Below are 54,952 nucleotides of genomic sequence, written 5' to 3'. Positions count from 1 at the left end.
GGCCACGTTGCGGGACTTGAACCTTACGCAGCGAACCGCCCCGCACGGCGGGGACGGTTGCTGCCATGGGTGTGATTAGCTCGCATTGACTGTCGGCAAGGATCCTTCAACACGCCGACGGGCGAGGGGATGGGCTCAAAGCGCCTGAACGTTGGCTGCTTGGAGGCCTTTGGGGCCCTGGGTGGTTTCGTACTCGACCTTTTGGCCTTCTTCGAGGTTGCGGTAGCCGCTGCCGGAGATGGCGCTGAAGTGCACGAACACGTCCGGGCCGCCGTCGTCTTGGGTGATGAAGCCGAAGCCTTTCTCCCCGTTGAACCACTTCACGGTGCCGGTTGGCATGGGATCCCCTCCTTTCTTCGCCTGAATCGACCCGGGGGGTTGCTCGGATCACGGCGTGGCTTGCGAAAGCCAGAGGGAGATCGTTCGATGCTTTTAACCCTCAGCAATAACATTATCGCCGCGCGGTCCCGACGGGCTCAGCAGCAGGTCTTGCGATAGGGTTCGTCTCTGGCGCTTGTCGGCAGCCACTGACTGCTCCCCATTCGCTAAGACCCGATTTCCCTCGATGGTGGGGGCACGTAGAGGAGCAGGATGGCACGCAATCCCAAGACCACTAAGAAGGCGCCAAGCCGCAAGCCCCGCCACGCGGAGGGCAAGGGCCGCGTTCGGCGCGGGCGCCCTAAGGTGTGCCGGTTCTGCGCAGAGGACTCACCTTGGGTGGATTACAAGGACGTGAACCTCCTGCGCCGGTTCATGAACGACAGGGGCCGGATCAAGTCCCGGGGAGCGACGGGCACGTGCGCCCAACATCAACGTGATGTAGCGGCGGCCATCAAGACGGCCCGGGAACTGGCCCTGTTGCCTTACGTTGTGCGCACAACGGCCGGCGATACCGCCGATCGGCGGCCTGGCGGTCGGCGTGGACAAGATCGGGCGTCAGGATCGAGCGAGGCGGCATCACCCGATGTCGGGGAAGGTGGACCGAACAGCGGAGATGCTCAGTCCGTTGACCAGGAATTGGTGGACGACGCCGCTGAAGAATCAGAGACGGACAACGCTTCTGACTCTCCGCAGTCCGTCGGCAACCAGACACTGGCTGCAATTCCCTAGTCGTCAGGCAGCGCGGCTACGTCGACGCTGCGGCCGTCCGGTACGGGTGGCCCGATCAGCTACTGGCTTCGCCTTTCGCGTAGCGGGGTCTTGACTGCGAGGCCGGTTGGTACCTCTGGGACGGCCGGCGCTCTTCGATGGCTCTCGCCGCGAATCCGACACGTTATGCGCTGCGGCTGAGGCGGTGTGAGCGACGGCGCCCTGTGTGGCCGGCGCGCCGCGTGGTGCCTCGGGTGTGCCCGTGAGGGCACTTTTCGGCGAGATCGGGTAGCCGACTGCCTTTTGCAGGACCCGCGCAGGTGCAAGATCGGCAGGGGTTACGAACGAGATGACCACACCGTCGGACCCGGCTCGGCCGGTACGCCCGGATCGGTGGAGGTAGTCCTTCGCCGTGGCAGGCAGGTCGAAATGAATGACGCAACTGACGCCGTCGACGTGGATTCCTCGGGCAGCCACATCGGTGGCAACAAGGGCATGGGCACGCCCGCCCGAAAAGGCACGCAGCGCCCGCTCCCGTTGCGACTGGGTCCGGCCGCCGTGGAGAGTTGCCGCTTTGACTCCGGTTGCAATTAGTTGTTTGGTCACCTTGTCAGCGCCGTGCTTGGTACGGCAGAAAACGACGGTCGGACCGTGCGCGGCAACAAATCCGGCCGCGAGATCCACGCGATCCTCCCGTCGGGCGTCGATCCAATGGTGAGCGATCGTCGACTCCTGCTGATCGGTCTCGACCGATACCTGCACCGGCGCCCGTTGATATCGCCTGACCAACTGGTCGACGTCACCGTCGAGAGTGGCGGAGAACAGGAGGGTCTGTCGGTCGGGGCGAACCTGATCGAGGATCCATTTGACATCGGGCAGGAAGCCCATGTCGGCCATGCGGTCCGCCTCGTCTATCACCACGATCGATACCTCGGCCAAGGAGATCGCTCCGCGTGCGATCAGGTCCTTGAGCCGTCCTGGGCAGGCCACAGCCAGGTCGACGCCGCGGCGCAACGAGTTGAGTTGCGCGGCAAATCCGACACCACCGTAGAACGCTGCGACCCGCCGGCGGCGATCGCTCCCCATCAGTTGAGTCATCTCTGCTTCGATCTGCCTGGCCAGCTCACGCGTAGGCGCAAGGATCAGCGCACGCGGCGCTCCTGGGCGACCCCGGCCGACTCTGGCGGCGACCGGAACCCCGAAGGCGATGGTCTTGCCCGACCCCGTCGGAGCCCGACCGCAGATGTCGTCGCCGGCCATGGCCGGAGGGATGGCCGCAGCTTGAATAGGAAACGCCGAACTGATGCCGCGAGCGCGTAGGTCACGGACGGCTTCGGCGGGTACGCCGAGGTCGGCGAAAGATGAAGACAACTGAAGACTCCTGAGTTAGACGACCAGCCGCTGCCACCCCAAAAAGGAAACGCGGGATCGCCGTGAGATGGAACTGCGAAGGTTAGCAGGCGCCATCGGCTACCAGCCCGCGCCCCTCGTACACCGGCTGCACGCTCCAGGCTCGGGCAGCTCCGCAGCGTGCTGGGGCATGAGCGACACACACCGGTCGTAAGCTGACACCAGGTTACGGCAATAACGGGCGACCCGTTCCGATCAAACAGTTTCTGGTCACCAGGGCGGTGAGCCGGTTTTCGTCCAAATCGTCGGTACCTACTGGCCGCAACGGGAGCACCAGGTAGCGCTGCTCAGCGGTCGAGTCATGGACTCGAAGTTCGACCTCTGGCCCAATGTCCATGCCGAACTCGGCTAGAACGACGCGCGGTTCGCGCACGACGCGGCTTCGATATTCGAAGCTCTTGTACCACTGGGGAGGATTTCCGAGTAGCTCGCTCGGATAGCACGAGCAAAGCGTGCAGACGATGACATGGTGAAGGGATGGCGTATCTTCCAGAACGGCGATTGGCACTGTCAGAGTATGGAACTGGGACAGAGTGTTGACTGGATCGGCAAGGAGCCCGGCCCGGAAGCTGGGATCGGTCCACGCGCGGGCCACGACTCTGGCACCGAGTGCCGGACTTGGATAATCGCCCGAAGCTGACTCGGCCCTGGCGATGGCGGCGTCTACGTCGTCGGGATCGATATGGCCATGCTCACGCAGTTGGCGTTCCACGATTTCGGTTCGCTGTGCGGGAGTCAGGTCGCTCACGGCTCCTCCAGGTCGCGCTCGGCTACGTCCGCGGTCAAGGTGTGATCGGCGCCAGCCCCGAACAGTTCTCTCCCGGCGAAGGCAAGGGTGTAGACCAGCTCGGGCTGACCATAAACCCCTTTCTCCGCGGACTCTCCCGGGTTGGGCCAAGCAAATGCGATTCGCTCGACGCGACCGACGTGGCCGCGGAGGTAGCGAGGCACCCGCGTATGTCCGGTCGTGACCGGGTTACCAACCCGGACCACTGCGCCGGGCTGGAACCGACCCGACCATGTCGGCGTGACCGGCGATGGGCGCTCGATCACTGGAAGTCGGTCCGAACTGTCGAGGAGTCCCTGCTCGGTAGCGAGCCGTTCGACAGCCCACAACCATCGTTCGTAGTAACTGGCAGCCAGATAATCACCGGGCGGCATCTGCTCGATGGTGTATCGGATCCTGTCGGTCGTGGTGCCCGGGCCGATCACGGCACGCACCATTCGCCAAACTCGGCCCTCCCACGGTTCGTGAAATACCGGTTCGGCTTCCTCGATCGTGACCGGGCCGAAGCCGTGCATACCACCAAGATCGTGCATGCCATCCACGCCCCGAATTATCGCGCCGCTCCAGGTGGCGCCCATGGTTGGCCGAGCGGTTAAGGCTAGCGATCGAAGGCGCCAGGCGGGCTAGCTTCACTGTGGGGTGTCTGGTATGGCCGTATACCTGCGACGAGGTGGATCGTGAGCCTCCCGCGGCCGGTGAGTTCCTTTATCGGTCGGGACAAGCAGGTAGGAGAGATCACCTCCTTCCTTACAGGCGGCGCCCGTCTGTTGACCTTGACCGGTCCGGGGGGATCAGGCAAGTCACGTGTTGCGATCGAAGCGGCGGCCACGGCCGACACGTGGTTCGACGGGAGCGTGTTCTGGGTTGGCCTGTCAGCGTTGAGGGCGCCCAGCCTCGTTATCGAGTCGTTAGCACGGGTGGTCGGCGCCGAGACCAAGGAAAGGGTGGCGGCTCATATCGGATCACGTTCGATGCTCGTGGTCTTGGACAACTTCGAACAGGTGATAGACGCCGCTCCTGAGCTGCTCGGTCTCTTGGAGTCGTGTCCGAACCTACGCGTACTCGTCACAAGCCGAGAGCTGCTTCGAGTTCGAGGAGAGGTCGAGTACGCGATCCCTCCTCTGGAGGATTCAGAGGCAGTGGAACTGTTTTGTTCTCGGGCTCGAGTGTCTTCCGGCGAAGCTGTCACCGAGTTGTGCCGCCGCCTCGACAAACTGCCCCTCGCTTTGGAGCTAGCCGCGGCACGTACTCGTGTCCTTTCACCGACGCAGATCTTGGGACTGCTCTCCAAACGGCTGGACCTATTCAAGGGGGGAAGGGCTCTCGAGCCCCGTCAACGGACTCTGCGAGCGACAATCGAATGGTCGTGCCAGCTACTCGAGCCAGACGAGCTGACTCTCCTTTCGCGCCTTGCGGTGTTCGAGGGGGGATGCACGCTTCAGGCTGTCGAGGAGGTAACCGATGCGGATGTCGATTTGTTGCAATCGCTGGTCGACAAGAGCCTGCTGCAGCATGGTGGCGAGCGGTTTTCGATGCTCGAGACGATCCGGGAGTATGCACTCGAGCTTCTGTCGGCTGGCGGCGAGGACGACGAAATCAGATCGCGCCACTTGAGGTGGTGTGTGAGTTTCGTCGAAGAGTCGGAGCGGGAGCTCGTCGGGCCGCAGCAGAACGAGATCTGGTTGCGGATGCAGGTCGAGTTTCCCAATCTGCGGGCGGCCTTTGCTCGCACCATCGCCACCGGCGATTCCGAATCCGCGTTGCGCCTGGTCGCTTGTCGAAGGGTCTCTCAGGCTGTTCAGGGGCCCGTCGCTGAGCGACTTGCCTGGGTCGAGGCGGCTCTATCGCTGCCTGGTGAGGTAGATGTCTTGCTGCGTGCAAGGGCTTTGAGGGAACTCGGCGACATGCGCCGACTGGGGGGAGAACTAGACCAGGCCCGGATCGTTCTAGGAGAGGCGCTTGCCATCCAGCGCCGGCTCTGCGATGAGGCCGAGTCGGGGCATACCGCATTCTTACTCGGTCGACTGGAGTCTGCCGCCGGTCGGAGCGAACGCGCCTACGAAATCACTGAGGCGGCTGCGGACGTCGCTCGGAGGACGGGTGATCGACAGGCGCTTGGTGAGTCGTTGGCACAGCTGGGAGAGATCGTGTACGACATGGGGGATCCGCAGCGAGCTCAGCCCGTACTCGCGGAGGGGTTGGGTCTGGCTCGAACCAGTGGTGATGTGCACAGCGCCGCGAACGCGCTTCTGGTCCTTGGCATGATCGAACGGGACGACGGACGTATTCGTGAGGCACAAGGTCTGTTTGATCAGGCCCTTGAGATTCAGAGGGGACTGTCTGATTGGAATTGCGTCTCCGTGTCCCTCTCCCTTCTCGGAGATCTTGCGCTGAGACGAGGTGCCCCTGACCGGGCGGCGGCCCTCTGGACGGAGAGCCTAGAGCTGCAGGGAAGCAGGGGGCAGTGGTACCGGGCCTTAGACTCCCTGTGGGGTTTGGGTCTGCTCGCCGCTGAGGGTGGACAGGTGCAGCGGGCGGCGAGATTGCTCGGGGCGGAAGACCGTCTCCGGAGGGATGCCGGTACGCCATTTCGGCTCGGAACGGCGAGCCGTCGCGACTCCGCGCGGCAATCGCTACGCGACAAGACGGACGAGGCGACGTTCACTCGCGCCTGGCAAGAAGGACTCGGAATGGATCGGGCCGAGGCGCTGGCGTATGCGGCGGACGCATGTCAATCCGACGTCTCGGATTCGCCCGAAGAGCCAGCCCTCGGGGAATTGAACATCCTTCGTGCCGAAGGCGACTACTGGACGATCGTCTTCCAATCGGGAACCTTCAGATTGAGAGACAGCAAGGGCCTTCATTTTCTCGCCCACCTGTTGAAGCATCCCGGGCGAGAGTTCCACGTGCTCGATTTGGTCACGATTGAAAGCGGCGATACTCCAACCCGGACAGCGGCACGACGATCCCTTCGCAATGTCCAACGCCACCGGGACGGCAACGTTTCGCCTCTGCTAGATGAGCAGGCCAAGTCGAGCTACCGGGCCAGGCTGCGCGACCTCGAAGAGGAGCTCAACGAAGCTACGGACTGGGCGGACCCCGCTCGCGCGTCACTAATTCGCGGAGAAATGGACTTCTTGACCTACGAGCTGACCGCTGCTATGGGCCTCGGCGGTCGGGACCGCAACACCGGCTCAGCCGCCGAAAGGGCCAGGGTCAACATCACCCGAGCCGTCCATTCGGCGTTGGCCCGGATCCGTGAGCACAGCCCACCTCTGGCTGACCATCTCGATACCACAATCCGAACCGGCACATACTGCGCCTACATGCCCGACCCGAGGGCCCCAATTAGCTGGCGCACCTGAAGCTGGCGTGCTTGTTCAGCCATTTTGAACAACCGTTCGAGCCCAAATCACGCCTTTCTGGTGTCGGCGCCGCCGACCCGAATCCGAAAGGCTGAACCATGACAAGCATCCTCCGCCCAGTCGTCAGTGTCTACCGTCTCGCCGCCACCACGTTCATGGCGGCGATCATCATTTCCATCACCCTGGCAGTCCTGCTCAATTTCGAGACTCCGAACGCGACCGCCAGCCGCTCTGGCCACGCGGACCCCACCTTGTGCGCAGCATTCGCCAACGCCACGGCCGGAAGCCCGGCCTCGTTCCGTCTAGCCGACGAGATAAGCGCGCACGGCGGCTGCTGAGAACCTTCGCTACAGCAGCAGGGGAAACGCCGAAGCACCTGCACGGCGGCCGTCAGCGTCGAACCGGGTAGCGGAGGTGAAGCGCTCGGGTGCCTTGCACTACGACCGGGTCTTCGAGCATGACGTGGCCGCCGATAAGGTCTCCGAAGTAGCGGATACCGGTGCCGAACAGCACAGCCACCTGGCTGATGCACAGTTCGTCGACGAGGCCGAGGCCGAGTGCCTGCTGGATGATGCTGGCGCTGGCGATCGTCACGAACTTGTCGCCGGCCAGTTCCTTCGCCGTAGCGACGGCCTCCTCGAGGTCGCCGGTGAAGGTCGTCCGCGGGAACCGCGTCGCAGCGTTCTTAGGCGGCGGCCGGTGGGTCACGACGACCACCGGCGCGCCCACCGGGTGGTTGTCGCCCCAGCCTTCGGTCTGATCGAGTGAGTCAGTATCTTCGCCATGCTCTTATGACTCGGCTGGAGCCGCTGAGTCATCGGTCGATAGTCGATGGTCTTCCGGCATCGCGGCAGTCAGCTCTGCTTGAGTCGGGAGCTCAAGTGGTCGACTTGTGCCTTCAGGCGGCGCACTTCGTCTTGTAGTTCGAGGATGTGTTTGATTCCGGCGACGTTGATCCCGGTCTCGACCAGTTCGGCGATCTGGCGCAGCTTCTGAACGTCATGTCCGCTATAGAGGCGGGTTCCGCCTGCAGTGCGGTCGGGATCAACCAAGCCTTCGCGCTCATAGACGCGCAGGGTTTGTGGGTGCAGCCCGCACAGCTGGGCAGCTACCGAGATGGCATATACACCTTGTGCTGCGTCAGGCCAGTCCATCACCGCATCCCCAGCCAGGGCCAGATCGCTTCCATCAACCGGGTGAGCTCAACGGCTGTGGCCGATGAGAGATTGCTCCTTGCTTCGGCGGGACGACCGATGTGCACGGGCCCGGCGACCAATGGCGCCGAGCCGAGGGGGAGGGCGTCACCGCCGAGCACCACCGGTTGGGTCGTGGCGTTCCAACCGGCGGATCGGCGCAGGCGGATCGACACTGCCGCTTGGGTGGGCCGCGCCTGGAAAGCGGTGGGCTCTCGGCGTGCTCGGTCGTAGCGGGCCCGCCGCTCGGGACTGCTGAGGACCTCGTAGGCCTCCGTGATCTCATGGAATCGCCGCGAGGCGTCAGGGTCTTCGGGGTGGGCATCGGGATGCACGTCGTGCGCCAACTTTCGATAGGCACGGCGGATCTGCTGGGCAGTCGCCTCGGGCGGCACCTGAAGGCGCCGGTACATCCGATCACCACTGCATGGATCAGCTGGCATAATCTAAGTCGCCTCTTGCAGATTTCTGATGATCAGCTATCATAACAGTTGTCTCCTAAGGAGCAAGAGGAGGCACAGAGTCAGCGGTGGATCAAGTGTGAAAGAAAGGAGAAACTCCGCCATGCTGATGCGAACCGACCCCTTCCGCGACCTCGACCGGCTTACCCAGCAGTTCTTCGGCACCGCGACCCGCCCGGCGGCCATGCCTATGGACGCCTACCGGAAGGGAACCGATTTCTACGTACATTTCGACCTTCCAGGCATCGATCCCGACTCGATCGACCTAACCGTCGAGCAGAACGTGCTTACGATCCGGGCCGATCGTCCCCAAGTCTCGGTCGACGGCGCGGAGATGATCGTCAGTGAGCGGCCAACCGGGTCGTTCTCCCGCCAGCTGTTCCTCGGTGAGACTCTCGACGCCGACGCGATCGAGGCCGACTACCACGCCGGAGTGCTGACCTTGACCATCCCGGTGCGCGAGGCGGCCAAGCCCCGCAAGCTGTCGATCACAACCAGCGACGCCGACAAGCAGCTGGCAGCCACCGCGTCGTAGATAGCCAGGCCCGAGCCGCTGGTGTGTCGGAGCTGTGATGGAGACGACACGGAGTGGATTCAGCGAGTCGCAGCGGGCTGGCCTCGAGGTTCGCCAAGCCGACCAGGACCGAACCCTGGCTGGTATGCATCGGCTCGAGGCCATGCTGGCTGCGGCCGCTCCGGGCCGTGAGCAGGACTGGCGCGCCGGCGTGCTGGCCGCTTTGGCGGCTCTCGACGACGCTACCGCCGAAGAAGCCGATAACGCCGGGTCACCCGATAGCTTGCTGTCGGATCTGGCCCGAACCCAGCCTTGGCTTCGAAACCGGGTACGAGGGGTGCGCCTTAATTACCAGCAGCTGCGCGGCGCGCTCAGCTCGGTTAGAGCCGAGTTGGAGGGAAGTACCGGAACGGCAGACTACGCGGATGTCCGCCAGCGGCTCGGTTGGATCCTGACCGGGCTGCGCCATCAGCGAGCCCGGGAGTCCGATCTCATCTACGAGGCCTACTACGACGCCTTCCGCACAGACCTGATCGCCGAGTCGCTCCGAGCCGATGATCGGCCAGAGCAGCCGGGCGAACATCACCATCAGTAACAGAACAACGGCTTCGCCGGAAGCGCAAGATCGAGCGTCATGCCGCCCATCGCGTCAAATGCTGGCGGGATGTGGCGCCTGTCCCGGACCCGACACCCACGGAGCAACCCGCAGGCGCTTCCCCTTCTGCGCGGGTCTCCTCCGGGCCCGGCAGCTGGACTGGCCGGTCAGCAGCAGGGTGCTTGGTTCTTGAAGCCCCGGGCGATGCCGGATGAGCGTCTCGGTGCCACCGCGGTCCGGTTGAAGTACAAGCGACCGGACAGCGGCCGCTATCCGCTGAGCAGGTCGTGTGGGTTCAACTCGAGCGTGGGGTGTCTCAACTTGGCCATCGCTCGGGCTTCGATCTGGCGTATACGTTCGCGGGTCAGGTTGAAATGGGCACCGACTTCGTCAAGGGTTCGGGGCTCACCGCGGTCGAGGCCGAACCGGAGCTGGAGGATGACTCGCTCCCGCTCATCGAGAACCACGAGCAACTTGGCCACCTCACCGGCGAGAAGCGACGCGGCGGCCGCCTCGAAAGGCGACGCGGCGGAGCGGTCTTCGATGACGTCACCGAGCTCGGAGTCGCTCTCGGCCCATGGCGTTTCGGAGAGTGATACTGGCTCGCCGGCGTAGCGGATGATCTCGATCAGCTTGTCTTCGTCCAACTCGAGGTCTTGCGCCAGCTCAGCGATGGTCGGGCGGCGGCCGAGTTTCGCCTCGAGCCGGGCCCGGGACTTGGAAACCCGGTTCAGGAGATCCCCGGCATGAACTGGGAGCCGCACCGTGCGCCCGGTGTTGGCGATCCCTCGGGTGACGGCCTGGCGTATCCACCAGGTGGCGTAGGTCGAGAACTTGAAGCCTCTTCGCCAGTCGAACTTCTCCACCGCGTGGATCAGACCGAGGTTCCCTTCTTGAACCAGGTCCAACAGGGGCAGCTGGGAGCCCTGGTACTTCTTGGCGATGGACACCACCAGCCGCAGGTTGGCCGTGACAAAGGTGTCGGCGGCATCGTCTGCTTGGCGGACGAGGCGGCGCAGCTCGCGTTGTCGCGACGGGGTCAGCTCTTCGTTTCGGGACAGTTCAACCCGGGCATCGCGGCCGGCTTCCACCGTCTGAGCCAACCGGACCTCATCAGTCCTGGTCAGCAGGGCGTACTTCCCGACGTCGTTCAAGTAGAGCCGAACGAGGTCCTCGTCGGGCTGGACAGCACGCTTGTTGAGCACTCGTCCTCGTCTCTAGCTGTTGTCGAGACACTGCCCAAACGAAGAGCGGAAGGTGTCCAGCGTTCATAGGCTACTTGATCGACCCTCCCTCCCAGAGCGGTCGGTTCAAGGGTTCCCGCTCTGGCCGACGCGACCACGGGTCGCGAACTTTCGATCACGTATCCAGACTGCTAGGTCTGGTCCCTGCGGGTTTGTCGCGCCGGTGTCGTGACAAAAGAGATACCCTGGACTGCCAGGTCGGGAATGGAACCCTGCCGGTTTACGGCTGAGCCCTCGGGGCTTTGGAGGTGATCCCGCCGTGTCGGACCTGTCCGATGTATCTGAGCCACCCGAAACAGTCGACGAGAAAGTTCTACGCCTTCGAGGCGAGGGCCAACCGTACGCCCGCATCAGCCGAGACCTGGGTCTTGACCGACGCGCTGACGCCCAGCGAGCTTTCATGCGGGCGCTGCGCCAGCTGCCGGACTCGGACGCCACGCGGGTCCGGGCGGAGGAGATGTCACGCTTGGACCGCTTGGCCGAGCGGGTTCGCGCCGACACCAGCAGGAACGAAATGGAGAGGGCCCGACAGCTGAAGACGATCGAGCGAATGCGAACCCAGGTCGGCGAACACAGCTGAAAAGTTGGAGTCGGACGCGCGACCGATCAGACGGTAGCGGTGACAGAGCGGTCCATTCGGTCCCAACGGTCCGCACCACGTAGGGAAGCAACGCCAACTCGCGGGCGGTCTTGACAGCTGTGGCCACGTCGCGTTGACGCTGGGCGCAGATGCCGGTCGCCTTACGGGCCCGGATCCGGCCTCGATCGTTGATGAACCGCTTGAGTAGACCCACATCCTCGTAGTCCACCCGGGTCGCGTGCCGTTGACAGAAGACGCAGAACTTCCGTCTACCCCGCCGGGGGCCCCCGCCGGTGGCGGCCGGTTTGGGCCGACGGTCTTTGCCCTTCTTCTTCTTCATCACTTTCAGGTTGCGCGCCATCGGCTACAGTGGCCGGCGAGGGTAGCTGCGATAACGAGATTTCCCTCCGGCCCGTCCAGGGCCAGGCCACGACTCGTGTGATCCCCGAGTCGAATTAGGCCAGGAAAGGAGGGGATCGCTAATGGCAACCGGCACCGTGAAATGGTTCAACTCAGAAAAGGGTTTCGGTTTCATTTCCCAAGACGATGGCGGTCCTGACGTGTTCGTTCATTTCAGCGCCATCTCCGGCAATGGGTACCGCAACCTCGAGGAGAACCAGAAGGTCGAATTCGAGACCACTCAAGGACCCAAGGGCCTCCAGGCCAGCAACGTCACGCACATCTGATATAGCGCCGTCGCTGTCGATGGCGCCGAGGTCTCACTCGTCGGCCTCGGCGCCGCCCGGCCCCGGAGGCCGAACGACGCCTAAGGCCTTGGGCGGGCGAGAAATCGAGCGGGCCGCGCTGCCTTAGGCAGGCGCCCGAGGTCAGCACCCCTGCGCGACGAGCGAGCTCGGCGTCTCGAGTCTCGACACCGTCAGCAACCAAGCCCCACTAGACCCGGATGCAAGCCGCCGCCGGCGCGTGAGAAGACGCCGGACGCGGCCGGCGCCGTTAGGCGTCAGCTGGGTCTGGGCCCGACCAGCGGCGTGACATGAGCGAAATGACTACGGTCGTTCCAGCGAGCGAATGCCCGGGCCAGCGGCCGTGGTCCTTCGATGCGGATGGCGTCGTCGGCTGTCGCCTCGGCCCAGCTGAGATGCCCCATGTGCCAACGCGCGAACCGCTCCGGATCGGCGCTGATAACCAAATCCTCCTCGCCGGCGTAAGTGGCGCACACCTCGCCCCGACCGTGCTCGATCAGCCACCAGAACCGCGACTCCTTCTTCGGCTGACCGGCGAAGTCGAAGCGGATCACCAGCCGCCGGTCAGGGACGCGATCAGCGGCCAGGCTGTTGCACATCGACCACAACGCGACATAAGGGTCGAGGTGCTCGGGCGCCGCCTCCAGCCACCGGGCGCCCCACTCGCCCAAGGCGACACACACGTCCCAGAGGTCCTTCCCCGCCTCGGTGGGCAGATAGCGGTGGCCCCGACCGCGCGCGACCGGGCGGCGCTCGATCAGACCGTGGCGTTCCAGCCAGTACTGCCCCACACCGATCGGGCAGTACTGGCCGTCGCCGCGCACGGCGCCAGTGTGGCACCATCCCCGCGCGACCTCTAGTCCAGATCTTGGACTTGCCCGGCCGGCACGAGACGGAGAACCTAATCAAGACGAAAGGAGGACTCGGTGAGCACTACCGCAGAGAACCAGGCGATCGACCAGACGGCGCTGGCCGAACTCGAAGGGGACTTTCGGGGTGAGCTGATCAGGCCCGGAGACGCTTCTTACGACGAGCGCCGCAAGATCTGGAACGGGTCCATCGACCGACGCCCGGCGCTCATCGCCCGCTGCGCGGGGGTGGCCGACGTCATCGCCGCGGTGCTCTTCGCCCGACGGACCGAACTTGTTGTGGCGGTGCGCAGCGGCGGCCACAGCTGGCCGGGCCTGTCGGTGTGCGACGGCGGGATGGTGATCGACCTGTCGCTCATGAAAGGCATCCGCGTCGACCCCGAAGCCCACACCGTGCGAGCGGAGGCCGGTGTTCTGTTAGGCGAGCTCGACCGGGAGACCCAGGCGTTCGGACTGGTCGTGCCGGCCGGCGTCGTCACCCACACTGGCCTGGCCGGACTGACGCTCGGCGGAGGGATCGGCCACACCATGCGCCGCTACGGCCTTACCATCGACTCCCTCCTCTCCGTCGACCTGGTCGCCGCCGATGGCCAGTTCATCAAGGCCAGCGAGACTGAGAACCCCGAGCTGTTCTGGGGGGTGCGGGGCGGCGGCGGCAACTTCGGGATCGTCACCTCCTTCGAGTTCCGCGCCCACCCGCTCGGCCCCACGGTCATGGCCGGCCCGGTGTTCTGGCACATGCGCGACGCTTACGAGGTGCTGCGCTTCTACCGGGACTGGATCACCGACACCCCCGATGAGCTCACCACCATCGTCAATTTCCGCAAAGCCCCGACCTCACCGCTGATCCCCGAGGATCTGCAAGGCAAGCCAATCGTCGCCGTCCTGTGTACCTACGCCGGGCCCATCGAGGACGGCCAGAAGGTGATCGAGCCACTCAAGCGCTTCCGCACGGTCGTCCACGACCTGTGTCAACCCAAGCCGTTCGTCGCCCACCAGGCGATGCTCGACCCCGGCCTCCCTCACGGCTGGTGGTATTACGCCCGCTCCTGCGACGTCGCCCAACTCACCGACGACGTCATCGACATCACCGTCGACCACTCCCTGCGCATCCGCTCACCCCGCACCACCTACCCGATCTTCCAACTCGGCGGCGCCATCCGAGCGGTCGGCGACGACGACACGGCCTTCAACGGGCGCGGCGCCGGCCACACCTACAACATCAACGGCATCGCGCCCGGCGACAAAGGCGAAGGCTTCGATGAAGAGCGCGAATGGGCCCGCGGCCTATGGGAAGCCCTCGCCCCCTACCACTCCAGCGTCTATGTCAACTTCTTGATGGACGAAGGCGAAGACGGCATCCGCCGCGCCTACGGGCCCGCCAAATACCAGCGGCTCAAAGAGGTCAAGAACACCTACGACCCAGACAACTTCTTCCGGCTCAACCAGAACATCCCACCGGACAGTCGTTCCCCCACGATGACGGGTCTCGAGTGACCCACGAGTGGCTCTGCGATGACTGCAGTTGAACTCGATCAAGAGCGGACGATCCGCGAAATCCTGAGCTAGGGCCGCCGAATTCCTAATCCGGACGATCCACACGTTCCGCGGGCCAGTCTCCACAGGGATGGCCGAGGGCGACACTTTGCAGAGAGGCTCGGTGTCACGATTGACGCTTGTGTGAGCGCCAATCGTCAACCGGGACTCCCGGTCTACCTGCTGCCCGCGAACCTTCGACGAGGAGACAAGAAGCGCCGAGCGCGACACGTATCGTCGAGGTCGGCGCTCAGCTTCGACCCGGTTCCGAGGAGAGATATTCCTGATACGTTCGAACAGCTTGCAAGCGCTTCTTTGACCCAGGTCCTTCCGTTGTGACGCGCCGAACGACTCAGCTATCGGGCTATGTCATCCTCGCGGCTGCGGACACCACGTTCGCCGCCAGGAGAATGCGCCGCGTCCGCTGGCTGAGCAAGCCGGCGTTGATGCCGGTGTTGGCGGCTGTTGCGATCGCCGAAGAGACAAGCGCCGGCGCTGCTCAGACGGATCCCCTGATGCTCGCCGGACTAGGGCTCTCCTGGCTCGGAGATATCGCTCTGCTCGGAGAAGGTGATGGTCGCTTCACGGTTGGCCTTGGCTCGTTCCTAACTGCACACTTCTTCTATCTGCTGGCGTTGCGCCGTCGACACAAGGGTGTCCTCCGCCGTCGGGTTTGGATCACCGGGAGCTACGGCTTGGTCTGGTTGATCCTGAACGCGGTGCTCTGGAACCGCACCGGCAGCCTGCGCTTCCCTGTGTTGCTGTACGGAACTGCTCTATCGGGGATGGCGCTCGCGGCACTGGATACCGGCAGCCCCGCCACCGCCGTCGGAGGTGCGGCCTTCCTGCTCTCGGACACCATCCTCGCGTTAGACAACTTTGATGTGGTGAGGGTGCCGGCGGCCGATGCCATCGTGATGGCCAGCTACACCGCTGCCCAGGCCCTGATCGTCTTGTCCCAAATAAGGACGGAGAACAGGCATGGCGGGCCGTGAAAGAGAAGATCTCCGGTGCTCTCGCTGGACAACGCAACGGCACCGTGGATGCGCCCGGCTAACCCTTTGGGCGACTGTACGGACTTCCTGGTTGCCGGAAGCGATCACTTGCGCGTCGGGACCGTTGCGGCTTTCTCGAACAGATGTCTGGAGCAGGTACATCAGGCTTGAGTCGGTGGGTCGCAACGACTCACGACACGAAGTGACGACCGGTCGGCGAGTTCGAACCGCGACCGAAGCCTGCATAGCCTGGGAATAAGTCGAGCCCATGGCTACCGCCTGATACGCAGTAGGGAGTTACGGCATATAAGGCTCGGTCGGCGGATCTTGGTGCCCGACCGGGCTATCGACGATTTGCTCGATGGTGCTGGTCTTCCAGGGCCGCGTGCGAACGGACGGAGAAACGCTCTGGCTGTAACCCCTGCATATATCTGACAGTGAGATGTCAGGCCTCGCGAAGGTCGACCGCGATTATTCGGCGGGGCCCTGCCGCCGACCCGCCCGTTTTGCGCGTCGGGCCAACGGGTCCGCGGCCGGCGTGCCGCGGCCGGCTCCTGACGGGCCCGACTCGAAGGTGTTCGACTCGCCTTTGGGCTGGCACCTGGGACCTATCCGACGTGTCATCCGGGAGTTCGGATTGGCCCTCATCACGCTCGGCGTGATCGTCTTGCTGTTCATCGCCTACCAGCTGTTCGGCACCAACCTGACCGAGGCACGCAACCAGACGCAGCTCGCCAAGCAGTTCGGCACGACGGTGGCCACCGGGGCGCCGATCAAGACCGTCACACCCGATTCGGTCCCCGACGCCCTTCCGGCCACCCCGCCCGGTGGCGCCGTCGAGCACCTGGTCATCCCCTCGATCCACGTGGACAAGTTCGTCGTGGAGGGGGTGGACGAAGCAGACCTGCGGCGCGGCCCCGGCCACTACCCCGGGACGGCTTACCCGGGCCAGAACGGCAACGCTGCCATAGCGGGCCACCGCACCACCTACGGCGGGCCCTTCTTTGAGCTAAACGGGGTCAAGCCTGGAGACCCCATCCTCATCACGGACCTCAACGGCCGGACCTGGACCTACATAGTGCACAACCAGGAAGTCGTGAGCCCCAATGACGTGTCGGTGCTCGACGCGACGACGTTCCCACAGCTCACCCTGACCACCTGCAACCCCCGCTTCTCAGCGGCCCAGCGGCTGATTGTCTTCGCCCGGCTGCAGGGCCCCCCCGGTGTCGTTGAGTCCCCGGCTGCGGTTTCCGCCGGCGCGTCTAAGACCCTCCGTCACGACGGCTCCAGCGGCAATGCCGACACCGTCGGGTTCGGCACCTCGACCAATCTCGGCAGCGGCCGCTCCAGCGCCTGGGCTCCGGCCATTCTGTACGGGCTATTGGCCATCGGCACCTGGCTTCTCGCCCGGCTGGTGTCCAAACGCTCCCGCCGCTGGTACCGGGGCGGGGCCTTCACCATCGGGATCGCTCTCGGCCTGATCCCGCTCTGGCTCTGCTTCGAAAACGTGAGCCTGCTGCTGCCCCAAAGCATCTAGGTCTGGGCTTCCTTCCCCGGTACGTCAGGACTCTGAGGCCGCGTCTCGAAGATCGGCCACCCCACCTCGGTCCTCCACGCCGACTCGTCGTTAGTGTCTTGCGGTCCGACCACGTAGTACTCGCGGATCAGTCCATCGACGGCCACGGCGTGCTCGGTCACGTACGTAGCAAGTGCCCCGTAGGATCGGTCCAGGTCAGAGTGGGAGCCGCTGTGAATGATCACGGCGAGCTCCGCCCCCGGCACCGACATCTGTCCCACCCGTCCCACTGGCCGCACCCCACCGGTCATGGGGAGGAAGAGGGTCGCGGCGCCACGCTCTTCGGTGAACAGCTCATTGGCGTAGATACCGCCGGGCGCGCCACAAGCGACGACGCCTTGCGCGGCCAGCGTTCCCGCGAGCTCCCCCAGCGCTCCGTGATACCAGGCCCCCAGATCCCCGAAGTCCACGACGGACGTGATCGCTGCCGCCTGGGTCGCCGGAACCTTGCGGTGCTCGATCAGCGCCGGCGGCGAGGGGTGCTCGAGAAGGTCACGTAACGAGGCCACGGCGCGCTGAGTCTCGGCCAAGCTCTCCTCCAAACGGGCAAGGTGAGCGGAGATGAGCTCTGAACGGGCCTCCTGGTCGGAGGCCCGGAGCACTGATCCGATGTCCTCGAGCGGCATGTTCAGCTCCCGGAACCGTCGGATCACCTGGGCGATCGGGATCTGGTCGCTCGCATAGCGCCGGTAGCCGGTGAACGGGTCGACCTCGGCTGGTTCGAGAAGGCCAGCCCGGTGGTAGTGGCGCAGGGTCTTGACGCTGAGGAACGTGACCCGAGAGAAATCGCCGATCGTCAACGAGCCGTTCACCGACCCAGTTTCAACCCTCCCCCAGGGGGAGAGTCAACCCCGCAAGGACCCCTTGACTCTCCCCCAACGGCACCGCCCATCGTGACGTTGTCGGCCACCGGGACCGATCAGAGCAAGGAGGAAACCATGCCTATTGCCACCGAACTGCGAGGCGTGGTGGGCGAGTTCGTCGCGGCCGTCAACGCCTTCGACCTCGACCGCATCGTTGACACGTTCACCCCCGACGCGTACGTCAACGACATCAGTCGCGAAATGTGGGGCACCGGTGCCATACGTGCCTTCATGTCCAAGGAGATCGTCGGGGACCACGTGACGATGGACGTCCGCGAGGTCCTGGACCATTACGGCGACATCATCGTCCGTGCCCGCATCGACGGGACCTATGACAAAACCAACCTGCCCGATGAACTGGTGTTGACCAGCTACTTCGGGATCTGTGACGACAAGATCACCAGCCTCACGATCATCGCCAATAACCCAAGCCCCTATTGAGCAATCTTGCTTGCTACGGGCCCGCCTCGCCTCGGACCCACTTCACCAACTGCAAAACGACCACTGCGTTAGCCGGCGACGCAGAGTCGAACGCAATGCCTCCCAGAGTCAGCCGGGAAGCCGGAAAGGAATGCGCAAAATGAGCACCCTAGTAACCACCGAGTTCTTCGCCCAGCCAGGACGAGGGGACGATGTCGCCAAGCTTCTGCTCGAGATCCTGGGAGAGAGCCTGAACCACGACGGCTGCGAAATCATCCGGATCGTGCGCGATCAGGACGACTCGGACCACGTCGCCGGGGTTACGCAGTGGACCGAGCGCCACAACTACGACGACTACCTCTCATGGCGTACGCAGCACGGATTTACCGCCACGTTCGAGGCCATGCTCGTCCAGCCCTTCGTCATTCACTACTACGACACTGCGTACCTTGGAGAAGGCACTGCTTTCGTGGGAGCGACTCAAGCATCGGATTAGGAACCGGCAGTTCGCTGCAAGCCAAACCAGTCGTCGAGTGCTCCCCATGATTCGAATTCACTTAATCGCTGACGCTCAGGCTTGGGCAAACACAAGACGTCGTCACAAAATCTCGCGGTAGTCACCGGTGAGTTCCTCGGGCAGCTGGAAAGGAGCCACGGTCCTCTCACGATCGACGGCATGTGGGGTCTGCGCTTCCTGGCAGGCTCCCTGAACGTCGTGGCAGGCGCTGTGTACTTCACTGCGGGCCCGGACCACGAAGCCGACGGTCTCCTCGGCGACATCGTCACCAACTCCTAGCTCCCGTGCAGAGCGGGGTGCGGGATCTCCTCCGACCCGCACCCCGCGAGCACTGTCGCCTGGCGATTCGCTGGGTCACCCACCATCTGAGTCCTCGGGGTATCTCCTCAGGGGAGCCCGAGTATGTCGGCGGCTTCAGCCGGGGTAGCTACCGGGCGGCCCGCGGTGCGGCACAGTTGGACTGCCCTATTTACGAGTTCGGCGTTGGTGGGATTGTCCGGACCGGCGTAGAACTCGAGGCCCAGGTGGATGTGGCCCCCCATTTGGAGGGCCGCGCCGGCGATTTCGCTGGACGTCACGTCCCCTCCCACTAATGAAACCGCCCAGGGCAGGTCGCATCCTTCCAACAGATCCATATAGGCAGCCAGCGCTGCTCGGGTCGGCGGCAAACCAAACGGCGAGCCGTAAAGGCCCTCGTCGTTGGAGAAATACAGCTTGACCATGGCGCCCGCTGGGAGTCGTCCGGCGCGCCACCACGCCAGAGTTGTCCGCAGAAACCCCGGTTCGTAGATGGCCAGACTCGGACCGAGCCGGTGGTCACGACAGATCTCAAACGCTCGTCGAATGGTCTCGAAGGAGTTGGCGTAGACAAACTCGCCGACTGGTATCCCGTCCTGATCGGCGGAGCCGAGGTTGACCGAACCCGGGTCTGTGAGCCCGATTCTCAGCATGCCGCTTTCGGCTAGGGGGATGAGGTGCTCGTAGCTGATGCTCTTCCCGAAGTGGACGGTCGGATAGACAAGGGCGTCTGAGCGCTCGGCCAAGACCGGGCGCCATCCCTGCAGGTAGCGCTCGGCCGCTTCGTTTTCGCTAACCCCCGTAACGTCGATGTGGTTGTGGATGATCGCCGCGCCGGCTTCGATGCTGGCGAGGGCATCGCTGGCTACTTCCTCCGGCGAACGAGGCACGTGAGGGTTGCGCTCCCGGGGAGTGAAACCGTTGATCGCGGCCTCGATGATCACGGGAGCATCGGTCATGATCCGGAGAACAGTAACGGGTCGAGGCCGGACTCACGGCGCTTAGATAGGGCGGAATGTCGCGGTACCTCTTAGAGAAACCGACCGGGAAGTGACCCGTTACCCGATCGGAGACTTGTTTGATACGAAATCCTCGGTGAACGGGAGTAAGAACCGGATCGCTCAGCGTCACTCACCTCAGAGTGAATCCCACATGGAGTCGGACATCCTGAGACGCTCCCCTGCCTCTCAAGTCCCCATCGACCGGCCCAGATTACGGGTGGTAGCGAGTCGCCGGGTTGAAGGTAACTGGCAGACCGCGTCGGGTGACGGGTTGGGATCCGGGCCAGAGACAGCAATGCTCACTCGAGCTGAGCCGTCTCATGATTGAACTCGTCTCGGAGAGACCTGACCGAGTGGTGTGCCGACCGGTCGGTGACTTAGACATCTACTCGGTTGATGCATTCCGCCGCGTCATTGGCGACGTGACCCGCAGCGGCGTGGCGCTGAAGATCGATCTGATGCACTTGACCTACATAGATGTAGTTGGAGCGAGAGCAATCAGCAACGCAAGCGGATACGTCAGCAGCGGAGGATCTCCCACGCTTGTCGTCGGCGGGACTCGAGCGATTAGGAGAATGGTCGACTACGCAAGCGAGAGGTCATCCTAGACACGGCGAGAGGAGGGGACGGGAGACAGCGCACCTGAACCTCCGCTTTCAGGTGCGCTGTCGTTGATCGTTGTCGGCCCCGGTGCTCGCGATGGAGCGACTCACCGGGGCCGACAACTAGAACTCGGGACGTCTACAGCGGAGGGAACTGGGAGTTGGGTACTGGCGCCGCGAGGTTGGCGGTTGGAGCGTCCTGGGTGAAGCCGATGACCGCGTCGAAGCCCTTGACGAAGAGCAGGTCGGCGTAGGATTGCTGGAATTGACCAGGCGGCGAGGGCGGGGCGATGCTCACCGCGAGTACGCGTCTTCGGTGACGCTGTGCATAGTTGTGTCAAACGACCGATCTGGTCTTGTTCTTGGCGATGAGGGGGCCCCTCACGGACGCCCGGCGTGCGGCACAGCGACCCGTTGAAAAAGAACGATGCCGTTCGAGGCGCCGCTGCCGCCGTACTCGTTGGCCACGATGTACAGGGTGCGCCCGTCGTCGCCGCCGAGCATGCAGGAAAAGCACCCTCGATCCGTTTCGACCGTCTCGAGCACCTGACCCCCCGGGGCGACCCGCGTGCAACTCTGCTTGGGCACGCTGGCGTACCAGATCCCGCCCTCAGCGTCCGCGCAGATTCCATCGGGGGCAGCACCGGGTCCGAGATCAGCCCACACCCGCCGGTCGATCAACTCGCCGGAGTCGGTGATGGTCCACGCGGTCAGCCGGTCTGCGTGCGACTCGGCTACGACGAGGGTGTCGTCGCCCAACACGGCCATCCCGTTGGGGAACCACACGTCGTCGGCAACCTGGCTGCTGGTCCCATCGGGCAGCACGACGGCCACGATCCCCGGCTTGGGCTCCTCCCACGGCATCGAGCCAGGCATGTCGACCCAGGCCCGACCGGCGCCGTCGACGACGATCTCGTTCAACGGCTGACCGGTGGCGCCGTACGGTTCCAGGGCCGGGCCCGCCACCACCCCGCCTGGCGTAGTGGTGACGAGCCTGCCATCGGGGAGCCAGTCGATCGAGAACGGCAGTCCGTTCACCCTTGCGGCGACATCACGGTTCCCGTCTGCGTCGAAGACCAGTATCTCCCCGGCCAGCCAGTCGCACATCCAGAACCGCCCGTCGTGCCACCGGGGGGACTCGCCCATCTGAATTCCACTTGCGAATAGCTCTGCCATACCCGAATAGACGCTAAGCGGCGCCAATCCTCATCGGACTTCGTCCACTGGTACGAGCGGCGCGGTCCCCGCGGACCGGCGGAGAGCGAGGGGGCGTCGTTTTCCGGGAGCGTTATGCCGCACGTTCGCGAACACCCCTCAGCGCGAACAGGATGCCCAACCCCAAGACTGTTGGAGGAAATCAGCCCGCGGTGGGCGGACCGAGCGGCCGTGTCTCACTCCATTCGAGGATGATCTGGCGGTCCGCTATGTACCAGTTCCGATCGACCTTGGTGAAGATGTCCAAATAGCGCAGCCAGGCCACCATCATCATGCGGGTTCCGCCTTCGGTGTAGACGTGATGAGCAATGGTGTAGCTGTCACCGGTCGCTCGGTTCGCGCCAAGTATGACCGTACTTTGGCCGTTGAAGTGCATAGTGGCTTGATAGCGGTTCAGGTCATCGAATACTGGAGACAGCGCCTCTCGGCCTTGCAGAACGTAGTTCGCTTCGGAGTCCGGGCCGTCCATGTACACCGCGAAGCGGGCGTCTTCGGTGAACAGCGCCTTCTGTCCTTCCGCGTCACGGGTGTCCGCACAATGGGCGTACGCGTCGAAGAGCTCGCGAATGGCGAGGCGGTCGGCGGCTTCATCCGGCGAGAGCGTCGAGTCCGATGCCATCGCTCAGGCGTAAACCGAATCCGGGAAAGCTGGGTCGAGCGCGATTGATCGGGGATTTGTGGCGCGCTCCTGTCGATCGGGGCGGGCGTCGGAAGTTTCCATCAACACTCCTTTCGTCTGGTTGGAAGCCCCGGAGGTCAGGCGGCCGATCGCAATGACTTGATCTCCGAGCTGGTGCCGATGTGCTTCAACAGCCAAGACCAAGCTGGAGATGCCAGCGGCGAAACTGAAAATGCCAAAGACCTCGACGAGAGACACTGCACCGATGTCGGGTCGCGCAAACAACACGATGCCCAGCGCGATCGAGAGCATCCCCGAGATCCCGAACAACGCCCGCCTGCCGGCAGCTTCGCCCGACCCGAACACCATCGCGACCTCCCAGGCACCAGTCACCACAGCCCACGCGGCAATCCAAATCGTCAACACGTACGCAGTGATCCCCGGCCAGGCCAGGGCGACGATCCCGGCCGCTCCGTCGAGCGTGGCCAGAATGAGACGGCCAAGAACCGGCCCGACCCGGTCCTGGGAGAACGCCGACGCGGCCTGCCAGATCCCACTGGTGAAGGCGCCGATGGCGAAGACGATCACTACCGCGCCAATTGTGATGCCGGGCCAGGCGATAGCGATGACGCCAACAGCCACCGCCAACAAGCCACGCCAGACCAGCGACCGTGAGACAGCACTCAGCATGACGCACGCCTTCCTTTCACTTAGCTCTTGGCCGGGGGTTGCAGAGTTGCAGTAGCCCAACCCTTACGCTGGGCCGTTACACTGTAACGGACCGCACGTTACACTGTATCGGGTGCCCGGTCCAGCAAAATCTCAACTCAAGCTCACCGATGAGGGGATCGCTCGAACAGCCCTCGAGGTCCTCGCACACCAAGGTGTGGCTGGCCTGTCGTTCCGCAGGGTCGGCACCGAGCTTCGGACATCGCACATGGCGGTGCACCGATATTGCGGCAGCTTCGAGGGCATGTTGGATTTGTGCGCCGACTACCTCGCCGAGCAATTGCCGGAGGTCGATCCGCAGCTCCCGTGGTCGAGCGCTACCGAGTTGATGTACACCGCCCTCTACGAGACCATGGCCGAACATTGGGGCCTCATCGCCTTGATGCGAGGCCGACCCTGGAGAGGTCCGAACATGATCCGACGGTTCTCGGAGCCTATGGTCGCGGCCAGTCTGGCAGCGGGGCTCAACGCGCAAAAGGTCGTTGAGTGTCACCGGGAGCTGTACGTGTTCGCGGTGGGCTGTGCGCTTACTCACGAGATGTTCGGCCCCACGGATGCACTCGAGGCTGTCGACGAAGGTGACTTTCCCGCGATGGCTTCGCTTCACGACATTCAGACCCAACCCGATCAGTCCGACAAGGACAGATTCCTGCGAGGCATACGCACGCTCATCACTTCGTGGGACCCTCAAGCCGGCACACGCAAGCCCCCGGGTCCTCGCCCGAATACCCCACGTCGCTCCTCCCACAGAGCGAGCTAGCCATCGACAACCCCCGATCCTGCGGGGTCAGCGGCGAAGAACTAACCCAAGGGGTTTCGCCCATTGACGGCTCCGTCGCGCTGGAGCTACTGCCGGACTCTCCGCCCCGCGAGCGTCGACTGGGCGATGTCCCGCGGACCATTGTTGCGCTCTTCGTCCTTGCGTGTGCCCAGCTGCTCGTCGGCCTGGAGAGCTCTGGAGTTCGGAGGAGCGAGCGTGCTGTGCTCCGGCTCGGTGGTCATGCTTCCTCCGCTGCTGCGCGAAGCTCACAGGAGCAGCCCAGTTGGTCCTGGTGCTATTGCCCGCAGCAATCGCCGTGGCAATGGCCGCGAGCCGGCGGTTCGGGGCTGTTGGACGGCTGCTGTTTGCGACCGTGGTCGGAGTTGCCGTCGGCAAGCTCGATAGCCACCTTCTGCTCCGCCACTCCCATCCTGAGACGTGGCCGCAGTTTCTCGCCGGTCAAAACGGGGTCTTCGCCGTAGCGTTCCCACCAGTTGCGTGGTTCTTGGGGGCGGCGGCCATCCTGACTGTGTGCGGAGGCGAGGGCAGGCAACAAAACTGCGTGAAGCTCCCTAGGAATTGAAAAACCCCGCCAGGCACTGGTCCCGACGGGGTTTCGAGATGTCGGGACGCTCCCATTTGAGAGCATCCCTTGGTGGGATGATCCCGAAACCCCGAGACCTGCGATTAGCAGCGTCTTCTGACGAGAGGTCCACAGGTTCAGGATGCGATTGTCCACCCCACCTGGTTGGCTCTCCCTTGTGTCGTGGCTAATTCATGATAATCTTCATCTTGATTTCCGAACAAGGGGGAACCGTGGGTTGGGACTTCGCCACTGACCCGGACTTCCAGGCCAAGCTGGACTGGGCCGACGACTTCGTGCGCAACGAGTGCGAGATGGTCGATCGGGTCATCGACCATGCCTGGGACATGTCCGATCCGGTCCGCCAGGCACTCATCCCGCCCCTGCAGGAGAAGGTGCGAGCCGAAGGCCTGTGGGCCTGCCACCTCGGCCCCCGGCTGGGCGGTCCCGGCTACGGCCAGGTCAAGCTGGCCCTCCTCAACGAGATACTGGGCCGCTCGCACTGCGCCCCCATCGTGTTCGGCTGCCACGCTCCGGACTCGGGCAACGCCGAGATCCTCGCCCACTTCGGCACGCCTTATCTCAAGGAGCGCTATCTGAAGCCGCTCCTGGACCAGACGGCGGTGTCGGCCTACTCGATGACTGAACCGGCCGGCGGCTCCGACCCGACCGGCTTCGTGACCCGAGCCGAGCTGGACGGGGAGGAGTGGGCGATCAACGGGGAGAAATGGTTCTCTTCCCACGCGAACTTCGCCGCGTTCCTGATACTCCTCGCCGTCACCGAACCCGATGCCCACCGCCACAGGCGCATGTCCATGTTCGTGGTACCGGCTGACACGCCCGGTGTGGAGATCGTACGCAACGTCGGGCTGTACGGGCACAAGCCAGGCCACGGGACTCACTCGTATGTCCGCTACCGCGAAGTCCGCGTCCCGGCCGATCACCTCCTGGGGGAGAGGGGCGAGGGATTCCTGGTGGCGCAGACCCGCCTTGGCGGGGGGCGGATCCACCACGCCATGCGTACCATCGGCCTGGTGCGCCAGGCCCTCAACGACATATGCGAGCGGGCCCTGTCGCGCTGGACCCAGGGCCAGACGCTGGCCCAGAAGCAGCTGGTCCAGGACATGATCGCCGAGTCGTGGATCCAGCTGGAGCAGTTCCGGCTGCTCGTCCTTCAGACGGCATGGAAGATCGACACGTACGAGGACTACCAAAGGGTGCGGGCAGACATCTCTGCCGTCAAGGCGGTGATGCCCAAGGTCCTGCACGACGTGGCCAGCCGGGCGGTGCAGATCCACGGCGCGCTCGGCGTCTCGTGGGAGATGCCCTATGCCGAATGGGTGCTCGAGTCGTACCACATGGGCCTGGCCGATGGGGCCACCGAGGTGCACCGCACCACCCTGGCCAAGCAGATACTCAAGGACCACCGGCCGACGGACGACCTGTTCCCCAGCCGGCACCTGCCGAAGCTCGAAGCCCGGGCCCGGGCCCGGTACGCCGCCGTCCTGAACGAGCACAGGCGGCCGTGACCTCCGCCGGCGAGACCTCGATCGGTGTCTGCGCCTACGACCTGTCGGCGTCCGATCTGGTGGAGCTGGCTCGCCAGGCGGACCGGGCCGGGTTCGAGTCGCTGTGGCTGGGCGAGCATGTCGCCCTCCCGGTCGGATACAGCAGCAGCCACCCGACGGCCGGCACCGCAGCCCACGAAAGACGGACCTCGCCCATCGTCGAGCCCGACACCCGGCTGACCGACCCCCTGGTCGCTCTCGCGGCGTGCGCAGCCGCGACTGAGAGGATCCGGCTCGCGACGGGCATCTACCTGCTCCCGCTGCGCCATCCGCTCCTGTCCGGCCGCATGGCCCATACCCTCCAGGACGTCTCCGGCGGACGCTTTCTGCTCGGCCTCGGGGCGGGTTGGCTGACCGAGGAGTTCGATGCCCTAGACGTGCCCTTCGCCGAGCGCTACGGGCGACTGGTCGAGTCGATCGCCTACATGAGGGCGGCCTGGCAGGGCGGTCCGTTCGACTTCGAGGGTCGCTACTACCGGGCCCAGCAACTGCAGCTGTGCTCCGATCCGGTCCGGGTCCCCTTGATCCTCGGGGGCAACACCGATGCCGCGCTCGACCGAGCGGCCCGGCTGGGAGACGGCTGGTTCTCTTCCGCCACCCCCTCCTTGGACGACGCCTGCCGGTACCGGGACCAGCTGCTGGACCGCCGCGCCGCGCACGGGCGGCACGGCGAATTCGAGGTGTACGTCCGGATCGCCAAGCCGGACCCCGAGACGGTGGAAGCCTACCGGGTCGAGGGCTTCGACCATCTGGTCGTATGGGCCGACCAGCTCTGGCCGGCCCACGGCACGGTGGAGGAGAAGCAGGTCGGGCTTTCGCTGATCGCAAGCGATCTGGGGCTTCGAGCCAGAGAGGAGTCTCCGAAGTGAAGCTGATTGTGCATTCGAGCAAGTGCGTGGGCCACGGGCGCTGCTACTCGGTCGCCCCCGGGATGATCGAGTACGACGATGACGGCTACGCCATCCGGGACCGGGCCATCCCGGTGGAGCCGGACGGGATCCCAGCCGCGCGGGAAGCGGTCCTGGCCTGCCCCCAGCAGGCCGTCGAGCTCATCGAGGGGTGAGCACGGAGACGGCGGCCGTCCGCCCGGGCGAGGAACTGGCCTGGGACCGGCTCCAAGGCTGGCTGCGCCCGCAACTGGCCAGGTTGGGCCTGGACACGGCCGCCCCGATGTCTGTGCTGCAGTTCCCCAACGGATCGGCCAACCTCACCTATCAGCTGTCGTTCGGGCCGCTCCGCCTGGTGCTGCGCCGACCGCCTTTCGGCCGGCTGGCTCCGGGCGCCCACGACATGCGACGAGAGCACCGGGTGCTCTCGCGTCTGTGGCGCGGCTACGACCGCGCTCCGCGGGCCTATCTCTTCTGCGACGACCATGACGTCATCGGCGGCGACTTCGTCGTCTCCGAGTACCGCTCGGGCGTGGTGGTGTGGGGAGAGCTGCCGCCGTCGATGGCCGAAACATCCGGGGCAGGCCGCCGAATCGGGCTGGCCGTGGTCGACGCCCTCGCCGATCTGCACCTCGTCGATGCGGCCGCCCTGGGCCTGGCCGATCTGGGCCGGCCGGACGGGTACGTCCAGCGGCAGATCGACGGCTGGACCAAGCGGTGGCGGCTCGTGGCGTCGGAAGAGCACGGCCCGGTGATGGAAGAGGTAGCAACCATCCTCGGCGCGTCAATCCCCGCGTCGCCGGGGGCGTCGATCATCCACAACGACTTCAAGCCCGACAATTGCCAGTTCGCCGAGGGCCGGCCGGATCGGGTCACCGCCGTGTTCGACTGGGACATGGCCACCGTGGGAGACCCCCTGGCCGACCTGGGCACCCTCCTCAACTACTGGCCCGACCCGGCCGACACCCCCGCTGACCGGGCCCTGTCCGTGGAAGGGCTCGAGCGGATCGGCCTGCCGACGCGCGCCGAGGTCGTCGAACACTACGGCGCCCGCACCGGGATCCCGACGGACACCATCGGCTGGTACGAGGCCTTCGCCTGCTGGAGGACGGCGACCGTCTGCCAGCAGCTGTACCACCGCTATGCGATCGGCGAGAGCGGCGACGACCGCATGTACCAGAGGGGCCTGCTCGTGGGGTCTCTGGCCAAGCGGGCCCTCCGCCTGGCCCTGCCGCTCAGCGTCTGAACCGAACGACGGCCGGCGATCACCACGGTGACGTTCCGCCGTCGACGTTGATGGTGGATCCGGTGATCCCGGCCCCGGCCTCCGACGCGAGGAGGGCGGCGACGGCGGCGACCTCCGCGACGGTGTTGAGACGCTTGGTCAACGCTTGGGCGGCGTAGCCCTCGAGGAACTGCTCGTAGCTGATGCCGGCGGCGGCCGCCGCCTGGGCTCCCGCCGTGCGGGTCAGGTCGGTCTCGACCGCCCCCGGGCATATGGCGTTGGCGGTGATGCCGACCGGGCCGTACTCCACCGCCACGGCACGGGTCAGCCCGTTGAGGGCGGCCTTGAACGTTGCGTAGTGACTGGCCTGGGGATGCAGCACGTGCTTGCCTTCGAGCGACGAGATGTTGATGATCCGCCCCCACCCGCCGGCGATCATGGACGGCAGGGCCCGGCGGGTGGCCCAGAAGGCGGAGTTGAGGATCCAGTCGTTGGCCTCCCGCCACGCCTCGTCCGATAACTCGGCGAGCGGGGCGAACCCGCTCGAACCGCCGGCGTTGTTGACCAGGATGTCCACCGGGCCGTACCGATCGACGGCGAAGTCGATCAGGGCCTCGGTGTCGTCCTGGCGGCGCGCGTCGGCGGAGAAGAAGGTGGCCCGGTCCCCCGCGCCCATCTCCTCCAGGGCCTGCTTGCCCTTCACCTCGTCCCGCCCGGAGATCACAACGCGAGCTCCGTCCGACAGAAGGCCTTCGGCCACCCCCCGGCCGATGCTCCGGCTCCCGGCGGTGACAACCGCAACTCTTCCTTCCAGCGACATTGGCAAACACCCCCTGATGGGTCCTATACGACTGTCCCTATACGACTGTCCCTATACGACTGCGCCTGTACGACTGTGCCTACACGATTGTGATTGTGCAGGCGCTCACCCCGGGCGCCCCGTACACGTGGCTGAACGCGACGTCGGGGCGGCCCGGAACCTGGCGAGGCCCGGCGTCGCCGCGCAGCTGCAGGACGTTCTCGTAGATCTGCCGCAGCCCCGAGGCCCCGATGGGTTCGCCGTTGGCGATGCAACCGCCGTCGGTGTTGATGGGCAACGAGCCCCCTATGCGGGTCTCACCGGCCGTGATCATGGCCTCCTGCTCTCCGTGCTTGCACAGCCCCGTCTCGGCCATGTGCATCAGCTCCGCCCCGGCTTCCGTGTCCTGGATCTGGGCCACCTTCACCTCATCGGCGCCGACGCCGGCGTCGTCGAAGGCGCCCCGGGCCGCTTCCACCGTCGGGCTGTCAGCCCGGTCCGGGCTCAGATAGGGGCTGAACACCTCGAACGATCCGTAGCGGCGGGTCCGGAAGCTGACCGACCGCAGGTACACGGGCCGGCTGGTGTACGAGCGGGCCCGGTCGGCCCGGGCCAGCACCAGCGCCACCGCACCCTCACCCGGCGAACAGAACATGTATTGGGTGAGCGGGTCGTTGACCATCGGGGAGGCGGTGATCTCGTCCTCGGTCAAGGCCGACCGGCGCCACGCGTTCTCGTTCAGCGACCCGTTGGCGTAGGCCTTGGCGGCGATGGCGGCCAGGACGTCCTGGCCCATCGCATGGTCATGGAGGTAGCGCTGCAACTTCATGGCGAAGAACTGGGTCGTCAGCATCATGCCGGTCTGGCCGTACCAGCGGCCCAGCCCGCTGCCTTCGGGATCGGCGTTGAACGCGCCGCGCGGATGCTTGTCGAATCCGACCGCCACACCGAGGTCGTAGGCGCCGGACGCGATCGTGGTGGCGGCCGCCGTGAGCGCGCTGCCACCGGTGGCACACCCGTTGCTTACGTTGATGAACGGAAGTGCCGTGAGCCCCATCTCGTTGACGAGCGTGTCGGCGTTGCCCGATGCGGCGCTGCCACCGAAGGCGAACTGCACGTCCTTCCACTCGATCCCGGCGTCGCGCAGGGCGGCCCGCACCGCGTGGGCGCCCTGGGCCCGGCCGCTCACACCGTCGGTCCGGCCGAAGCGGTGCATGCCGATCCCCACGATGGCGACGTCGGTGGCCGTCACGGCTGGACCTCCCGGAATGCGTAGGTGTACGTGCCGGGCCGGTACATCACGAGGCAGGTCTCCACCCGCATCCCGATGGCCAGCCGCCGCGGGTCGCTCTCGACGAGCCGGCCCTCCACGAGCACCTTGCCCCCGAAATCGACATAGCCCACCCCGTAGGGGGCGAACGGTTCGGCCCCGTCGAACGGCTCCTTCGGCTGGAAGCGCTGGACGGTCCAGGTCCACAGAGTCCCGGTGGGGGGCAGATTCTCCGCCGCGATGTCCACGCTCGAGCACCGGGCGCAGGCGTCGGGGACCGGGAAGGAGTAGGCCCCGCAGTCGCGGCAGCAGCCGGCCAACAGGCGGGGCGGGTCGGAATCCGACCACAGCCCGTCGGCCACGGCCGGGCCGGGCGGGGAGGGCGGCGGTGCCAGCGGGGTCACCCCCACACCTCCCCTCCAGACGCACCCAGCCGGGGAGGAGGCGTCGGCGGTGCGGCCCGGTAGCTGGAGAACTGGATCGGGGGCCCCGGGTAGACGCCCACGAACTCGCCGTCGCGCTCGACGCGCTGGAAGAAGCCACGCGCCGACAGGTGCTCGTCGTGTATCACCTCGTCGGGTGAGTTGACGACCGCGATGGGGAGACCGCGGGCCTGGCCTTCGTGGTAGAGCGTCTCGGCATCCTGTACGAGGCAGAAGGCCTCGAGGATGGACTGGATGTGCGGGAAGCGGGCCTGGCGGTGGACCAGGTGGGCGTACTCCGGTTCGGTCAGATCGGCTGCCATGCCCAGGGCGCCCATCCATTCGACCAAGGCGTTCCAAGGCTTGATGTCGGCCAGAACGAGGGCGAAGTACACGTAGCGCCCGTCGAGAGTGGCGAACAACGCTGGCGCCGTCGGTGCCGGCTGCGCATGGCGGCAGGTCTGCCGTTGGACGAGCACCTCGGGATAGAACCAGAACGGGTTGGCCAGTTCGCCGCTAACGGCCACGCAGTCGTGGATCGCCACGTCGAGTGTCTGGCCCCTTCCCGTCGCGTCCCGTTCGAGGAGGGCGAGGAGCACCGCCTGGTGGGCGAAGCTGGCGGCGATGTGGAAGGCCTGGTTCTCGGCCGGCCGGATGGGCGGGATCGAATGGTCGTCATAGCCGCAGCTGTTGAGGATGCCTCCTGCTGCCAAGGCCACCAGGTCCGAGCTGCGGTAGTCCTTCCACGGACCGGTCAGGCCGAAGGGGGTGATGCAGCATGAGATCAGCCGCTCACGATTCGGCAAGGTTCCGAGGTCGATCCCGAGGCGGGGGAAGTCGGCCGGCGGGGCCGACACGATGACGACGTCGCCCCGGTCGAGCAGCGCATCCAGCTCCGCCTGCTGGGCTGGCAGGTCCAGCACCAGGCTGGCCTTGCCGGTGTTGTAGTACCAGAAGGTCAGGCTGCGGTCGGGATCCTCCTGGCCGGCCGCGAAAGGTCCGATCCGCCGTGTGGCGGAACCCGCCGGGGGCTCCACCTTGACGACGTCCGCCCCGTACTGGGCCAGGAGCTTCCCCAACAGCTCGCCGGCCGGGTCGCCGGCCAGCTCCACCACCCGCAACCCGTCGTACGGCAGCGGCCGCCGGTCGGGCGAAGCGTCGTCGTTCATATGATCCCTTCGATCCTGAGCTCGAGCTGCTCTTCCTCGCCGATCCCGAGGATCTCCCCGAGCACATAACTGTTGTCTTCGCCCAGCAAGGGCGCGGAACGCCAGTGATCCGCGCCCCCACCGGACATGATCACCGGGAAGCCCTCGAAGCGGGCCGGCCCGATGACCGGGTGATCCAGCTCGAAGAACGTCCCGTGGGCGGCGATCTGCGGATCCGTCTCGGTCAGATCCCGGGCGTTCTGCACCGCCGCCGCGGGCACGCCATGGGCCTGCAGGAGGTGCATTATCTCGTGCCTTTCCCGGGCCCCGGTCCACCCGGCCAGGAACCCGTCGAGCCGGTCCTGGTGGGCGAATCGTGAGGCCTGGGAGGCGAATTCCGGGTGGGACGCCCACGCCGGCCGCCCCATCGCGGCTTCCAGGCCCTGCCAGCCCGCGTCGTCGAAGACCGAGACAGCCACCCACTCGTCCTCTCCTGCGCAGGGGTACACCCCGTGCGGCGCCGCCTGCGGGTGCTCGAGGCGGTTGCCCGTGGGAAAGTCCGGGCGGTGCGTGCTGTGCCCGTTGACGGTTACGTCGAGCAGCATCGGTCCGATGAGGCTGACGCCCACCTCGACCGCGGCGACGTCGATCTCCGTTCCCAGGCCGGTCTTCCGCCGGTTCCGTAGCGCCATGAGGATGGCGGCCGAGTTGTAGTACGCCGCCATGTTGTCCATGTAGGACAGGCCCCACCCGGAGGGTTCATGGCCGGGAAGACCAGCGATGTAGGAGAGCCCGCTCGCGGCCTGCACCACCGGTCCGTAGCTGCGGTAGTGCTGATGGGGGCCGCTGTGCCCGTACCCGCTCATGCGGGCGTAGATCACGTCGGGGACCAGCTCCCGCAACCGGTCGAACGTGAAGCCCCAGCGCTCCATCACGCCGGGGGCGAAGTTCTCGGTCACCACGGAGCTGGCGGCGATGAGCTCTGAGGCCAGCTCCCGGCCCCGTTCGGTCCGCAGGTTGATGGTGACGCCGAGCTTGTTGCGGCTGTAGTTGTTGAACAGGCCGCCGCGATCGGGGTCGGCGTCGGGGAGCTCCTCACCGTAGCTGCGGGGATCGCCCTTGTAGAGCGGGAGCCGGCGCGGCATGTCGATGCGGGTCCGGTCCTCGATCTTGATCACCTCGGCGCCGAAGTCGGCCAGCATCCGGGTGGCCACCGCTCCCACCCCCATCCAGCAGAAGTCGGCGACCCGGATACCTGCGAGCGGGCCGCGGCGGGCCCGGGGCCGGCGGGACGCGTCGGCGGGCGCCTCCACAGCGGGGTGCTTCGGCGCGGTCGTGGTCATTTGTCCGTCTCCTCGGGCGCGGCCATGACGGGCCGCGGGTCACGCGGGAGCCTCAGCACCCGCTCGGCGATGATGTTGTGCTGGATCTCGTCCGAACCGCCGGCGATGCGGTAGCCGGGAGCGCCGAGGACGTGAGCGGTCCACGCCCAGGTTCCCCACTCGCCGCTGTCGGCGGTCAGGCGCGGACCCAGCAGTTCGCCCGCGATGTGCGAGATCTCGGCCAGCGACCGGGTCCACAGCAGCTTCCCTATCGAGCCTTCCGGCCCCGGAGCGCCGCCAGCCTCGGCGTTCTGCTCGACCCGCGCCCGTACGAAGCCGCGGACCCGTTCGTTGGCGAAACAGCGGGCCAGCTCCTGGCGCACGACCGGGTCGTCGTTCCGGCCGAGATGGCGAGCCAGCGCCAGCAACTGCTCCCACGAACCCCCCACCGACCGCCCGCCGCCACTGCCGGCCCGTTCAAAGCCGAGGGTCGTCAACGCGACCTTCCAGCCCTGGCCCACCTCACCCAGGCGAAGACGGTCGGGCAGCCGGACGTCGTCGAGGAACACCTCGTTGAAGCTGGACCCTCCGGACATCTGGCGGATGGGTCTCACCGTCACGCCCGGGAGGTCCATAGGAACCATGAAGGCGGTGAGCCCGGCGTGCTTGGCGCCCCCGTCGGTCCGGGCGATCAGCTCGCCCCACGCCGAGAACTGGGCACCCGAGCTCCACACCTTCTGCCCTCGGACCACCCACGAGTCGCCGTCGCGCTCGGCCCGCGTCGAGAGCGAGGCCAGGTCGGACCCGGCCCCCGGCTCGGAGAACAGCTGGCAGCAGAGCTCCTCGGTCCGCAGGAAGCGGGGGATCAGGACCTGTCGCTGTTGCTCCGTCCCGAACTCACGGACGGTCGGGGCTACGAGGCCGACCGTCACCGAGAAGGTCTCGTGGCCCGGCGGCACCTCGAATTCCGCCTCCACCCGGCGGAACGCCGTTTCATACTCCGCCGGCCGCCCGAGCCCCCCGAACTCCTCCGGCCACGAGATGGCTCCGTAACCGGCGTCGAACTTCAACCGCTGCCATGCCATCGCTTCGTGCAGCAGCAGGCGTTCCTGGTCCTCGGTGAGGTCATGGAAGACCGAAACATCGTCGGACCCTTCGGCCCAGCCAGTGGCAACGGGGTCGGAACGGTGCTTGGCCACAGTTTCAAGCCACCTACGCGCCTGGTTCGCGAACTCCTCGACGGACCCCCCGGCATTCATATGCGAATCATTATAATGAGTATTGACTTCCTGTCCACAGGATCCTTAGGCTTCAGCTAACGTCACGAGAGGGAGGGGGACGTATGGCCGACTACCCGATAGTCGATCTTGACCTCAGTGCGAAGGTGGGCCCTCCCGGGTCGCACTTCCGGGAGATAGACGAGCTGCGGGAACGGCACCGGTGGTTCTGGAACACGGAGGCCCAGGGCTATTGGGTGCTCACCCGCTACGCCGACATCCGCGAGGCCTTCCAGACCCCCGAGATCTTCGGCAACCACTCGATTGTGCCGACCGACCCCGACCCGGCCTACCGCTTCCTGCCTTCGTACACCGATCCACCGGTACACATGAAGTATCGGTCGCCGCTCAACCGTTGGTTCTCGCCGAAGGCGGTGGCCGATCTCACACCGACCGTCCGCGCTTACGCGGCCCGGTTGGTGGACGGGCTGGTCGCCGAGGGGGCCACCGACTTCATGACCTCCATAGGCGACTACCTCCCGGCCCTGACCTTCGCCTCCGCGGCCCACCTGCCGGAAACCGACGTGCCCTTCCTGATCAACTGCGCCAACCGGATCTCGGGCACCGTTACGGCGGTGGGTTTGGACCCGGTGGGAGCCATGAACGACATCAAGGCCTACTTCTCCGAACTGGTAAAGGATCGCGAGAAGCAGCCGCTCGACCCGGCCGAGGACTTCCTCACCCATCTCATGGGCGTGACGATCGACGACCGCCCGATCGACTCCGAGGAATTGCTCGACACTTGTATGACACTCGCCTTCGGATCGCTCGACACCACCAAGAGCGTGCTGGGCTGGTGCTTCTGGCACCTGGCAGCACACCCCACAGACCGGGAGTGGGTCGTCCGGGATCCGTCGATCATCCCGAGCGCGGTGGAGGAGTTCCTGCGGGCGTACCCGATCGTGAGCATGGCGCGGAAGGTCAAACAAGACGTCGATTTCCACGGCTGTCCCATGAAGAAGGACGACATGGTGCTGCTCAGCATCCAGTCGGCCACGCGCGACCCCGACGTGTTCGAGAATCCTCAAGAGGTGCGGCTGGACCGCTCGCCCAACCGGCACATCGCCTTCGGGGCGAGCGAGCACCGCTGCCTCGGGTCGCACCTGGCCCGGGCCGAGCTGTGCATCGCCATCGAGGAATGGCATAAGCGCATCCCGGACTACCGCATCAGACCGGATCGCGAGGTGCTGGCCCATGGGGGGCAGATCTCCATCCTGGCCCTCCCGCTCGAGTGGGATGTGCCGGCCGCCGGACCAGCGGTCGAGCAAGATCATCATAATCATTTTAAGTAATCCCTTGACTTAGGCCGGATCAGGAGTCACACTTCGATCAAGGGAAACGGACCCGTTCACCGGAACCGGAGAGTCCGTTCCTTCGCCGCTCGAACGGCTCCAGCGGCCACTGACCCATGGGGGGTATCTCTCGATGAAGTCCCGTCATCTCTTAGCAGTCGCGCTCGGTCTGGCGTGCCTCACCGGGCTGGCCGCCTGCTCGTCAGGTTCCAAGTCCTCGTCGGCGTCCGCTGCTTCGCCCTCAGCCGCCTCCGCCGGGCACAGCAGCACCACCGCGGTCGCCACCGGTGCCTCAGGCGTGGCCGCGGCCACCGCCGCGGTGAAGGCCGCGCAGACCGTGCCTTCGACCATTCCCGAAACGCAGCCGCTGCCCCACGCCCCGGCGCCCGGCACGAAGGTCGCCTTCCTGACCTGCTCGCAGACCGCCTGCAGCCTGCTCAACCCGGGCTTCATCGCCGCCGCGCAGGCGCTCGGTTGGAAGCCCACGGTGATCACCTACAACACCGCGACCCCCGGGCCGGCGGTCCAACAGGCGATCGACGCGGGCAACAAGTACATCGCCACCACGAGCATCCAGCTCAACGAGATCACCCCGCAGCTGCAAGAGGCGAAGGCGAAGGGGATTGCCATCTTCGGCGCCTACACGCCTGATGTCCCCCAGGGGGCGGCCAATGGGCTCTACGGGGTGGCCCAGGACGTGGCTGCCAGTGGCGTCGCCGGCAAGCTCTTGCCGGAATGGATGATCTCCGACTCGAACGGGCATGCCAACGCGGTGTACGTCACCATTCCGATCTTCCCGTCCCTGAACGCCGGCCAAACCGTCGCCCAGCAGGTGTTCCAGCAGGATTGCCCGGCCTGCACGCTAGGGGTGCTCCCGCTCAGCCTCACCCAGGTCGGCGCCGGCCAGACGCCCTCAGCCGTGGTGTCGTACCTGCAGGCCCACCCGAATGTCAACTACGTGTACCTCTCCTTCCAGGACCTCTTCCCCGGCGTAGTGTCGGCGCTGAAGACGGCCGGCCTCGACAGCAAGGTGAAGATCGTCGGCCAGGAGGCGCAGCAGCCCGAGCTCCAGTCCATGATCGACGGCACGTCGTCCGCTTGGTCGATCCTCCCGGAGCCGTACGTGATGTGGGTCGTGGTCGACTGGATGGCCCGGCTGTCCGTCGGGATGCCGCTGACGTCGGACATCGTGGCGGCCGGCGACAACCCCGAGGCCTTCCTCGTGACCAACCCCCAGCAGGCCCGGTCGCAGCTGTCGGACAACAGCGGCAACTGGCCCGGCCCGACCAACTACGAGCAACAGTTCAAGGCGCTGTGGAAGGTCGGATGACCGGACGGCCGTGAGAAGGGCAGGAGGCGCGCCGTGACATTGCAGATCACCGGGCTCTCCAAGACGTTCCCGGGACAGACGGCTCTCAGGTCGGTCGACCTGAGAGCCGACTTCGGGGAGGTCCACGCCCTCGTGGGCCAGAACGGGTCGGGCAAGTCGACTCTGATCAAGGTCCTCTCCGGCTACCACGAGCCCGACCCGGGAGCTTCGGCCACCATCGACGGCCGGCCCTTCCAGCTGGGCCACGGGGCGGCGGCCCGCGCCGTCGGGTTGCGCTTCGTCCACCAGGACCTGGGGCTCGTCCTGTCACTCAGCGTTCTCGAGAACATGATGCTCGGCCAGCCGTACCCGACCGGGCTGGGCCGCCGGATCCGGTGGGGCGAGAGCGCCCGCCGGGTCCGGTTGTGCCTGGACCGGTTAGGTCTTTCAGGCGATGTGTCGGTCCCGGTGAGCGAGCTCAGCCTGGCCGAACGCACGGGGGTGGCCATCGCCCGGGCGCTGATGGACACCGAGGGAGAGCGGCTCATGCTGGTCCTGGACGAGCCGACCGCAGCCCTGCCTCCCGACGAGGTGGCCCGGCTTCTGGACGTGATCGGCCGGCTCCGGGCCGAAGGTCATGGCGTCGTACTCGTGTCCCACCATCTCGACGAGGTGCTGCAGATATCGGACCGGATCACCGTCCTGCGTGACGGGTCGGTGGTGGCGTCGGTGGGCCGAGGCGAGCTCGACCACGACCGGCTGACCGAGCTGATCGTCGGTCACGTTCTGGCCGACGCCGGCCCCGGCTCCCGCGACCGGCCGGCTGGCTCGGCCGGCGGCCCCGCAGCCCGGGCCGGCGCCGCGGAGCTGGCCCCCGTATTGCAGGTGGCCGGCCTTTCCGGCGCCCGGGTCGAGGACGTCGACTTGTCGATCCGGCCGGGCGAGATCCTCGGCGTGGCCGGCATCACCGGTTCGGGCCGGGAGTCGCTGGGTCCGCTCCTCAGCGGCCGACTGGCGCGGCGGGGCACGGTGTCGGTCGGCGGCCGGGTGGTCCCGGGCGGCGATCCCCGCCGGGCGCTGGCCGCCGGTGTGGCATCCATCCCGGGGGAGCGGGGTCAGTTCGGCGTGTTTCCGGCCATGTCGGTGCGGGCCAACACGACCATCGCCGCCCTGGACCGCCACCGCCGGATCGGGCGGATCAGCCGCGGCTTGGAGCAACAGGAAGTGAACGAATGGATCCGCAGCCTCGGAATCGTGACCCAGGGCACCGAGGCGCCGATGTCGAGCCTGTCGGGCGGCAACCAGCAGAAGGTGCTCGTGGCCCGAGCCCTCCGCCTTTCGCCCAGCCTGCTCGTCCTCGACGATCCCACCCTCGGCATCGACATCGGAGCCCGCGCCCAGATCCACGAAGTGATCCGCCGGTGCGCGGCGGAAGGCAAGGCAGTGCTCTTGATATCCACCGACAGTGACGAGCTGGCCGCCCTCTCCGACCGGGTCCTCGTGATGGCCCGCGGCCGGGTGGCCCGCACCCTCGAAGGGGGTCCCGAGCTGACCCCCGAGAAGATCGACCTCGATCAGCTCACGGCGGCGAAAGGATGACGGCGAAGAAGATGACGCTACAGACGCTCACCACGTCACGGACCTCGTCCACGGCCTCCCCGGCCGGCGAGTGCGGGCCCTCCACCGGGTCGGCGCGTCGGAACGAGCAACGGCCGGCAGCTCCGGCATCGCGTTCCCGGCGCTTGGCCCCACCAAGCCTGACCCGATTCAGCGCGGTGTACCTGTGGCTGACGTTCCTGGTCCTATTCGGCGCGCTCAAGTTCCACTTGTTTCTGACCGTCAGGACCACCCAGCTGGTGTTCTCTCAGGGTGCGGTCACCGCCGTCCTGGCGCTTGCCTTCCTGGTGCCGCTGACGACGGACACCTACGACCTGTCGGTCGGCGAGATGATGTCGCTGTCGATCGTCCTGACGGCATGGTTCTCCCAGCACGCCTCCATCCCCTTCGGCGTCGTGGCCGCCGGCACCGTCGTGTTCTGCGGGCTGATCGGGGCGGTGTCGGGGTTCATCGTGGTGAAGCTGAGGGTCAACTCGCTCATCGCCACGCTCGGCATGACCCAGGTCCTGAGCGCCTTCCAGCTGTACGTCTCGCAGAACCGCCAGATCGCCGGCAAGTTCTCGACCACGGTCGTCGGCCTCGGGAACAACAAGGTGCTAGGCATCCCGTTCCTCGACATCTACCTGATCGTCCTGGCCGCCGTCATGTGGTTCGTGCTCGAGCACACCCCGGTGGGCCGGCGCATGTTCGCCATCGGCGGCAACCGGGAGGCGGCCCGGCTCGCCGGCATCCGGGCGGACGGCATCGTGTGGAGCTCGCTCGTGGTCTCGGGTGCGGTGGCCGGGCTGGCCGGGGTGCTGTACAGCGCCCAGGTCGGGGCCTACACGAGCGACATCGGTCAGGGCTATCTGTTTCCGGCGCTGGCGGCGGTGTTCTTCGGGGCCTCCCAGCTGTCGCAGCGACCGAATGTGTGGGGCACGCTCATCGCCTACTTCGCGCTGGCCTTCGGCATACAGGGCCTCAGCCTCCAGTTCGGTGCGGGCGCGTTCTGGGTCAGCCCGCTGTTCCAGGGGGTCGCCCTCATCGTGGCGGTGGCCATCGCCAGCACCCGCGGCTCAATTGGACGGGGCCGGGACGGCTCGGCCGTCCGGCGCATGATCCGTTCGCGGTCGGCCGGGGAGGCCGCGGCCCGGCCGTCGGCCGAGCCGGCCGCCTAGCGCCTCCGGGCCGGGCCCGCTGGATGCTGGACGAAGGAGGCACGGCATGCCACCATCTCTGCCGGACTTCGACGACAGGGTGAACCATGACGGTCAGGCGAGAGGCATCAGCCCGAGAGTGAGCACCGAACGGCAGGACGCCGACGCCATCTACGGGGTCGGTTTCTCCGAAGGCGAGAGACGGGTGGCCAAGACCTCGGAGAACGTGGCCCAGAGCATCGTGCACGACATCATGGCGAGAGGGCTGCACACTGGCGACCGGCTGCCGCTCGAAGCGGCCATGCTGCAGGAGTATCGGGTCAGCCGGGCGTCCCTCCGGGAGGCGCTGCGGCTGCTCGAGGTGCAGGGGCTGATCAGCCTCAAGCCGGGTCCGGGCGGCGGACCCGTTGTGGGCAGCGTCGACGCCCGACACCTGGCCCGGACCATCTCGCTGTACTTCCATCTGGGCGGCATGAAGTACGGCGACATCTTCGCCACCCAGGAGAGCCTGGAGCCCATGTGCGCCGAGCTGGCCGCCCGCCATCCGGATCGCAAGGAGCGGATGAAGCCGTTCACCGACACCCGCTCGGCGCCGAAGGAGGGCGCCGGCTACCACGCCACGACCTACGACTTCCACAACGTCATCTACGACATGACCGACAATCCGGTGCTATCGCTCATCACCAAGGCGGTCACGAGCATCATCAGCACCCACATCGTGTCCACCATGGATCCGGTGGAGTTGCACGAGGCCATCATCGAGGAGCACGCCGACATCGCCCGGGCCATCGCCGCCGGTCAGGCCAGCAAGGCGGCCAAGCTGGTGGCCACCCACTTCGCCGTGCAGCACGAGTACTACCGGCGGCACTGGCCGACCCGCTTCGACGAGCTGATCGAGTGGCGGTAGGGCGCCCGGCAGGAAGCTAGCCGCGGCGCAGGATCAGGGCGCTCCCCGGCGGCAGGGGCGTAGAGGTCACCAGGCAGACTTCGGCGCCTGGGACCTGCGATGTCGAGGTGCCGCGGATCTGGCGCACCCCTTCCACTATGTGGTTCATGCCGTGGATGTAGCCCTCGGAGAGGTGGCCGCCCCCGGTGTTGATGGGCACTCGGCCGCCCAGGTCGATCTCCCCGGCGCGGGCGAACGGCCCGCCCTCGCCCTTCTTGCAGAAGCCGAAGTCCTCGAGCTGCATCAACACCGTGATGGTGAAGCAGTCGTATAGCTGGGCCACGTCGATTTCCTCCGGGCCGAGGCCGGCCCGCTCGTACAGGGTCCGAGCGGTGGGCTGCGCCGGCAGCGTGGTGATCGACTCCCGCATGAGGACGGGGAACTGGATGCCAGGCTGGGGGCGGGACAGGCTTCCCTGGGCCACGGCCCGGATGAGCGCCGGAGGATGCGGACCGTCGGCGGCCCGCTCGGTTGTGGTGACCACCACGGCGCAGGCGCCGTCGGTCTCCAGGCAGAAGTCGAACAGGCGGAGCGGGTCTGAGATGATGCGGGCGCCGAGGTATTCGTCGATGGACAGGGTCCGGTCGTGCATCTGGGCCGCCGGGTTGGCGTTGGCCCGGGCCCGGCAGGTCACCGCGACGGTGCCGAGATCCTCGGGGGTGGTGCCGAAGTCGGCGATGTGCCTCTGGGCGATGAGGGCGAAGATCTGGCCGGGGGTGACCAGGCCGTACGGTGCGAAGAGCTCGTCGAAGGTGCCGCTGCCGCCCACGGCGTGGGAGTCCGAGCCGCCACCGGCCGCGCCCTGCCCGAAGCGGCGACCCGAGCGGCCGTTGAGCGAGCGGAAGACGAGGACATTGGTGGCCAGCCCGGCCAGGACGGCGGCCACCGCCTGGCCGACCATGGCGCACGGGGCCACCCCGCCGGGGCCGGCCTCGCCGACGTAGGTGAGATCGGGGATCCCGAGGGTGTGGACCAGATCGTTACCCCGGACCAGGTCCATATCGCAACGCACGATGCCGTCTATGTCGCTCGGCTTCAGGCCGGCGTCGGCGATGGCGGCCAGGCTGGCTTCCGAGGCCAGGGCCAGGTCGCTGCGGCCCGAGTCGCGGGAGTAGGCGGTGGCTCCTATCCCCGAGATGGCGCAGCGGTCCCGGTGGGGGAAGGCCTTCATTGCGATCAGAGTCAGCGGGGTCGAGCGCTCAGAGGGTCGGGCCCCGCCCGCCCACCGACTCGAGGAACCCGGTGCCGTCCCGCCGCTGCTCGCCCCAGAGGATCTCGAACACCAGCCGGCTGATGCGCCAACCGTCCTCGGTTCGCTGGAGCTTGTTGTGGTAGCGCGCGACCAACACGTTGACCAGGTCCGGGGTGGCAGCCATCATCTGATAGGAGGTGTGGTAGACGAGGGCGTCGGCGACATCGCCGTTGAGATCCACGTGGTAGACGCTCAACAGGTGGTGCTGCCAGATGCAGTCGGCGGTGGCCGAGTCGATCCAAGAGGCCACCGTGTCACCGCCCCGCATGGGTTCGGCGTTTCCGTACTGAGCCCAGATGTCATCGGCCAGAACGGCCCGTACGCCGGCGATGTCCCGGCGGTCGATGCACGACGCGTAGCGATAGATCGTGTCCGTGATGTCGAGCCGGTCCTGCAGGGCCTCGAAGTCCTTGACTACCGACATGGCGGGAACCTTTCAGTCGAGGTGGTAGATGCGGGCGGCGTTCTCGTGGAGGATCTTGCGCAACACGTCGTCGGACAGGTCGCCGAGCTCTTCGGAAACGAACACCCTCGGTGAGATGGCCGAGGTGGCCGGCCCCGGCGACATGCTCGTGGGATGCGGGAAGTCCGTCTCGTAGAGGATGCAGTCGGGGCCGAGCTGCTCGATGGCTGATTTGGCGGTATCGGTCTCGAACCAGAAGCAGCCGTAGATCTGGCGCTTGAAGTACTCGCTCGGCAACAAGTCGTACTCCGGATGCTCCAGCGGGACCCCGCAGTTCTTCCACTGCCAGTCCAGGCCGGCCAGCGCGAAGGGCAGCCAGCCCACGCCGCTCTCGACCGACACGAAGTTGAGGCGGGGGAAGCGGTGGCAGATTCCGCCGGTGATGAGCAGGGCGATGACCTTGGCGTTGCTCATGCCGAACTGCATGGAGAAGGAGGCGTAGTTGGCATGCCGCCCGCTCCCCTCGTACACGGACTCGAAGAGCGACATGTCGCCCGATCCGATGTGGAAGTTGATCGACAGCTCGGTGTCCTGGGCGGCCGCCCACAGCCGGTCCCAGTACGGCTCGGTCAGCTTGGGCAGGCTCCAGAATCCCGGCTCGCCGCTCATGATGATGCCCTTGTGGCCCAGCGCCGCGCCGCGCTCGATCTCACGCACCGACTCGTCGAGGTCCCAGAAGGGGATGGCCATGATCGGCACGTACCGCCGGCGGTCGGCCGAGGCGTAGTCGACGAGGAAGTCGTTGTAGGCCTGCACGCACGCCAGCATCAGCTCGTGGTCGCCGATCGCCAGGTAGCGCCCGGCGCCGAAGCCGGCGACGTTGGGGTACAGGACCTGGGCCCAGATGCCGTGGGTGTCCATCCACTCGAGCCGCAGCTCCGGGTCCCATGTGGCGGGGTCGACCACGGACAAAGTTGGGGGGTGGTCCGGGGGGTACTCCTTCCATCCCGCCTGCGCCGCCGCGGCAGCGGCCGAGATCCGCTCCGACCCGAAGTACCAGGCGTCCTCTTGCAGCTCGGGATCGAAGCGGACGTGGGGGACCTTGTCCCCCCATTTGGCCGTCGACAGCCTCGACGTCCACAGGTCGTAAGGCTCGACGACGTGGGAATCGGTGTCGACGATCCGGTACCGATCGACATCGGCGGCGCTGAGCATCTGGTCCCTCCCCGAGTGGTGCCTGCCCGTTGATGGTAGCAGGGGCCATCCGAGCGAGCAAGCTATTTCTTATGATGAATATAAGGAAGAGTTGACAAATCCCTTATCAGGATTTACGGTCGGGTGATGGGCGATTTCCATGGAAGAGTTGTCCTCGTCACGGGAGGTAGCCGCGGCCTCGGGCGCGAGATGAGCCAGGCCTTCGCCGCAGCGGGCGCCTCGGTGGCAGTGGCCAGCCGCAAGTTGGAAGCTTGCGAGACGCTGGTGGCCGAGCTGCCGGCCCCGAGCGGCGCGGTGCACAGCGCCCACGCCTGCCACGTCGGTAGGTGGGGCGACCTCGACGACCTGGTCGCGGCGGTGTACGACGCCCATGGCCGCATAGACGTCCTGATCAACAATGCCGGTATCGCCCCCCTGTACCCGAGCCTGATGGAGGTCAGCGAGGAGCTCTTCGACAAGGTCATCGGAGTCAACCTCAAAGGCCCCTTCCGGCTGAGCGCTCTGGTCGGCCGCCGCATGGCCGAAGGGCAGGGCGGCGCCATCGTCAACGTGAGCAGCGTGGCGGCCATCCGCCCGACGCCCAACGAGCTGCCTTACGCGGCGGCCAAGGCCGGGCTGGACGCCCTGACCTCCGGCTTCGCACTCGCCTACGGCCCGAAGGTGCGGGTCAACACGATCATGGCCGGACCGTTCCTCACCGACATCGCGCGGGACTGGGATCCGGATCGCCTGGCTGAGATGACACGGGCCTACCCTCTGGGCCGGGCGGGCCGCCCGCACGAGATCATCGGAGCCGCCCTGTACCTCGCGGGGGAGTCGGCAACCTTCACCACCGGGTCAGTCGTCCGGGTTGACGGGGGTCAGGGGATCTCCCATCCCGGCGTCTTCCCGGGCGAGCGGGTGCTCGGGGCGGGCGCCGGTGCCTGAGGGTAAGCCGGTGGTGCCGGTCGTTCCGGTTGTCGACGACCGGGACACGGGCGGCTTCTTCGAGGCCGCCGCCCAGGGTGTGCTCGCCATCCGGCGCTGCGCAGGATGCGGCGCCGCCCTCCACGTACCGGTCCCGGTGTGCCCGTACTGCCAATGCGGGGATGGCCGCTGGGAGCCGGCCGGCACGACCGGCACCGTCTACTCCTGGACGGTCGTGGAGCATCAGGTGCACCCGGCCTTTCCGGTGCCCTACACCGTCCTCCTGGTGGAGCTCGATTCGGTACCAGGCGTGCGGCTGGTCGGTCGTCTGGACGGCCGCCATTCGCCCGGTGTCGGGCATCCGGTACGGGTCCGGTTCGACCGGGCCGACAGGGTCGACGGGGTCGTCCTGCCCCAGTGGGATCTGGCCTGACCCGCCGTCAGCCCGGCGGGTCGAGAGGCCAGACGATGTGCTTGGCTTCGAAGAACTCGGCGAAGCCGAGCACCCCGCCTTCGCGCCCGAGGCCGCTCTGCTTGTAGCCGCCCCAGGGGTGGTCTGCCAACATGGGCCCGCCGCCGTTGATCGTGACCGTCCCGGCCCGGATGCGCCGGGCCGCAGCCATGGCCTGGGCCGTCGGTCCCCACACGTTTGCCGCGAGTCCATAGATACTGTCATTCGCCAGATCGACCGCTTCATCGACCGAGTCGTAGGGGAGCACCACGCTCACCGGACCGAACAGCTCCTGCTGGGCGATCTCGGCCGAGTTGTCGACGCCGGTCACGATGGTCGGCTCGTAGAAGAACCCCTTCGGGTGCGACTCCGGTGCCCGGCCCCCGGTCAGGACCCGGCCGCCCTCTTCGACGGCCCGGTCGACATACCCGGCCACGCTGTCGCGGTGGGATGCCGAGATGAGCGGTCCGACCACGGTAGTGGGATCGTGGGGGTCGCCACAGCCCATCGAACGAGCCACCTCGACCGCGGCGTCGAGGTAGGCCTCATAGTCGGGCCGGTGCACAAGGGTGCGGGTGAGCGAGCTGCAACCTTGGCCGGCGTTGCCGGCCCAACCGCTCACGCAGGAGGCGGCCAGCGCCTGCACGTCGCCGCCGGGCAGTACCACGTCGGCCGACTTCCCACCGAGCTCCAGCACCACCCGCTTCAGGGTGGGCGCGGTCAGCTCGACGATGCGGCGGCCGACGACGGCCGAACCAGTGAAGGTCACGAAGTCCACCGCCGGGTGGGAGCAGAGGTGCTCGGCTACGTCTGGCGGTCCGTAGACGAAGTTGAACGCTCCGGGCGGGAAGCCGGCCTCCTCGACCAGGCGGGCCAGCGCCGTGGTGCTGAGCACTGACTTGGGCGAGCACATCAGCACGATGCTGCAGCCCGAGGCCAGCGCCCCACCGAGCTTCCAGGCGGCCAGGTTGAGCGGGAAGTTGTAGGCCGTGAGGCCGAGCACCAAGCCGATCGGTTCCCGTGTCAGCAGGGTGGCGGAGCCGTCGGCCGCGGCGGTGGTCGGCAACGATTGGTCGGGCCCGCTCGCCAGGCCGGCGGCCGCGGCGGCGTACCAGCGGAAGTTGCGGATCGGGAAGGGGACCTGCATGAACTCCGCCACCATCCGGGGCGTCCCGATCTCGTCGATCATCAGATCCACCAGCTGCTCGAAGTCCCGCTCGAGCAGGTCGGCCAGACGGTGGAGCATCCGGCTGCGGTCCCGCGGTCCGACTTCCCGCCACGGCCCGTCTTGGAAGGCGCGGCGGGCGGCGTCGACCGCTTCGTCGGCTTGGGCGACCGTGAGCGAAGGAACGGTGGCTAGGACTTCTTCGGTGGACGGGTTTACGACCTCGAACGGTTGGCCATCCCCGGTCACCCATTTGCCGTCGACGTAAGCGCTGGCGTCGCGGCCGGAACTGTCTCGCTGGCTCATGCTGACCTCGGCTAATTGATGATGATTATTATCCTCAGAACGATACTGCTGGTGACCGACCCAGGCAAGAGGTGACGAAACCTGGGGCTGTGCGGTGGCCAGAGGTCGGCACCCGTACGCCGAGGTGCCAGGCCTACCGTCAGCAAAGTGATCGCAACGTGTTCGGCTGCATTAACGACATGGCCGACCTCTGCGAAGACGCGGTCCCTCGTTCCGGAAGCCTCGCCAGCACGGACTTCCCGTGTCTCAACCGCCACCCGCGCCAGAACATGGGAGAAGTCCGCTGTCAAAACGCTGTCAAACCGACTCGGAAAACAGAAGAGCCGGTGCTCTCGCACCGGCTCCGACCTTCGGTTTCTTGGTTGGTACTAGTTGGTGGGATGATCACGAAACTCGCTGACCTGCTCGTACGTGTGTTCGGGACGACAGTCTCCACCACTTATCGGCCCTGGTCTCCACAAGTAGTCTTCCTTCAGGAGCGTGACATATATGTTACGCTGTAGCCATGGCGAAAACCGGAGCGCAGAGATACTTCGATGCCAGAGCGAAGCGCAGCCCTGAGTACAGCCGCGCCCTCGATGAAGCGCGTCACCGAATCGCTGCCACCGACGGCCTGATCCGTGCACTAGAACAACGGCGCCTTGAACTCGGTCTGTCGAAGGCGGAACTCGCTCGGCGAGCGGGAATGAGGCCCGAGGTTGTTCGACGACTGCTGAGCTCCGCCTCGGCGAATCCCACCCTGTCGACGTTCATTGCTCTCGCCAGCGCGCTGTCGATAGAACTGGTCGTGGCCGACTACGCACCAGTTACCGAAGGACCGTCCGCCGCTTCGCGAACTCGGCGGCGTACTGCTTGATCTTCCGATACTCACGTGGGTCGGCTGCCGATCGTGCGGGCTTCGATAGTCCGCCCAGGCAGACGATCGAAGGGCCACCGAGGTCATCCGCGTTGCGTTCTAGAAGGCAGAACAGACGGTGATTGGCTCCGGCACCTTGAACCCTGACCTCGTAGAAGCCGGCCATGTCGTCATGCATGGCTTCCCATTTGCCGCCTCCGGCGAAAGAAGGCGGTGGAGCGTCTGCCACGGCCTCGAGGACGGCCTGGATCTCCGCGGCGACCTTGTCTGGAACCTTGTCTAGGAAGTCCACTGCTGGAGTGGACGTCGTCGAAGGGTCATCGTCTTGATGACGGCGAAAGAAGTGGATCTGCCACGGATCAGGCACGGAGGTCCCCTTCGCCTCAATCCGTGGCAGGGGTTGAGGATCCCCTCGGCAGCTTGTAGTACAGCCTCAGCGCATCCTCGAAGAAATGCAGCCACAGCTTCAGACTGTCCTCGTCCCAGGTCTGGTCTGAGGGCAGCAGGTCGAGTGCTCCATCGATGACCTTGTTTCCTCGAGCGCCGCTTTGCGTTCCTACTTGTCCCGGCACCCCAATCGGCTCCGGGACGGCCGGCCGGATGTCGTCTCTTGCGGCTGGCCGGCCCTGCGACGGCTCGTGGATAGTCGGTCGGATCATCGTCGTACGGTTGCCCGCAACTTGAAAGAGCCCTGCCTGTTCGGCCGAATCCATGAGCCGCGCGAGAACGGCTGGGGCCTTCTCAGGTGTGATCTGCCAGCGGGTTGTCAGAGCGTTCCGTAGTCCCCCTTCGTCAGGGAGCGGCCTACCGTGGTACTGCTCGAGGACGGCGTGGAAGAGGGGTACGGCTTCGAAGGCAGCAATACGGGCACGACTCTCAGTCGCCGGGAAATCCGGATGGATGATGTCGAGGAGCCGGGGGCTCGGTTCCAGGGCCGAAGACGGGCCGTCGAGCAAACCGAACAATCGCGCGTTTGCCAGACGAGTGTTGAACGAGCCGTTGTTGTCGCTCCGGTAGCCGGCGAGTCTCGCGAGTTCTGCAGAGGAGAGCCGCCCACCGTTATCTTGGACAATCCGCGCCAGCTCAACACAGCTATTGAGGTCGAATGTCGTGAACCTGTACGCGGGCGAAGCCATTCCTGCTCCTTACTGGCTGACCGTAAACCTAGCAGTAAGTTACCGATCTCGGCAATAACTTCTACTGTCGGAGGCGTCGGCATCTACCAGCTGGCTCATATCGGGGTCCACGCGGCTGGATTCTTAGCCTGGGCACTCGGTCCTCTTGGATCGCGGGATCTGTCAATCCGTAATTGACTACTGACACATCGGCGGCACCGCAGCCCGATGAGGGTCCGTTGGCTGCTGAGCCGTTATCCAGACGGCATGTCCTGCGAAATGCCAACAACCCCAGTGTGGTGAACCCGATGACCTAGTTCGAATATCGGTGGTTACCCGACAGATGTTCCGGACTGGTCGCCGGAGAAGGCTATGAGAGCCTTGCCGGTTCAGGTTGCGGACTCTTTGGGTCACAGTTCTTCTGACCTAATGCTTTGTGTCCACCAGATTCGCCGCAGCCGACACGATCCCGCTATGAGATGCGAACAATTCTCCTACGAGCGAGGGCTCCTTCGCCTTGGCAGGTGGGTTGCTTTCGGTTCTTGATGGCATGGGAGCGGTGCCGCGATCTCTGCACGATCGGTTGTCTGGGGGCGGTACGGTTCAAGGTGCGCCTGGCCGACAAGATCGTACGAGGAGCCGGCAAACCGGATCCTCGGGCATCATCGACCAAGAGCCGCGCAATCTCAAAGAAAGACACGGCGACTCGACTCCAGGTCGTTTTCGGATTGTTGGGCCTGGCGATCGCGGGAGGAACTGGGGCCATCGCCTGGTTCACATATGTGTTGATGGAGAATACAACCCCGGCACCACCAACTGTCGTCTCGATCGATGTTGCAGCCACATCTCCGGTTCGTGTGCTCAGCGTTTCAGCAGGGACGTGTGATCCCTCTTTGTCGTCGATGCGCTTCGACGCTTTCAGGTGCTTCGCCGGAAACTACATATACGATCCGTGTTTCGTCGCGGACGAGCCACCAGGTCCTACCAATGTGATCTGTCCCGCCGACCCTCGGAAACGAGCGGTTTGGGAAGTCCAAACTACGCCGCCGACCAAGCCGAGAAGCGAGGATATCAACGCGCCCGATCCCATTTCGAGCCGTGACCCCTGGCCGTTCTTCTATCGAGCGGTACTGTCTGCTACTACAACACCGGTACGCACGACTTTCAAGCGGATCTCGGAATCACATACGTGTGCGGCGCGTCCGGTTCCACAGGCTTTGTGAGCAAGGGTCAGATCATTGGGGCCATAGATCGAACGAAAGAGAGCTGGACAGTCCTTTACTCGTCTTCTGGGACTCAGCCGTACAAGAGCACACGTATACGAATGGCATGGTTTTGATATCGCTCCAACCTGGTCATGCAGATAACGACTCTCCTGCCGCGAGTAGAGGGCATCCCGGTGCAGCGGCTGTGAGGCGAACATTCTGCACCCCACCGCGCAGCGTCCGCTGTGCCGGGCCCGGCGAGCCGAGCGCCGACTCCGCGCTCATCGGGCGATGCTCGGACCTGGTCCAAGGGCGCTCGGGACGGAACGATCTGCACGCTCTGAGATAGACATGAACTCGTGCAGTTCGTGCTTGAGCCACCGAATGGTGTGTTGGACATACGGCTGGGCGTCACCCTGTCGGCGGTTGCCGAGGTCCTCTGGCGTTACGGGGACATCGAGGAGTTCCAGCGAACCCCGGAAGCCCCGCCCGGTTGGGTTGCCAGAGGTGATGGAGTCACAATCTTCGTGTATTCCGACTCCGCAGGTATGGCGGATGCGATCGAGTTCGCCCGTCCCACCGACCCCACAACGGACCAGGTGACATTTGGAGGGGTCAACCTGTTCGCTGAGCCTGCTGACACCGTGGTTGAACTCCTGACTCGAGCTGGGGTGCGCCTCCACGCCGAAGAGGGCGGGCGGGCATATACGGCACCGGACCTTCTCATTTCCTTCTGGCGTGATGGCGGCCCGGAGGGGCCAGATGGCCTGCCGGTCTACTGGGAGTCAGTCCTTGTGGCTCGGCCCGGCTACTACGACTGAGCGGCGCGGATCGCCGACTCGGTCGCGGGGCTTGACGCGTGAACGTAACCATTTGCGTGATCGTTATGAGCGGTCAGGTGCCACTCGAGATGGTTCGAGGCTGGGCCTTCGGTCGTACGTCGAAAGTGGTGTAGGTCCTCGGTGGAGCCTCGCCTTCCTCGACGGCATAGTCCCAAGCGTCATCCAGGTCCGGCTGGGAGGGGGATCTCGTGAGATACACGACGAGCCGATTCACTGGAACGTCTGGCTGAATCGTCGAGACCTCTAGCCCGAGCTGTTCGATTCGCTCCGTGAGGTCGTTCCGATCGGTCTTGAGCATCAATGACCGGGTAAGGCGGATGACCCAGGCCCGCATAGTCGCCTCTGACACTGTTGCAGACTCGACTCGGTACCTGGCCCCGGACGGGAGGGCGGCAATGAGTCGCCCCAGTTCCGTCGCTGACAGTGAGGGAAGGGCCATGATGACGTACTCCCCCCGCCGGCGCTGATCCTTCCACACGCCACCCAGAACCTCGCTTAGCGAGGCAGCTACCTCGGCGAAAGGTCCTTGCTCGTCCTGTTGGCGAGACCTTTCGTCCAGATCGGCCAACTCTTCTGGGTTCAGCGGAACTCCGTGACCGTTACTGATCTGATCGAAAGTGGCGGCGTAGTCCATCGCCTCATCGCTGTCGTCGAGACCGAAGGTCTGACGGAATCGACGGGCTGTTTCCCTCGAACTGGGCTGGACCACACGTCAATCCTGTCCGATCTCCGAGCCCGCCGCCGGAGCAAGGCGCTACATCACTCGCCGTCACTGACATGGCTGCGATCAACGCCCCGACCGATTACTTCCCCTTCAAACTCAGAAAGCGACTCAAGAATGAGCCGGTGTTCTGCTGGTTTGATGTCCACTCCCGGCTATCTACACCGCCTGATCGTCTGTAGTGGAACCCACCCCGTACAGGATCGCCCCAGCGAAGAGGAGATTTCCGATCCCGATGACGATCAGGGAGAGCCCAGCGAAGCTTGTCGCCTCGATGCTCGCCAGAGCAAAGTTCCCGACTCCCATCAGCACCTCCGCCGTGGCAACCAGTACGAGAGAAGATCGAAGGCCCTTGGATAAGGGTAGCGGTAGGTGCGTTGCGAGTAGCCAGACGGCCCCGCACAGGACGCCGTTTGCTACTGCGTCGGCGAACCCCTCGAAGTTGGGTCCGAAACCTCCGATACCGCCGTCGAGAAACGCGAAGAACAACAGCAGATAACCCAAGGCCACGACGCCATAGCTCCAAACGGCAAATCGACGGACGCGCTCCCGCCGCACACTCAACCCAGCGGGGTTGTCTACGCTCAAGGGTCCTCCTGCGGCGACGTTTCAAGCACGTGCGGTGCGGCAGAGTCTCCCACAGGCCGACGTCGGGATGAGCGACCGATTTCCTCATCTGCGTCCACGAGATAAGCACCGCTCACTTAGCTAGAAGCGAGCAGATCGACGGCTCGGGCGCTGCCGCTATGAGTTGCCCACGACGCCGAACGTCCGCGCATAACGTCCCGACCCCACCGGCCAGTGTTGCCGGGAGTCCGATCTCTTCACCAAGCAGGGCAAGCTGGCAGCGCAGCTCGTTAACTTCGTGACCCGCGCGACGTCCTGCCCAATTGCCTCGAGCCCAACCCGTAGCCGGCAAAGCCGGCGGAGGGGCGGGAGCCGACGCCCGAAGTGAACCGCCCTGGATCTGATGGAGGCTGGGTTTAGGCAACCTCGCCGGGGTTGGTGAGGTTGGTGTGACGGTACTGCTGCTCGTATTCGACGGGGGACATCTTGCCGATCGAGTGGTGGATACGGGTCGAGTTATACCAGTGGACCCAGCTGGCGGTCTCTCGTTCCAGTTCGGCCTGGCCGCTCCAGGAGCGGCGTCGGTCGTGTTCGACCAGCTCGGACTTGTAGAGCCCGATGGTGGATTCCATGAGCGCATTATCGAGCGCGTCGCCGACGGTGCCGATCGACCCGGCGATGCCGGCGTCGATGAGGGCCTCGGTGAAGGCCAGAGACGTGTATTGCGATCCCGCGTCGGAATGGAACACCAGTCCTGTCGAGGTGAAACGCACATCGGTCCGGCGTCGGGTGAACAGAGCCTGCTCCAAGGCGGCCATGACCAGCGGGGTGGTCTTGGACGTCGAGACTCTCCAGCCGAGGATCCTTCTGGAGTACACGTCGGTGACGAAGCTCACGTAGGCGAACCCGGCGAGGGTCCACACGTAGGTGAAGTCGGCCACCCACCACTGGTCGGGCCGGGTCGGGGTCGACCATGCCAGGTTGATCAGGTCGGGATGACGAGCCCCGGCGGGGTCGGAGCGGGTCGTCCAGGTGCGGTGTTTCCCCCGAATGTTGCCGCAGATCCCGACGATGGCCATCAGCCGGGCGACCTGGTCGCGTCCGACGTCATAGCCGGCGTTGCGCATCGCGGTCGCCAGTTTGTCGGCCCCATACAGGCTGCGGTTCGCCCGCCAGACGTCCAGCGCTGCGTTGGCCATATAGGCGTCTGCGAGATCGGCCTCGGTGACCGGGCAGGCCTTGCGGGCGTGATAGGTGCTCGGAGCGATCGGCACGTCGTGCTCGGAGAGCACCCGGCAGATCGGCTCGACTCCGAAGCGATCCCGAAACTTGTCGATGTAGGCGACAATCAGTGCAGTTTGCGGTCGAGCTCCGCCTGGGCGAAAAACGCTGACGCGGTCTTCAATATCTCGTTCGCCCGGCGCAGCTCGGCGTTCTCCCGCTCGAGCTGCTTGACCCGAGCCTCCGTCGCCGACGGCACTCCCGGACGCTCGCCGGCGTCGATCTCCTTACGCTCGATCCAGCCCCTCAACGTGTCCTGAGGGATGTCCAACAGCTCACCGACACGCCGGCGGGCCTGCAACAGCGACTCCTCCGGATAGTCGCGGCGTCGGTCCTCATACATCCGGACCGCCCGGTCACGGGTCTCCTGCTCGTACTTCCTGGCTGCGGGCATAGCTCAGTCTCCTTGTGAGAACAGAGCCTCCGGTGGACCCAGGGCGGTTCAGCCCAAACCCAGCTAATGGACGACCGCGCTGTTCCCAAGCCGAAGAAACCGGCCCGCCGAGCCAAGGTTCTCGGTGTCGGTGCCGACGGACGCAAGCAGTACACCGTCGACCCCGACGCCCGAGCCGGTCACCGATCAGCGACCAACAGCCGCTCCGCCGGACCCTACGTCGGATACGAACTCCACCTCGCCGTCCAAGCACGCGACGTCAAATGGACCAACTACATCGACAAGATCACCCTCTCCGGCGAGGTCCCCGGTGTCATCACCTGCTTCTCTCTCACACCCGCGGGCAGCCACCGCGGAAGGGCGATCGTCGACGACCTGGTTGCCGCCAAACGTGCAGGCGCTGCTCTCGACGACGTCGTATGGGACCCTGGCTACAGCCTCTGCACCCCAGGAACGACCCATCACAAGCTCGCACAGGCCGGCATCCACCAAACCTTCCAACCGGTAACCCATCAGCGCGGCACCCGCCCCTTCAGCGGCGACGCGCTGCTACTCGACGGCCAGCTCTATTCCAACCTGCTCCCAAACGAGCTGCGCGACCTGCCCATGCCACCACGCGGGGCAGGCGAAGAAATCAAACTCGCCCACGAGCAAGACTTCAACCGGCGAGCCCGATGGCGGATGGTCCGCCACGCCGGCCCCGACACCGACGGCGCAACCCGGTGGCGGTGTCCCTTCTGCGCCGGCCTCCTCCGAGCCCGACAGTTCCCAATCACCATGCGCAAGTCCAAGACCATCCCGCTCGTCCCGGTCGACCAAGGATGTAGCGCCTGCTGCGACGGGATCCTCACCGCCATGCCCGCAGACCTTCCCTGGTGGCAACGGATCCCCTTCGGCACAACCGCGTGGCGGCTCTCCATGGGACGACGCCAAGTCGTCGAATCGGTCAACGCCGCCCTCAAAGGAACCTTCGCGGACCTCGCCCGCGGGTTCATACGCGTTATGGGCCAAACCAAAATGACCGTCCTGTTCGGCTTCACCATCGCTGGGTTCAACCTCGACCGCATCCGCTCCTACCGCGCCAAGAGGCGAGCGGCCGAGCAAGCCAAACCCAAGCAGCCCAAACGCCGGCGAGGAACCTGGAAAGACGTGATCGACCCGACCACCGGCGAGATCATCGCCAGCGAAAGCCCACCCACCTGACCAACCGATCCCAAGGTCGAGACCGGCTGCCTTCGGCGGCCGGCTTCATCGCGTCCGGCGACGAGCCCTCACCAGTGGCAGACATGGATCGGGCGGACATCTCAAGCAACAAAAGGGCGTGAAGCGCGCTCTGCATTGAAAAACCCCGCCGGGCACATGTCCCGACGGGGTTTCGAGATGTCGGAACGCTCCCTAACGAGATCATCCCGTAGTGGCGGGGGCTGGATTTGAACCAGCGACCTTCGGGTTATGAGCCCGACGAGCTACCAGACTGCTCCACCCCGCGGCGGAACAGTCAATCTATCACTCCTCGAAAGTCAGGGGTCAG

General features: G+C 65.7%; 60 protein-coding genes, 1 tRNA gene, 2 pseudogenes and 1 other annotated feature. Of the genes and pseudogenes, 30 read left to right on the top strand and 33 right to left on the bottom strand.

Annotated features, from left to right (window positions below; genetic code table 11):
• Window positions 1-135: 135 nt before the first annotated feature.
• A complete protein-coding gene (locus VFZ97_08650; GenBank protein HEX6393496.1) occupies window positions 136-339 on the bottom strand; it encodes a cold-shock protein in 204 nt (67 codons plus the stop codon).
• A gap of 252 nt (window positions 340-591) precedes the next feature.
• On the opposite strand from VFZ97_08650, the pseudogene rpsR (VFZ97_08645) reads away from it, so the two are divergent.
• Window positions 592-867, top strand: a pseudogene (gene rpsR, locus VFZ97_08645) (30S ribosomal protein S18).
• 246 nt (window positions 868-1,113) lie between these two features.
• Here the strand turns inward: rpsR (VFZ97_08645) and VFZ97_08640 are convergent.
• From VFZ97_08640 to VFZ97_08630, 3 genes are all read right to left on the bottom strand, one after another.
• Complete coding sequence (locus VFZ97_08640) at window positions 1,114-2,460, bottom strand: DEAD/DEAH box helicase (GenBank protein HEX6393495.1); 1,347 nt, start codon at window positions 2,458-2,460, stop codon at window positions 1,114-1,116.
• 205 nt (window positions 2,461-2,665) lie between these two features.
• On the bottom strand, window positions 2,666-3,247 hold the full coding sequence (locus VFZ97_08635; protein ID HEX6393494.1) for a nitrile hydratase subunit alpha: 582 nt from the start codon (window positions 3,245-3,247) through the stop codon (window positions 2,666-2,668).
• On the bottom strand, window positions 3,244-3,819 hold the full coding sequence (locus VFZ97_08630; GenBank protein HEX6393493.1) for an SH3-like domain-containing protein: 576 nt from the start codon (window positions 3,817-3,819) through the stop codon (window positions 3,244-3,246). Before VFZ97_08630 ends, VFZ97_08635 begins: the two co-directional genes overlap by 4 nt.
• Window positions 3,820-3,963: 144 nt before the next feature.
• Here VFZ97_08630 and VFZ97_08625 point away from each other — a divergent pair, with 144 nt between their 5' ends.
• Both VFZ97_08625 and VFZ97_08620 read left to right on the top strand, forming a co-directional pair.
• Window positions 3,964-6,651: a tetratricopeptide repeat protein gene (locus VFZ97_08625; GenBank protein ID HEX6393492.1), complete on the top strand. Its 2,688-nt coding sequence runs from the start codon at window positions 3,964-3,966 to the stop codon at window positions 6,649-6,651.
• A 98-nt stretch (window positions 6,652-6,749) separates the two neighbouring features.
• Window positions 6,750-6,989, top strand: coding sequence for a hypothetical protein (locus VFZ97_08620; GenBank protein HEX6393491.1), 240 nt, complete (start codon window positions 6,750-6,752; stop codon window positions 6,987-6,989).
• 52 nt (window positions 6,990-7,041) lie between these two features.
• Here VFZ97_08620 and VFZ97_08615 read toward each other — a convergent pair whose 3' ends face one another.
• The 3 genes from VFZ97_08615 to VFZ97_08605 all read right to left on the bottom strand — a co-directional run bounded on the left by VFZ97_08615 (window position 7,042) and on the right by VFZ97_08605 (window position 8,287).
• Entirely contained in the window at window positions 7,042-7,380 is a 339-nt protein-coding gene (locus tag VFZ97_08615; GenBank protein ID HEX6393490.1) for a dihydrofolate reductase family protein, read from the bottom strand.
• A gap of 125 nt (window positions 7,381-7,505) precedes the next feature.
• On the bottom strand, window positions 7,506-7,805 hold the full coding sequence (locus VFZ97_08610; protein ID HEX6393489.1) for a helix-turn-helix transcriptional regulator: 300 nt from the start codon (window positions 7,803-7,805) through the stop codon (window positions 7,506-7,508).
• The gene (locus tag VFZ97_08605) at window positions 7,805-8,287 is read right to left on the bottom strand and encodes a J domain-containing protein (GenBank protein ID HEX6393488.1); all 483 of its coding nucleotides are present in this window, start codon (window positions 8,285-8,287) and stop codon (window positions 7,805-7,807) included. The genes VFZ97_08610 and VFZ97_08605 overlap by 1 nt, the downstream gene beginning before the upstream one ends.
• A gap of 121 nt (window positions 8,288-8,408) precedes the next feature.
• On the opposite strand from VFZ97_08605, the gene VFZ97_08600 reads away from it, so the two are divergent.
• On the top strand, window positions 8,409-8,840 hold the full coding sequence (locus VFZ97_08600; protein HEX6393487.1) for an Hsp20/alpha crystallin family protein: 432 nt from the start codon (window positions 8,409-8,411) through the stop codon (window positions 8,838-8,840).
• Window positions 8,841-8,877: 37 nt separating this feature from the next.
• The gene (locus tag VFZ97_08595; protein ID HEX6393486.1) at window positions 8,878-9,414 is read left to right on the top strand and encodes a hypothetical protein; all 537 of its coding nucleotides are present in this window, start codon (window positions 8,878-8,880) and stop codon (window positions 9,412-9,414) included.
• A 269-nt stretch (window positions 9,415-9,683) separates the two neighbouring features.
• Here VFZ97_08595 and VFZ97_08590 read toward each other — a convergent pair whose 3' ends face one another.
• Window positions 9,684-10,619, bottom strand: coding sequence for a sigma-70 family RNA polymerase sigma factor (locus VFZ97_08590; GenBank protein ID HEX6393485.1), 936 nt, complete (start codon window positions 10,617-10,619; stop codon window positions 9,684-9,686).
• A 298-nt stretch (window positions 10,620-10,917) separates the two neighbouring features.
• On the opposite strand from VFZ97_08590, the gene VFZ97_08585 reads away from it, so the two are divergent.
• Window positions 10,918-11,238, top strand: a complete 321-nt coding sequence (locus tag VFZ97_08585; protein HEX6393484.1) for a hypothetical protein — start codon at window positions 10,918-10,920, stop codon at window positions 11,236-11,238.
• A 79-nt stretch (window positions 11,239-11,317) separates the two neighbouring features.
• Here VFZ97_08585 and rpsR (VFZ97_08580) read toward each other — a convergent pair.
• Window positions 11,318-11,578, bottom strand: a pseudogene (gene rpsR / locus VFZ97_08580) (30S ribosomal protein S18).
• Window positions 11,579-11,720: 142 nt separating this feature from the next.
• On the opposite strand from rpsR (VFZ97_08580), the gene VFZ97_08575 reads away from it, so the two are divergent.
• A complete protein-coding gene (locus VFZ97_08575; GenBank protein HEX6393483.1) occupies window positions 11,721-11,924 on the top strand; it encodes a cold-shock protein in 204 nt (67 codons plus the stop codon).
• A 275-nt stretch (window positions 11,925-12,199) separates the two neighbouring features.
• Here VFZ97_08575 and VFZ97_08570 read toward each other — a convergent pair whose 3' ends face one another.
• Window positions 12,200-12,766 carry a hypothetical protein gene (locus VFZ97_08570; GenBank protein ID HEX6393482.1) on the bottom strand — a complete coding sequence of 189 codons (567 nt, stop codon included), beginning with the start codon at window positions 12,764-12,766 and terminating at the stop codon, window positions 12,200-12,202.
• 102 nt (window positions 12,767-12,868) lie between these two features.
• On the opposite strand from VFZ97_08570, the gene VFZ97_08565 reads away from it, so the two are divergent.
• The 3 genes from VFZ97_08565 to VFZ97_08555 all read left to right on the top strand — a co-directional run bounded on the left by VFZ97_08565 (window position 12,869) and on the right by VFZ97_08555 (window position 16,879).
• Window positions 12,869-14,308 carry an FAD-binding oxidoreductase gene (locus tag VFZ97_08565; GenBank protein HEX6393481.1) on the top strand — a complete coding sequence of 480 codons (1,440 nt, stop codon included), beginning with the start codon at window positions 12,869-12,871 and terminating at the stop codon, window positions 14,306-14,308.
• A 374-nt stretch (window positions 14,309-14,682) separates the two neighbouring features.
• The gene (locus VFZ97_08560) at window positions 14,683-15,342 is read left to right on the top strand and encodes a lysoplasmalogenase (protein ID HEX6393480.1); all 660 of its coding nucleotides are present in this window, start codon (window positions 14,683-14,685) and stop codon (window positions 15,340-15,342) included.
• Window positions 15,343-15,784: 442 nt separating this feature from the next.
• On the top strand, window positions 15,785-16,879 hold the full coding sequence (locus tag VFZ97_08555) for a class E sortase (protein ID HEX6393479.1): 1,095 nt from the start codon (window positions 15,785-15,787) through the stop codon (window positions 16,877-16,879).
• On the opposite strand, the gene VFZ97_08550 is transcribed toward VFZ97_08555, so the two are convergent.
• Window positions 16,876-17,730: a MerR family transcriptional regulator gene (locus tag VFZ97_08550; protein HEX6393478.1), complete on the bottom strand. Its 855-nt coding sequence runs from the start codon at window positions 17,728-17,730 to the stop codon at window positions 16,876-16,878. The genes VFZ97_08555 and VFZ97_08550 overlap by 4 nt on opposite strands.
• A gap of 126 nt (window positions 17,731-17,856) precedes the next feature.
• Between VFZ97_08550 and VFZ97_08545 the strand changes: the two genes are divergently transcribed.
• From VFZ97_08545 to VFZ97_08535, 3 genes are all read left to right on the top strand, one after another.
• The gene (locus VFZ97_08545; GenBank protein HEX6393477.1) at window positions 17,857-18,222 is read left to right on the top strand and encodes a nuclear transport factor 2 family protein; all 366 of its coding nucleotides are present in this window, start codon (window positions 17,857-17,859) and stop codon (window positions 18,220-18,222) included.
• A 139-nt stretch (window positions 18,223-18,361) separates the two neighbouring features.
• Entirely contained in the window at window positions 18,362-18,697 is a 336-nt protein-coding gene (locus VFZ97_08540; protein HEX6393476.1) for an antibiotic biosynthesis monooxygenase, read from the top strand.
• 81 nt (window positions 18,698-18,778) lie between these two features.
• Window positions 18,779-18,997: a hypothetical protein gene (locus VFZ97_08535; GenBank protein HEX6393475.1), complete on the top strand. Its 219-nt coding sequence runs from the start codon at window positions 18,779-18,781 to the stop codon at window positions 18,995-18,997.
• Between the two features lie 107 nt (window positions 18,998-19,104).
• Here VFZ97_08535 and VFZ97_08530 read toward each other — a convergent pair whose 3' ends face one another.
• Window positions 19,105-19,974, bottom strand: coding sequence for a 3-keto-5-aminohexanoate cleavage protein (locus VFZ97_08530; protein HEX6393474.1), 870 nt, complete (start codon window positions 19,972-19,974; stop codon window positions 19,105-19,107).
• A gap of 362 nt (window positions 19,975-20,336) precedes the next feature.
• On the opposite strand from VFZ97_08530, the gene VFZ97_08525 reads away from it, so the two are divergent.
• A complete protein-coding gene (locus VFZ97_08525; GenBank protein ID HEX6393473.1) occupies window positions 20,337-20,624 on the top strand; it encodes an STAS domain-containing protein in 288 nt (95 codons plus the stop codon).
• Between the two features lie 133 nt (window positions 20,625-20,757).
• Here VFZ97_08525 and VFZ97_08520 read toward each other — a convergent pair whose 3' ends face one another.
• From VFZ97_08520 to VFZ97_08505, 4 genes are all read right to left on the bottom strand, one after another.
• On the bottom strand, window positions 20,758-20,916 hold the full coding sequence (locus VFZ97_08520) for a hypothetical protein (protein HEX6393472.1): 159 nt from the start codon (window positions 20,914-20,916) through the stop codon (window positions 20,758-20,760).
• Between the two features lie 83 nt (window positions 20,917-20,999).
• Window positions 21,000-21,794: an SMP-30/gluconolactonase/LRE family protein gene (locus VFZ97_08515; protein ID HEX6393471.1), complete on the bottom strand. Its 795-nt coding sequence runs from the start codon at window positions 21,792-21,794 to the stop codon at window positions 21,000-21,002.
• Window positions 21,795-21,975: 181 nt separating this feature from the next.
• A complete protein-coding gene (locus VFZ97_08510; protein ID HEX6393470.1) occupies window positions 21,976-22,452 on the bottom strand; it encodes a nuclear transport factor 2 family protein in 477 nt (158 codons plus the stop codon).
• 3 nt (window positions 22,453-22,455) lie between these two features.
• A complete protein-coding gene (locus VFZ97_08505) occupies window positions 22,456-23,142 on the bottom strand; it encodes an HdeD family acid-resistance protein (GenBank protein HEX6393469.1) in 687 nt (228 codons plus the stop codon).
• A 112-nt stretch (window positions 23,143-23,254) separates the two neighbouring features.
• Between VFZ97_08505 and VFZ97_08500 the strand changes: the two genes are divergently transcribed.
• Window positions 23,255-23,941: a hypothetical protein gene (locus VFZ97_08500; GenBank protein ID HEX6393468.1), complete on the top strand. Its 687-nt coding sequence runs from the start codon at window positions 23,255-23,257 to the stop codon at window positions 23,939-23,941.
• A gap of 86 nt (window positions 23,942-24,027) precedes the next feature.
• On the opposite strand, the gene VFZ97_08495 is transcribed toward VFZ97_08500, so the two are convergent.
• On the bottom strand, window positions 24,028-24,183 hold the full coding sequence (locus VFZ97_08495) for a hypothetical protein (protein HEX6393467.1): 156 nt from the start codon (window positions 24,181-24,183) through the stop codon (window positions 24,028-24,030).
• A 41-nt stretch (window positions 24,184-24,224) separates the two neighbouring features.
• Here VFZ97_08495 and VFZ97_08490 point away from each other — a divergent pair, with 41 nt between their 5' ends.
• From VFZ97_08490 to VFZ97_08470, 5 genes are all read left to right on the top strand, one after another.
• Window positions 24,225-24,524: a hypothetical protein gene (locus tag VFZ97_08490; GenBank protein ID HEX6393466.1), complete on the top strand. Its 300-nt coding sequence runs from the start codon at window positions 24,225-24,227 to the stop codon at window positions 24,522-24,524.
• A 209-nt stretch (window positions 24,525-24,733) separates the two neighbouring features.
• Window positions 24,734-26,053, top strand: coding sequence for an acyl-CoA dehydrogenase family protein (locus VFZ97_08485; GenBank protein ID HEX6393465.1), 1,320 nt, complete (start codon window positions 24,734-24,736; stop codon window positions 26,051-26,053).
• Window positions 26,050-26,961, top strand: coding sequence for a TIGR03619 family F420-dependent LLM class oxidoreductase (locus VFZ97_08480; protein ID HEX6393464.1), 912 nt, complete (start codon window positions 26,050-26,052; stop codon window positions 26,959-26,961). Before VFZ97_08485 ends, VFZ97_08480 begins: the two co-directional genes overlap by 4 nt.
• Window positions 26,958-27,155: a ferredoxin gene (locus VFZ97_08475; protein HEX6393463.1), complete on the top strand. Its 198-nt coding sequence runs from the start codon at window positions 26,958-26,960 to the stop codon at window positions 27,153-27,155. Before VFZ97_08480 ends, VFZ97_08475 begins: the two co-directional genes overlap by 4 nt.
• A complete protein-coding gene (locus VFZ97_08470) occupies window positions 27,152-28,225 on the top strand; it encodes a phosphotransferase family protein (protein HEX6393462.1) in 1,074 nt (357 codons plus the stop codon). The genes VFZ97_08475 and VFZ97_08470 overlap by 4 nt, the downstream gene beginning before the upstream one ends.
• 19 nt (window positions 28,226-28,244) lie before the next feature.
• On the opposite strand, the gene VFZ97_08465 is transcribed toward VFZ97_08470, so the two are convergent.
• The 6 genes from VFZ97_08465 to VFZ97_08440 form a co-directional block, all read right to left on the bottom strand.
• Window positions 28,245-29,024 (bottom strand): SDR family NAD(P)-dependent oxidoreductase, encoded by a 780-nt coding sequence (locus tag VFZ97_08465; GenBank protein ID HEX6393461.1) that lies wholly within the window; start codon window positions 29,022-29,024, stop codon window positions 28,245-28,247.
• A gap of 79 nt (window positions 29,025-29,103) precedes the next feature.
• The gene (locus VFZ97_08460) at window positions 29,104-30,255 is read right to left on the bottom strand and encodes a thiolase family protein (protein ID HEX6393460.1); all 1,152 of its coding nucleotides are present in this window, start codon (window positions 30,253-30,255) and stop codon (window positions 29,104-29,106) included.
• Window positions 30,252-30,677, bottom strand: coding sequence for an OB-fold domain-containing protein (locus VFZ97_08455; protein HEX6393459.1), 426 nt, complete (start codon window positions 30,675-30,677; stop codon window positions 30,252-30,254). The genes VFZ97_08460 and VFZ97_08455 overlap by 4 nt, the downstream gene beginning before the upstream one ends.
• The gene (locus VFZ97_08450) at window positions 30,674-31,864 is read right to left on the bottom strand and encodes a CoA transferase (protein HEX6393458.1); all 1,191 of its coding nucleotides are present in this window, start codon (window positions 31,862-31,864) and stop codon (window positions 30,674-30,676) included. The genes VFZ97_08455 and VFZ97_08450 overlap by 4 nt, the downstream gene beginning before the upstream one ends.
• Complete coding sequence (locus VFZ97_08445) at window positions 31,861-33,186, bottom strand: CoA transferase (protein ID HEX6393457.1); 1,326 nt, start codon at window positions 33,184-33,186, stop codon at window positions 31,861-31,863. Before VFZ97_08445 ends, VFZ97_08450 begins: the two co-directional genes overlap by 4 nt.
• A complete protein-coding gene (locus tag VFZ97_08440; GenBank protein ID HEX6393456.1) occupies window positions 33,183-34,424 on the bottom strand; it encodes an acyl-CoA dehydrogenase family protein in 1,242 nt (413 codons plus the stop codon). Before VFZ97_08440 ends, VFZ97_08445 begins: the two co-directional genes overlap by 4 nt.
• An 83-nt stretch (window positions 34,425-34,507) precedes the next feature.
• Here VFZ97_08440 and VFZ97_08435 point away from each other — a divergent pair, with 83 nt between their 5' ends.
• The 5 genes from VFZ97_08435 to VFZ97_08415 all read left to right on the top strand — a co-directional run bounded on the left by VFZ97_08435 (window position 34,508) and on the right by VFZ97_08415 (window position 40,703).
• Window positions 34,508-35,734: a cytochrome P450 gene (locus tag VFZ97_08435; protein HEX6393455.1), complete on the top strand. Its 1,227-nt coding sequence runs from the start codon at window positions 34,508-34,510 to the stop codon at window positions 35,732-35,734.
• Window positions 35,735-35,867: 133 nt separating this feature from the next.
• Complete coding sequence (locus VFZ97_08430; protein HEX6393454.1) at window positions 35,868-37,064, top strand: substrate-binding domain-containing protein; 1,197 nt, start codon at window positions 35,868-35,870, stop codon at window positions 37,062-37,064.
• 33 nt (window positions 37,065-37,097) lie between these two features.
• Entirely contained in the window at window positions 37,098-38,642 is a 1,545-nt protein-coding gene (locus VFZ97_08425; protein ID HEX6393453.1) for a sugar ABC transporter ATP-binding protein, read from the top strand.
• Window positions 38,643-38,653: 11 nt separating this feature from the next.
• The gene (locus VFZ97_08420) at window positions 38,654-39,817 is read left to right on the top strand and encodes an ABC transporter permease (GenBank protein HEX6393452.1); all 1,164 of its coding nucleotides are present in this window, start codon (window positions 38,654-38,656) and stop codon (window positions 39,815-39,817) included.
• Between the two features lie 46 nt (window positions 39,818-39,863).
• A complete protein-coding gene (locus tag VFZ97_08415; protein HEX6393451.1) occupies window positions 39,864-40,703 on the top strand; it encodes an FCD domain-containing protein in 840 nt (279 codons plus the stop codon).
• Between the two features lie 16 nt (window positions 40,704-40,719).
• Here the strand turns inward: VFZ97_08415 and VFZ97_08410 are convergent, their stop codons facing one another.
• From VFZ97_08410 to VFZ97_08400, 3 genes are read right to left on the bottom strand one after another with little or no spacing between them, the layout of a single operon-like run.
• The gene (locus tag VFZ97_08410) at window positions 40,720-41,913 is read right to left on the bottom strand and encodes a hypothetical protein (GenBank protein HEX6393450.1); all 1,194 of its coding nucleotides are present in this window, start codon (window positions 41,911-41,913) and stop codon (window positions 40,720-40,722) included.
• A 28-nt stretch (window positions 41,914-41,941) separates the two neighbouring features.
• Window positions 41,942-42,418: a nuclear transport factor 2 family protein gene (locus VFZ97_08405; protein ID HEX6393449.1), complete on the bottom strand. Its 477-nt coding sequence runs from the start codon at window positions 42,416-42,418 to the stop codon at window positions 41,942-41,944.
• Window positions 42,419-42,430: 12 nt separating this feature from the next.
• A complete protein-coding gene (locus VFZ97_08400; protein ID HEX6393448.1) occupies window positions 42,431-43,612 on the bottom strand; it encodes an amidohydrolase family protein in 1,182 nt (393 codons plus the stop codon).
• A gap of 126 nt (window positions 43,613-43,738) precedes the next feature.
• Between VFZ97_08400 and VFZ97_08395 the strand changes: the two genes are divergently transcribed.
• Together VFZ97_08395 and VFZ97_08390 are read left to right on the top strand one after the other, a co-directional pair.
• Complete coding sequence (locus tag VFZ97_08395; GenBank protein HEX6393447.1) at window positions 43,739-44,539, top strand: glucose 1-dehydrogenase; 801 nt, start codon at window positions 43,739-43,741, stop codon at window positions 44,537-44,539.
• 13 nt (window positions 44,540-44,552) lie between these two features.
• Window positions 44,553-44,951: an OB-fold domain-containing protein gene (locus VFZ97_08390; protein ID HEX6393446.1), complete on the top strand. Its 399-nt coding sequence runs from the start codon at window positions 44,553-44,555 to the stop codon at window positions 44,949-44,951.
• A gap of 7 nt (window positions 44,952-44,958) precedes the next feature.
• On the opposite strand, the gene VFZ97_08385 is transcribed toward VFZ97_08390, so the two are convergent.
• Window positions 44,959-46,440, bottom strand: a complete 1,482-nt coding sequence (locus tag VFZ97_08385) for an aldehyde dehydrogenase family protein (protein ID HEX6393445.1) — start codon at window positions 46,438-46,440, stop codon at window positions 44,959-44,961.
• Between the two features lie 505 nt (window positions 46,441-46,945).
• Here VFZ97_08385 and VFZ97_08380 point away from each other — a divergent pair.
• Window positions 46,946-47,296 (top strand): helix-turn-helix transcriptional regulator, encoded by a 351-nt coding sequence (locus VFZ97_08380; GenBank protein HEX6393444.1) that lies wholly within the window; start codon window positions 46,946-46,948, stop codon window positions 47,294-47,296.
• Here the strand turns inward: VFZ97_08380 and VFZ97_08375 are convergent.
• A complete protein-coding gene (locus VFZ97_08375) occupies window positions 47,247-47,663 on the bottom strand; it encodes a hypothetical protein (GenBank protein ID HEX6393443.1) in 417 nt (138 codons plus the stop codon). The two genes, VFZ97_08380 and VFZ97_08375, sit on opposite strands and share 50 nt — an antisense overlap.
• Before the next feature lie 16 nt (window positions 47,664-47,679).
• Complete coding sequence (locus tag VFZ97_08370) at window positions 47,680-48,432, bottom strand: hypothetical protein (GenBank protein HEX6393442.1); 753 nt, start codon at window positions 48,430-48,432, stop codon at window positions 47,680-47,682.
• A 1,543-nt stretch (window positions 48,433-49,975) separates the two neighbouring features.
• Between VFZ97_08370 and VFZ97_08365 the strand changes: the two genes are divergently transcribed.
• The gene (locus VFZ97_08365) at window positions 49,976-50,437 is read left to right on the top strand and encodes a hypothetical protein (protein HEX6393441.1); all 462 of its coding nucleotides are present in this window, start codon (window positions 49,976-49,978) and stop codon (window positions 50,435-50,437) included.
• Window positions 50,438-50,510: 73 nt separating this feature from the next.
• Here the strand turns inward: VFZ97_08365 and VFZ97_08360 are convergent, their stop codons facing one another.
• The 3 genes from VFZ97_08360 to VFZ97_08350 form a co-directional block, all read right to left on the bottom strand.
• Complete coding sequence (locus VFZ97_08360; GenBank protein ID HEX6393440.1) at window positions 50,511-51,167, bottom strand: hypothetical protein; 657 nt, start codon at window positions 51,165-51,167, stop codon at window positions 50,511-50,513.
• Window positions 51,168-51,338: 171 nt separating this feature from the next.
• Window positions 51,339-51,767, bottom strand: a complete 429-nt coding sequence (locus VFZ97_08355; GenBank protein ID HEX6393439.1) for a hypothetical protein — start codon at window positions 51,765-51,767, stop codon at window positions 51,339-51,341.
• Between the two features lie 395 nt (window positions 51,768-52,162).
• Window positions 52,163-53,421, bottom strand: a protein-coding gene (locus VFZ97_08350; protein HEX6393438.1) for an IS3 family transposase whose coding sequence is annotated in 2 segments (ribosomal slippage) — window positions 52,163-53,124 and window positions 53,124-53,421 — 1,260 coding nt in all. Because the reading frame shifts where the segments join, the coding sequence is not laid out codon by codon here.
• Window positions 53,006-53,137 (bottom strand) — a sequence feature (AL1L pseudoknot). Its footprint overlaps the gene before it by 132 nt.
• A gap of 66 nt (window positions 53,422-53,487) precedes the next feature.
• Between VFZ97_08350 and VFZ97_08345 the strand changes: the two genes are divergently transcribed.
• Window positions 53,488-54,624 (top strand): hypothetical protein, encoded by a 1,137-nt coding sequence (locus VFZ97_08345; protein ID HEX6393437.1) that lies wholly within the window; start codon window positions 53,488-53,490, stop codon window positions 54,622-54,624.
• 212 nt (window positions 54,625-54,836) lie between these two features.
• Here VFZ97_08345 and VFZ97_08340 read toward each other — a convergent pair.
• A tRNA-Met gene (locus VFZ97_08340) sits at window positions 54,837-54,910 on the bottom strand.
• Between the last annotated feature and the right edge of the window lie 42 nt (window positions 54,911-54,952).

This window comes from Acidimicrobiales bacterium (assembly GCA_036378675.1).
Lineage (GTDB): Bacteria > Actinomycetota > Acidimicrobiia > Acidimicrobiales > Palsa-688 > DASUWA01.
The sequence above is the reverse complement of the archived record's forward strand: the minus strand, read 5'-3'. Positions and strand labels throughout refer to the sequence as shown.

Excerpts from the sequence above, each read along its gene's own strand:
- VFZ97_08405 (HEX6393449.1), bottom strand. The coding sequence starts at position 42,418 with ATGTCGGTAGTCAAGGACTTCGAGGCCCTGCAGGACCGGCTCGACATC.
- VFZ97_08575 (HEX6393483.1), top strand. The coding sequence starts at position 11,721 with ATGGCAACCGGCACCGTGAAATGGTTCAACTCAGAAAAGGGTTTCGGT.
- VFZ97_08540 (HEX6393476.1), top strand. The coding sequence starts at position 18,362 with ATGAGCACCCTAGTAACCACCGAGTTCTTCGCCCAGCCAGGACGAGGG.
- VFZ97_08545 (HEX6393477.1), top strand. The coding sequence starts at position 17,857 with ATGCCTATTGCCACCGAACTGCGAGGCGTGGTGGGCGAGTTCGTCGCG.
- VFZ97_08420 (HEX6393452.1), top strand. The coding sequence starts at position 38,654 with ATGACGCTACAGACGCTCACCACGTCACGGACCTCGTCCACGGCCTCC.
- VFZ97_08430 (HEX6393454.1), top strand. The coding sequence starts at position 35,868 with ATGAAGTCCCGTCATCTCTTAGCAGTCGCGCTCGGTCTGGCGTGCCTC.
- VFZ97_08345 (HEX6393437.1), top strand. The coding sequence starts at position 53,488 with ATGGACGACCGCGCTGTTCCCAAGCCGAAGAAACCGGCCCGCCGAGCC.
- VFZ97_08410 (HEX6393450.1), bottom strand. The coding sequence starts at position 41,913 with ATGAAGGCCTTCCCCCACCGGGACCGCTGCGCCATCTCGGGGATAGGA.
- VFZ97_08395 (HEX6393447.1), top strand. The coding sequence starts at position 43,739 with ATGGGCGATTTCCATGGAAGAGTTGTCCTCGTCACGGGAGGTAGCCGC.
- VFZ97_08605 (HEX6393488.1), bottom strand. The coding sequence starts at position 8,287 with ATGCCAGCTGATCCATGCAGTGGTGATCGGATGTACCGGCGCCTTCAG.
- VFZ97_08495 (HEX6393467.1), bottom strand. The coding sequence starts at position 24,183 with ATGACCACCGAGCCGGAGCACAGCACGCTCGCTCCTCCGAACTCCAGA.
- VFZ97_08445 (HEX6393457.1), bottom strand. The coding sequence starts at position 33,186 with ATGACCACGACCGCGCCGAAGCACCCCGCTGTGGAGGCGCCCGCCGAC.
- VFZ97_08380 (HEX6393444.1), top strand. The coding sequence starts at position 46,946 with ATGGCGAAAACCGGAGCGCAGAGATACTTCGATGCCAGAGCGAAGCGC.
- VFZ97_08465 (HEX6393461.1), bottom strand. The coding sequence starts at position 29,024 with ATGTCGCTGGAAGGAAGAGTTGCGGTTGTCACCGCCGGGAGCCGGAGC.
- VFZ97_08630 (HEX6393493.1), bottom strand. The coding sequence starts at position 3,819 with ATGCACGATCTTGGTGGTATGCACGGCTTCGGCCCGGTCACGATCGAG.
- VFZ97_08650 (HEX6393496.1), bottom strand. The coding sequence starts at position 339 with ATGCCAACCGGCACCGTGAAGTGGTTCAACGGGGAGAAAGGCTTCGGC.
- VFZ97_08415 (HEX6393451.1), top strand. The coding sequence starts at position 39,864 with ATGCCACCATCTCTGCCGGACTTCGACGACAGGGTGAACCATGACGGT.
- VFZ97_08450 (HEX6393458.1), bottom strand. The coding sequence starts at position 31,864 with ATGAACGACGACGCTTCGCCCGACCGGCGGCCGCTGCCGTACGACGGG.
- VFZ97_08600 (HEX6393487.1), top strand. The coding sequence starts at position 8,409 with ATGCTGATGCGAACCGACCCCTTCCGCGACCTCGACCGGCTTACCCAG.
- VFZ97_08510 (HEX6393470.1), bottom strand. The coding sequence starts at position 22,452 with ATGGCATCGGACTCGACGCTCTCGCCGGATGAAGCCGCCGACCGCCTC.
- VFZ97_08610 (HEX6393489.1), bottom strand. The coding sequence starts at position 7,805 with ATGGACTGGCCTGACGCAGCACAAGGTGTATATGCCATCTCGGTAGCT.
- VFZ97_08440 (HEX6393456.1), bottom strand. The coding sequence starts at position 34,424 with ATGAATGCCGGGGGGTCCGTCGAGGAGTTCGCGAACCAGGCGCGTAGG.
- VFZ97_08595 (HEX6393486.1), top strand. The coding sequence starts at position 8,878 with ATGGAGACGACACGGAGTGGATTCAGCGAGTCGCAGCGGGCTGGCCTC.
- VFZ97_08620 (HEX6393491.1), top strand. The coding sequence starts at position 6,750 with ATGACAAGCATCCTCCGCCCAGTCGTCAGTGTCTACCGTCTCGCCGCC.
- VFZ97_08515 (HEX6393471.1), bottom strand. The coding sequence starts at position 21,794 with ATGGCAGAGCTATTCGCAAGTGGAATTCAGATGGGCGAGTCCCCCCGG.
- VFZ97_08555 (HEX6393479.1), top strand. The coding sequence starts at position 15,785 with ATGTCAGGCCTCGCGAAGGTCGACCGCGATTATTCGGCGGGGCCCTGC.
- VFZ97_08400 (HEX6393448.1), bottom strand. The coding sequence starts at position 43,612 with ATGCTCAGCGCCGCCGATGTCGATCGGTACCGGATCGTCGACACCGAT.
- VFZ97_08385 (HEX6393445.1), bottom strand. The coding sequence starts at position 46,440 with ATGAGCCAGCGAGACAGTTCCGGCCGCGACGCCAGCGCTTACGTCGAC.
- VFZ97_08530 (HEX6393474.1), bottom strand. The coding sequence starts at position 19,974 with ATGACCGATGCTCCCGTGATCATCGAGGCCGCGATCAACGGTTTCACT.
- VFZ97_08370 (HEX6393442.1), bottom strand. The coding sequence starts at position 48,432 with ATGGCTTCGCCCGCGTACAGGTTCACGACATTCGACCTCAATAGCTGT.
- VFZ97_08505 (HEX6393469.1), bottom strand. The coding sequence starts at position 23,142 with ATGCTGAGTGCTGTCTCACGGTCGCTGGTCTGGCGTGGCTTGTTGGCG.
- VFZ97_08435 (HEX6393455.1), top strand. The coding sequence starts at position 34,508 with ATGGCCGACTACCCGATAGTCGATCTTGACCTCAGTGCGAAGGTGGGC.
- VFZ97_08525 (HEX6393473.1), top strand. The coding sequence starts at position 20,337 with ATGATTGAACTCGTCTCGGAGAGACCTGACCGAGTGGTGTGCCGACCG.